We start from the raw sequence: 49,175 nt of genomic DNA, 5'->3' as shown, positions 1-49,175 counted from the left end.
TCGACCGTGACCGCGAAGTCGGTGCCGTGGTCGAGGTTGAAGCCGCGCAGGAAGTGCTGGTTGGCCTTGCCGTCGCCCGAGTGCTGCGTGGCGACCACGCCCGGCACGGCCTCGACGATGTCGCCGGGGCGCAGCTTGGGGCGGGCCTGGAACGAGGCCTTCTCCACCGCGCCCTCGCTCGCGCTGTCGGCCGTGCCGATGGCCGCGTCGCGCGGGCCGCTGACCTCGATCGGCGGCAGGTGGACGGGCTGGGCCCAGGCCGGAGCGCCGGCGAGCACCGCGGTGGCGAACAGGCACGGGGAGCGCCGTGGGAGGATGCGCATGGAGTCCGTCTTTTTGTATGAACAACTTCTAATTATTCATACGACGCGGCGCGGCAACCATACGCCAATCGGCGCACGCGGCGCTCAGTTCAGCGGCTTCAGATGGCGGTGCGGCCTGGCGTTGCCATGAGCGTGGGACTCGCCCGCGTCGAGCGGCACGAGGTGCACGTTGCCGTGGCGCACCCCGCGCAGCGCCACCAGCTGCTCGGCGCAGGCCCGCACCGCGGCGGTGGGGCCGCGCAGCACCACGGTCTCGAGGCAATGGTCGTGGTCGAGGTGGGTGTGCAGGCTGGTGATCACCAGGTCGTGGTGGTCGTGCTGCAGATCGAGCACCCGCGTGGTCACGGTCTGCTCGTGGTGGTCGTAGACATAGCTGACGTTGGCGACGCACCAGTTCGAGCGCTTCGCCGCCGGCTTGTCGAGCGAGGCGCTGCCCAGGCGCGAGCGGATCAGGTCGCGCACGGCCTCGGAGCGATTGACGTAGCCCTTGGCGGCAATGAAGGCGTCGAACTGGGCCGCGAGGTCGTCGTCGAGGGAAATGGTGAAGCGTTGCATGGCGAAATTATGGAGGGGCCCCGGCGCCGGGTCTCGCGTGCTTTCACCGGCCGCGAAAGCTCCGCGCCTCGAAGCTAAACCACGCGGAGGCTCGTGTTCCTAAAGTGGCGCCACGGGCCACGACGATGGCCCCGAACAGGAAAAGAGATGCCTTCCCGAGACAACGAAACCATCGACCCCATCACCCTCGAAATCTGGTGGAGTCGCCTCGTCGCCATTGCCGACGAGGCGGCGACCGCGCTGCTTCGGACCGCCTTCTCGACCATCGTGCGCGAGTCGAACGACTTCGCCACGGTGCTGATGAACCGGCACGGCCAGTCGATCGCCGAGAGCACCGGCGGGATTCCCGCCTTCGCCGGCATCGTGCCGCGCACCACCAAAGCCATGCTCGAAGCCTACCCGGCGTCCGGCTGGCGCGAGGGCGATTGCCTGATCACCAACAACCCGTGGCTGGCGACCGGCCATCTGCCCGACATCGCGATCGTCACGCCGATCTTCTTCGCGGGCGAACTCGCCGGCTTCGCGGGATCGGTCGCGCATTCGCCCGACATCGGCGGCAATCCGGGTGCCGGCGCGCAGGAGCTCTACGAGGAAGGCGTGTGCATCCCGCCGATGCACCTCTACCGCGCGGGCCGGCGCAACGACGACATGCTCAAGCTGTTCCTCAACAATGTGCGCCTGCCCGAGCAGGTGCTCGGCGACATCGAAGCGCAGGTCACGGCCAACGAGGTGTGCCGCCGCCGCACCGTGGACTTCATGACCGATGCCGGCCTGCGCTCGCTCGACGCCCTCTCGGAGGCGGTGCACGCGCGCTCGGAGATGGCGGTGCGCAAGGCGATCGCCGCGATTCCCGACGGCCGCTACGAATCCGCCATCGATGCCGACGGCTTCGCGCACCGGCCCACGCACATCCGGTGCGCGATCACCATCAGCGGCGACTCCATGACGGTGGACTACGAAGGCAGTTCGCCCCAGGTGGACCGCGGCACCAACTGCACGATGAACTACACGCAGGCCTACTCGGTCTATCCGATCAAGTGCGTGCTCGATCCCGCGACGCGCAGGAACGAGGGCTCGTACCGGCCGATCCTGGTCAAGGCGCCCGAAGGCAGCATCCTCAATGCGCGACATCCGGCCGCCGTGGCGGCGCGTCACCTGACCGGCCACATGCTGTGCTGCGCGATCTACCAGGCGCTGGCGCGCGTGATCCCGGACCAGGTGCTGGCCGATAGCGGCGGCACGCCGGCGATGCGGGTGCGCTTCAGCGGTGCCACCGGCTCGGGCTCGCGCTTCGCGCAGATCCTGTTCGCCAGCGGCGGCATGGGGGCGTCGGCGCAGGGTGACGGGCTGTCGACCACGGCCTTCCCCACCAACTCGGGCGCCGGCAGCATCGAGGCGCTGGAAGCGGTGGCGCCGGTGCTGGTGCGCCGCAAGGAATACCGCACCGACTCCGGCGGCGCGGGCCGGCACCGTGGCGGGCTGGGGCAGCGCTGCGAGGTCGAGAACATCACCGGGCGGCCCATGCAACTGGCGCTGCTCGCCGACCGCGAGCGCCATCCCGCGCTCGGCATCCTCGGCGGCCAGCCCGGCGCGCCCACGGCCGCCTCGCTGTCGAATGGAGCGGCGCTGCCGCTGAAATCCAAGGTCGAATTCCCGCCGGGCGAATGCGTGACGCTGCTGTTCGCGGGCGGCGGCGGCTACGGTCCGCCGCGAGAGCGCGACCCGGAGCGCTTGCGCCGCGACGTCTCGGACGGCTTCGTGTCGCCCGCGGCCGCCCTGGCCAGCTATGGACAGGCCGAGGGAGCGGCGCGATGACAAAGACCACCCGCATCGGCGTCGACATCGGCGGCACCTTCACCGACTTCGTGCTGCACGACGAGGCACGCGGCATCACGCGCACCGGCAAGCGGCTGACCACGCCGGCGCAGCCGAGCCAGGCCATCGTCGAAGGCATCGAGCGGCTGCTGGACGAGACCGGCACGCGGGCCGGCCAGATCGCCAGCATCGTCCATGGCACGACGTTGATCACGAACACCGTGCTCGAGCGCACCGGCGCCAAGGTCGGGCTGCTGGCCACCGAGGGCTTCCGCGATGTGCTCGAGATGGGGCGGGAGAGCCGCTACGACGTCGACGACCTGTTCCTGCAGCCGGCGCCGCTGATCGTGCCGCGCTCGCTGCGCCTGGCGGTGGGTGGCCGGCTGCTCGCCGACGGCAGCGAACGCACGCCGCTCGACGAGGAGGGCGTGGCGCGCGCGGTGCGCGCGCTGGTGGAGGAGCACCGCATCGAGGCCCTGGCGATCGCCTTCTTCCATGCCTACCGCAATCCCGCGCACGAGCGGCGCGCGCGGCAGATCGTGCACGGCTTGTATCCCGGCCTGCTCGTGAGCCTGTCGGCCGAGGTCGCGCCGGAGATCCGCGAGTTCGAGCGCACCACCACCGCCTGCGTCAATGCCTACGTGCAGCCGCGCGTGCACGGCTATCTCGACCGGCTCGGCGCCGACCTGGCGGCATTGGGTTTCGAGGGCGACCTGAGGATCATGCTGTCCGGCGGCGGCATCACCACGGTCGACGAGGCCAAGCGCTATCCGGTGCGCCTGATCGAATCGGGCCCGGCGGCCGGCGCGATGGCGGCCGCCTTCGTGGCACGCAGCGCCGGCGAGCCGCGCATGGTGTCGTTCGACGTCGGCGGGACCACCGCCAAGATGTGCCTCATCGAGCAGGGGCAGCCGCACCTGAAGCACGACTTCGAGGCCGGGCGTCTGCGCAAGTTCAAGCAGGGCTCGGGCCTGCCGCTCAAGGTCACGGTCATCGACATGATCGAGATCGGCTCGGGCGGCGGCTCGATCGCCGCGGTGGATGGGGTGGGCCTGATGAAGGTCGGCCCGCGCAGCGCGAGTTCCGTGCCGGGGCCGGTCTGCTACAACCGCGGCGGCACCGAGCCGACGGTGACCGACGCCGACCTGCTGCTGGGTTGCCTCGACCCCGCATTCTTCCTCGGTGGCGAGATGACGCTGTCGATCGACAAGGTCCGCTCGGCCGTCGGCGAGAAGCTGGCCGGCCCGCTGGGCATCGGCCGTGAGGAGGCGGCGCGCGGGATCCGCAGCATCGTCGACGAAAGCATGGCCGCGGCCACGCGCATGCACCTGGCCGAGAAGGGCAAGGACCCGCGTGCCTACACGCTGTTCGCTTTCGGTGGCGCCGGTCCGGTCCACGCCTATGCGCTCGCCAAGCTGCTGAAGATGCGCAGGATCATCGTGCCGATGGGGGCTGGCGTGATCTCGGCGCTCGGGTTCCTGGTGGCGGCGCCCGCGGTCGACGAGGTGCGCGGCTACGTGAGCAGCCTGGACCGGGTCGACTGGGACTACGTCAATGGCATCTATGCCGAGATGGAGGCATCGGCCCGCGCGCTGCTGCTCGGGGCCGGCGGCGACGCACGCGAGATCTCGCTGCGCTGGTCGGCGGACATGCGCTACCTGGGCCAGGGCTTCGAGATCACCGTGGACATTCCGCGCGGCCCCCTGGGCGCGGCCGACCGCGGCGCGATCCGCGATGCCTTCGTCGCCACCTACGCGGCGCGCTTCGACCGCACGGTGCGCGACGTCGGCATCGAGGCGATCAACTGGCGCCTGTCGGCGAGCCTGCCCGCGCAGGACATCAGCCTCGCGCATGCACCGCTGCAAAGCGACCCGCTGCGCGGCGTGCGGGTGGTGAATTTCGCGGAGTTCGGCGACCTGCCGGCGCGGGTCTACGACCGCTATGCGCTCAAGCCCGGCGACCGCTTCCAGGGGCCGGCCGTGGTCGAGGAGCGCGAATCGAGCTGCAGCTTCGGTCCCGATTGCGTGTTCTCCATCGACCGGCACTTCAACCTGGTCATCGAGATCGGCGCCGCGCCGGAAGCGGCGGCGAGCCGAGGCCCGGCGGTCGAGGAGGCCCTCGCGCCATGAACGCGCCTGTGCAGTCGCGGCGCGTGGTCGTCACGCAGCGCTTCTTCGATGCGCAGGCCCGCGCCTTTCTCGAACAGCACGGCTGCACGGTGAGCGAAGTCGAGCTTCCGGCCGGCGTGGCCGATGGGGATCTCGGCGTCGACGTCCTGCGGCGCCATCTCGAGGGCGCGCAGGGCTGGATCGTCGGTCATGCGCGCGTCGACGACGAGTTGCTGCGCACGCTGCCCGCGCTGCGGGTCATCGCGCGCCGCGGCGTCGGCCACGAACGGGTGGACCGTGACGCGGTGCGCCGCCATGGCAAGGTCGCGACCATCGCCGCGGGCGGCAACGACGCCGCGGTGGCCGATCACGCGATCGCGCTGATGCTGGCGCTGGGACGCCGCCTGCACGAGGCGCGGGCAGGACTTGCCGCGGACGACTGGTCGATCCCGCTGGGCAGCGAGCTCTACCGCAAGACCGTCGGCGTGGTGGGACTCGGGCGCATCGGCCGCGGCGTGGCGAGACGCCTGCGCGGCTTCGAGGCCCGGGTGTTGATCGCCACGCCCGAGCGCGACGAGGCCTTCGCCGCCGAGCAGGGCGCGCGCTTCGCGAGCCTCGACGAACTGCTGGCCTGCGCCGACATCGTCAGCCTGCACGCGCCGCTGACGCCGGCGACGCACAGGTTGATCGATGCCGCGGCGCTGGCACGCATGAAGCGCGACGCCATCCTGGTCAATACCGCGCGCGGCGGACTGGTCGACGATGCCGCGCTGCTGGCCGCGCTCGAGGAAGGACGGCTCGGCGGCGCGGGGCTCGACGTGTTCGAGAGCGAGGCCGATTCCGGCTTGCGGGCGGTCACGCGCGCACTGGTGCGGCTGCCGCAGGTGGTCGCCACGCCGCATGCGGGGGCCTCGACCGCCGAGAGCCTCGCGCGCACGAACCTGATCGCGGCGCGCTGCGTGGTGCAGGTCCTCGATGGCGGGGCGCCGCCCGCCGAATGCCTCCTGGCCGATGGCCGCTCTCCCCACCTCTCCTGATGAAAGAAGAACGATGCAGACAAGCGTGAAAGTCCTGGTTCCCTCGGGCTCGATCGGCGCGGGCGCGCGATCGCAGCAGCCCTTCGAGCGCGGCATGCGCGAACGCCCCGACGTGATCGCCGTGGACGGCGGCTCCACCGATTCCGGTCCGCACTACCTGGGATCGGGCCAGGCCAAATGCTCGGTGGGCGCGCTGCGCTACGAGCTGCGGCAACTGATGGTCGCACGCGCCGAGCTGGGCATTCCGCTCATCGTCGGCAGTTGCGGCACCTGCGGCTCCGATGCCGGCGTGGACCTCATGCGCGATCTGTGCCGCGAGATCGCGATCGAGCTCGGACAGACGGTGCGCGTGGCCTGCATCTACAGCGAGCAGTCGGCCGAGGCGGTGAAGACGGCGCTGGCGCAAGGCCGCATTGCCAGCCTGCAGCCCCCGTTGTCGATCGACGACGCGCTGATCGAGCGCTGCTCGCACATCGTCGCGGCCATGGGCGTGGAGCCGATCATCCATGCGCTCGGACAGGGCGTGGACATCGTGCTCGCCGGGCGTGCGACGGACACGGCTTTGATGGCGGCCGTGCCGCTGATGCGCGGTGTCCATGCCGGGGCCGCCTGGCACGCGGGCAAGATCCTGGAGTGCGGCGCGCACTGCACCACCAAGCCGATGGCGGGCGCCGTGATGGCGACCATCGACCAGACCGGCTTCACCGTGCAGGCCCTGGCCGAGGGCGCGCGCGCCACGCCGCGGACCGTGCTGGCGCACATGCTCTACGAGAACTCGAACCCGCACGTGCTGGTCGAGCCGGGCGGCACGCTCGAGGTCGAGCAGGCCCGTTACGAATCGATCGACGACCGGCGCGTGCGCGTCGAGGGCTCGACCTGGACGCCGGCCGATGCCTATACCGTCAAGCTCGAGGGCGCGGCGCCGGCCGGCCATCAGGCGCTGATCATGTGCCTGCTGCGCGCGTCGCGCTACAAGGACCGTTTCGACGAATGGCTCGGAAATCTCGAGCGGCGCTCGCGCGAACTGATCGCGCTGCAGCTCAAGCTGGAGCGCGGCGACTACCATCTGCAGTTCCGCGCCATCGGCCGCGACGCGACGCTCGGTGCGCTGGAATCGCTTCCGGGCAGCCCGGCCGAGATCGGGGTGATGGCGATCGTCACCTCGCCCACGCAGGAACGCACCCGGGAATTGCTGGCGATCCTCAACTCGCCGATGCTGCATTTCCCGCTGCCGGACGACGAGGAGCTGCCCACGCACTGCTTCCCGCTGTCGCCCGCCTCGATGAACCGGGGCGTAGTCTACGAGTTCGTGCTCAACCACGTGATGACGGTGTCCGATCCGCTGTCGCCGTTCCGTTTCGACTACGCCACCTTCGGAGAACCGCAGTGACCCGCCCCGATCCTTCCAGCTACGACGTACGCTCCAAGAATGCCGGACCGTTCTGGCTCACCATCGACATCTTCTGCCACGATGCCCGGGCCTTCCGGGCGCTGTGCGACGAGCCTCGGCTGCAGGCCGACGAGATCGCCCGGCTGCTGCGCGGCGATGCCGCCAGCGTGAAGGTGTTTCGCATCGAGGCCCTCAACGTCATCAAGATCAGCCTGCCGAGGCCGGTGGTGCAGGGTTCGCTCGAGGACCGCGACCTGCACGGCGCGCAGTGGGCCCATCTCGTGCAGGAATCGCTGGCGCGCGATTGATGCGCGCGCCGACCTGCCTTTCGAACAACGACAAGAGGCCGCGTCCGATGCGGACTGCCGGAGACACGACATGCCAACGACGACCATCCCTTTCAACCCGCGGCGCCGTCGCGCGCTGACCATCGGTGCCGCCGCATTCCTGCCCGTCCCCTTCGCCTGGGCGCAGGGCTATCCGACGAAGCCGATCCGGCTGATCCTGCCCAATGCGCCGGGCTCCTCGGTCGACAACATGGCGCGCCAGCTCGCGGTCGGACTCGGCACCGCGCTCGGCCAGTCGATCGTGGTCGAGAACGTGCCCGGCTCGGGCGGGCTGATCGGCATCAGCCAGATGCTGCGCGCGCCGCGCGACGGCTACACCATCGGCATGGTGGCGAACAACTATGCGATCGGTCCCAGCCTCTATCGGCTGCCCTACGACCCCACCAGGGACATCGTCCCGGTGTCGCTGCTGGTGACGGGGCCGATGGTGCTGGTCACGCATCCCGCTCTGCCGGCCCGCACGCTGGCGGATTTCATCGCGCTCGCGAAGTCGCGGCCGGTCGAGAAGTCGCTGAGCTTCGGCAGCGCTGGCGTGGGCACCGTCGGCCACCTCGCGGGCGAGCTGATGGCGACGTCGGCCGACGTGAAGCTGCTGCATGTGCCCTACAAGGGCAACAACAATTTCACCACCGACCTCGTCGGCGGACAGCTCGATGCCGGCTTCATCGCGGCGGGCGTCGCGATGCCGCTGGTCAGGCAGGGCAGTCTGCGCGCGCTGGCGCTCACCACGCCGAGGCGGCTGGCGCTGTTGCCCGAGGTTGCGCCGATGGCCGAGGCCGGGTTGCCCGGGTTCGATCTCGGCGGCTGGCAGGCGATGATCGCGCCGGCCGGCATTCCGGCGCCAGCGCTCGAGCGGCTCAACGCCGAGATCGTCCGCGTGCTGAAGTCGAAGGAGGTCTCCCGCTTCGTCGAGGAGCAGGGCAGCCAGGTGGTGGCGAGTTCGCCGGCGGAGGCCGGGAAGCTGATCGCACGCGACATCGCGCGCTATGCGGACTTGTCGCGTCGCATCGGCCTGAAGCCCGAGAATTGAGGCGCCGCCCGCGCCGAAGGGCCGGCAGCCGCCGGTTGCGATGCGCCACCGGCGAACCCTTCACCCAGCCGACGAGGCGGCCGCCATGAAGCAACTCGAGTTCACCACCCTCCGGCTCTTCGCCGCCGTCGCGGAGGCGGGCAGCCTTTCGGCGGCCGCGGAGAAAAGCAATATCGCGGTGGCGGCGGTCAGCAAGCGCATCAGCGATCTCGAGAGCTCGACGGGCAGCCAGTTCTTCCATCGCCATGCGCGCGGCATGACGCTCACGCCCGCAGGGCGCGCCTTGCTGCAGCACGCCAGGCAGATCCTGTTCGGTGTCGATCGCATGCACATGGACCTGAGCCAGTACGCGCTCGGCGCGAAGGGGATGGTGCGCGTGGCGGCGACGGGTTCGGCGGTCACGCAATTCCTGCCGGGCGAGCTCAAGCGCTTCGGCGACCTGCATCCGAACATCGCCATCGACCTGTCGGAATGGACGAGCGAGCAGATCGTCGACGCCGTGCTCGACGGACGCGTGGACATGGGCATCTTCATCGGGCCCAGCGGCAACGATGCGATCGCCACCTATCCGTACCACACCGATCGGCTGTGCCTGGTGGTGCCCAAGGGCCACCCGCTGGCCGCGCGCCCCAGCGTGCGCTTCGCCGACACGCTGGACGAGGACTTCATCGGCCTGTCGCCGAGCAGCTCGATCGCGCAGCACCTGATGGCGGCGAGCGGCGGCAAGCTCAAGGTGCGCATCAACGTGCGCGGCTGCGATGCACTGTGCCGAATGGTGGCCGAGGGCCTGGGCATCGGCGTGAGTCCCTACCTGATCGTGCGGCACTACGTGTCGGCCACGCCGGTCGAGCTGGTGGCGCTCGAGGACGATTGGGCGCGGCGCCAGCTGCTGATCGGCATCCGTTCGGGCGACGACGGCTTGTCGGGAGCCGCGCAGTCCTTTCTCGCGCACTGCATCGAGGCGGCCGCGCGCCCGCCCGGCTGAGGCTTTCTCCAGCGGCGAAGGGCGTCCGCTCTCGAAGCTAAACCGCGCCGCCGCCCTTCTTTCTAAATTCCAGTGGCCCTCGCACCGGCGGTGCGAGCAGGCAGACAAGAACCACTGGAGACAACCCATGAAACCAAGCCTTGCCGCGACCGCGGCAGTCGCTGCGGCCTGCGCCGCTTCCGCCGCTTCGGGGCAGTCGTCGATCTTCATGTTCGGCGTGGTCGACACGGCCATCGGCACGTTCTCGAGCCGCGCCGAGCCTTCCTTGCGCACGCTCGCCAGCGATCCCGCGGCGGCGGCACGCGGCGCCATCGGCCTGCGCCGCAACGCGATGATCAACTCGGGCCACAACTCGAGCCGCTTCGGCTTTCGGGGCACGGAAGACCTCGGCGGCGGCCTGGTCGCGAGCTTCTGGCTCGAGGCACCGATCTCGAACGACGACGGCCAGACCGGCATCGCCTCGTTCTCGCGCCGCTCCACCGTCAGCCTGTCGGGCGGCTTCGGCGAGATCCGGCTGGGCCGCGACTACACGCCCACCTTCTGGAACGACTCGGTGATGGACCCCTTCGGCCAGGTCGGGCCGGGAACGAACCTGCTGCTCGCGGCCAGCACGAGCGAGCCGGGCTTCGGTGCCAACGGCAACTACGCGCGCGTCGGCAATTCGGTGGGCTATTTCCTGCCGAAGGATCTCGGCGGCTTCTATGGGCAGCTGATGTATGGCTTTCACGAGAACACGCGCTACACGCCGGGCGACAGCACGCCGCCGGGCATCGGGCCTTCCGGCCGGCTCAACGCCGGCGCGGTGCCGGCGGTGCGTGCCGGCCGCTATCTCGGCGGGCGCTTCGGCTATGCGAGCGGCCCGCTCGACATCGCCCTGGCCTACAGCACCAACACCGTGGCCGACAGCTTCTATGCGGGAACCACGGACAGCGTGCGCACGGCCAATCTCGGCGTGGCCTACGACTTCGAGGTGGCCAAGCTCACGGCGGAGCTCTCGCGCGTGGAGCGCGTGCGCAGGTACGCGCAGCCGCCTGCCGTGGGCGTGGTGCCGGACACGGAGCTTTCGGGCTATCTGCTCGGCGTGCAGGTGCCGATCGGGCCGGGCCTGATCCGCGCGTCCTATGCGCGGGTGCGCTACGACCTGAACGCGGCGTTCCCCGCGGCCGATCCCTCGGCGTCGAAGCTCGCGATCGGCTACGTGCACAACCTCTCGAAGCGTACGGCGCTGTATGTCACGGCGGCGCGGGTGCGCAATCGCAACGGGGCTGCGTTGATCGTCGGCGGGGCGCCCGCGTTCACAGCGACCGCGGGCTATGTGCCCGCGACCTCGACCGGCTACGTGATGGGCGTGCGGCACGCCTTCTGAGCCGGGCGCGAGGGGAGGGCGCGCCGGCCCAGGGCGTTGAGCAGGGCTGCGAATCCGGGGTTTGTACTACATCAAACATGATATATCATGTGTCAAACTTCGAAAAAGCAGCCAAGGATCCCGCATGCCGTCCGTGTCGTCCGTCGCCTCGTCCCCCTTGTCGAACCGTCACGATCTCCAGCTCCGGCAACGCGCCGCCAAGGTCGTGCCCGGCGGCATGACGGGGCACCTAAATGCGGCCTCGCTGCCCGCGGGCTATCCGCAGTTCTTCGAGCGCGGCCAGGGCTGCCGCGTCTGGGATGTCGACGGCAACGAATACATCGACTTCATGTGCAGCTGGGGCCCGAACCTGCTGGGCCATCACCATCCGGTGGTCGATGAAGCGGCCCGCAAGCAGCAGGCGCTGGGCGACTGCCTCGATGGCCCCACGGCGCGCTTCGTCGAGCTGGCCGAGCGCTTCGTCGCGCGCAGCGCCCATGCCGACTGGGTGCTGTTCCAGAAGAACGGCACCGACGCCACCACCGTCTGCCTCATGGTGGCGCGCGCGGCCACCGGCAAGCGCAAGGTGCTGGTCGCGACCAAGGCCTATCACGGCGCCGATCCCTGGTGCACGCCGATCCCCCAGGGCATCACGCCCGAGGACCGCGCGCACCTGATCCACTACACCTACAACGACATCGCGAGCCTCGAGGCCGCGGTCGCACAGGCAGGCTCCGATCTGGCGGCCATCGTCTGCGCGGCCTTCAAGCACGACCTGGGCGTGGACCAGGAGTTGCCCACGCCCGAGTTCGCACGCCGCGCCCGCGAGCTGTGCGACCAGGCCGGTGCCGCGCTGATCCTCGACGAGGTGCGCGCGGGCTTTCGCGTGCATGCGGGCGGCAGCTGGGAGACCGTGGGCGTGCGCCCCGACCTCAGCGCCTGGAGCAAGTCGATCGCCAATGGCTACGCACTCGCGGCCGTGACCGGTGTCGATGCGTTGCGCGAAGCGGCCACGCGCATCTACACCACGGGCTCGTTCTGGTCGGGCGGCGTGGCGATGGCCGCGGGCCTGGCGACGATCGAGGTGGCCGATGCGCAGGAAGTGGTGGGCCATGTGCAGGCCATGGGCCAGCGTTTCCGCGACGGCATCGCCGCGCAGGCCGCGAGCCATGGCGTGCCGGTGCGCCAGACGGGTCCGGCGGCGCTGCCGCTGATCCTGTTCGACGAGGACCCGGGTTTCGACAAGGGCGCGGTGTTCACGGTCGAGGCGCTGCGCCGCGGTGTCTACCTGCATCCGAAGCACAACATGTTCCTGTCGCTGGCACACACCGTGCAAGACATCGACCAGGCCCTGCAGGCCACCGACGCGGCCTTCGCCGCCGTCGCCCAACGCTTCCGCTGAGCCGCTCCCGTGCGAGTCCCCGAAACGCCGACGCCACAATAGCCGCGCGATTCACGCACCCGCACTCAAGGAGAGAGAAGCCATGGCAACCCCCGTCATCAACGTGGTCGAACGCACCAACCTCGCGAGCCAGATCTACGAGCACCTGCGCGAGCAGCTGATGTCGGCCACTTTCCAGCCGGGCCAGCGCCTGAAGATCCGCGAGCTGGCCAAGACCATGGGCACCAGCGAGACGCCGGTGCGCGAAGCCCTGATCCAGCTGGTGCGCGACCGCGCGCTCGAGATGAAGGAGGGCTACTTCATCCGCGTACGCCAGCTCACGCTGGCCGAGTACCTCGAGCTGCGCGACATCCGCTTCGCGCTCGAGCCGCTGGCGGCCGAGCGTGCCGTGCCCCTGCTCGACAACGCCACGATCAAGCAGCTCACCGAGAGCCATCGCCTGCTGGTGCGCGCTGAGAAGACCAAGGACTACCGCGCGGCCCTGCAGCACAACTTCGATTTCCATTTCGGCATCTACCGCCACTCGGGCATGCCGCAGCTCACCGAGCTGCTGGACCGCATCTGGGTGCAGGTCGGTCCGATGCTGAACTTCCTCTACCCGCACGGCCATCCGACCTACGAGGCCGAGCACCAGCATGTGAACGTGCTGCGCGGCCTGCAGCTGCGCGACACGGCGATGGTGCGCAAGGCCATCGAGGACGACCTGATCGAAGGCGGCCGCGACTTCGTGCGCGTGCTGAAGGAAATCGATGCGAATCCCGCGCGCGCCGAGGAACTGCTCGCGCTGCGCAACCAGCCACCCCCCTCCAGCAGAAAGAAAAGCCCGACATGACGGACCCCGGCAGCGCCCTGCACCCCACGGCATTCCCTCCCGATTGGCAACGCCGCGACCGCCTCGCGCTGCCCGTGCCGCAACTCCGGCGCGTGGCGCACACCTTGCGCCGCCAGGTCATCGAGCTCGTGCGCCGCCATGGCCAGGGCTATGTGCAGCAGGGCCTGGGCGCCGCCGAGATCTTCGCGAGCCTCTATTTCCACGAGGCACGCATCGACCCCGCCGACGCACGCTGGGAGGAGCGCGACCGCTGCATCCTCTCGACCGCGCACAACTCGGCGCTGTTCCATGCGGCGCTCGCGCTGCGCGGCATGATCCCCTCGGTCTCGCTCGACGACTACGTGAAGGACGGCTCGGCGCTCGAGATCAATGTCTCGGAGCGGCTCGGCCCCGTGGTCGAAGGCACCTTCGGCTCGCTGGGCCAGGGCATGTCGGTGGCCGCCGGCATGGCGCTGGCCTCGCGCATCCGCGGCATCGACTACCGCGTGAACGTGGTGCTCGGCGACGGCGAGCTCGAGGAGGGCCAGGTCTGGGAGGCCGCGATGCTCGCGGGCTCCGAGGGCCTGCACAACCTCTGCGTGGTGCTCGACCTCAACTGGATGCAGGTCGAGGGCCACACCGACAGCGTGCTGCGCCTCTCGCCCATCGCCGACAAGTTCCGTGCCTTCAACTGGCAGGTGATCGAGCTCGACGGCCACGACCTCGAGGCGCTGCTCGCGGCCTTCGCGGCCGCGCGCGGGCAGACCGCGCGGCCGACCATGATCGTCGCCACCACGGTGCCCGGCAAGGGCGTGAGCCTGCTCGAGGGCGTGATCAGCCACAACGCGAAGCTGCCGGCCGAGGTGGCCGACGCGGCGCTGCGCGAACTGGGAGAGATGGCATGAACGCGAACATCAAGGCGCCGGCGCGCACACTCGAGGTCGAGGACTTCACGCAGGGCGGTGCCCACACCGCGATGTCGGCCGCGCAATCGGCGGGTGCATCTTCGGTGCCGCGCTACTACGGCGAGGCGCTGCTGGCATTGGCGCGCGAACGCCGGAACATCGTCGCGCTGTCGGCCGACCTCACCTCGTCGACCGAGACCGACATCTTCCGCGACACCTTTCCCGAGCGCTTCCTGAACCCCGGCATCGCCGAGGCCAACATGGTGGGCGTGGCCGGCGGCCTCGCGCGCAGCGGGCTGCAGGCCTGGGTCCATACCTTCTGCGTGTTCGCCACGCGCCGGCCCTTCGACCAGATCGCGATGCAGGTCGCCTACCCGCGCACTGACGTCAAGATCGTCGGTTTCCTGCCGGGCCTGTCGACCATCCTCGGCGTGAGCCACCAGGCGATCGACGACATCGCGCTGATGCGCGCGCTGCCGAACATGACGGTGATCGAGCCCTCGGGCCCGGCGCAGGTGCCGGCCGCGGTGCGCGCGGCCGCCGACCACAAGGGCCCGGTCTATCTGCGGCTGCTGCGCGCGTCCGCGGCCCTGCCCGAAGGCACGCCCTGGGAGCCGCTCGAGCTCGGCCGCATCCAGCCGCTGGACGACGGCGATGGCGAGGCGTTGATCGTCGCGAGCGGCCTGATGGTCGAGCCCGCGAAGGCGGCGGCGCGCGCGCTGCGTGCGCAGGGCATCGCGGTCGCCGTGGCCAATGCGCACACGCTCAAGCCTTTCGACGAGGCCTTCATCCAGCGGCAGCTCGCGCGCCGGCGCCTGATCGTGACGGTGGAGAACCACTCGATCGTCGGCGGCCTGGGCTCGGCCGTGGCCGAGGTGCTGGCCGAGGCCGGCGCCGGCACGCGGCTGGTGCGCCTGGGCGTGCGCGACCGCTTCGCGCAGGGCGCGTCGATGCCCTGGCTGTTCGAGCGCCACGGCCTCACGGCGCAGGGCATCGCCGACGCGGTGCGCGCGGCACTGGCTTCGGGCGAGAAGACGCGATGACCGATACCGTGCTGGTGCCCGAGCTCTGCCGGCTGCCCGCGCGCGAGCTGGCGGCGCTGATCCGGCGCCGCGCGCTGTCGTCGCGCGAGGTGGTGAGCGCCTTCCTGCAGCAGGTCGATGCGCTGAACCCGCGCTTCAACGCGATCGTCTCGCGCGTCGAGCGCGAGCAGGTGCTGGCCGAGGCCGACGCGGCCGATGCCGCGGTGGCGCGCGGCGACTCACTGGGCGCGCTGCACGGCCTGCCGCAGGCGATCAAGGACACGGCGCCGGTGCGCGGCCTGCGCTCCACCTTCGGTTCGCCGCTGTTCGCCGACCACCTGCCGGCGGCCGACGCGATCATGGTCGAGCGCATGCGCGCGGCCGGCGCGATCTTCATCGGCAAGACCAACGTGCCCGAGTTCGGCCTGGGCTCGCACACCTACAACCCGGTGTTCGGCGCCACCGGCAATGCCTGGGACCCGCGCTTCAGCGCCGGCGGCTCCAGCGGTGGCACCGCAGTGGCGCTCGCGCTGCGCATGCTGCCGGTGGCCGACGGCGCCGACATGGGTGGCTCGCTGCGCAACCCGGCGGCCTTCAACAACGTGCTGGGGCTGCGGCCCTCGCAGGGGCGGGTGCCGTTCTGGCCGCGCGGCGATGCCTTCCTCGGGCAACTGACCACCGAAGGCCCGATGGGCCGCAGCGCCGACGACCTCGCGCTGCTGCTGTCGGTGCAGTCGGGCTACGACGCGCGCGCGCCGCTGTCGCTCGACGGCGCGGTGCCCGACTGGCACGACCGCCTCGAGCGCGATTTCGCCGGTGCGCGCATCGGCTGGCTCGGCGACCTCGGCGGCCACCTGCCGTTCGAACCCGGCATCCTCGCGCTGTGCGAATCGGCGCTCGCGCGCTTCGGGGATGCGGGCCTGCGGGTCGAGCCGGTGCGTACCGACTTCGATTGGGAACGCGTCTGGCACGCCTTCACCGTGCTGCGCCAGTTCATCATCGGCGGCAAGCATGGCGCGCATTACGACGTACCGGCCTCGCGCGCGCTGCAGAAGCCCGAGCTGCAATGGGAGATCGAGCAGTACCGCAAGCTCTCGGCCGACGACCTCTACCGCGCCGCGCTCGACCGCACCGCCTGGTACGACCGCCTGCTGGGCCTGTTCGAGCGGCACGACTTCCTCGCGCTGCCGACCGCGCAGGTCTTCCCCTTCGCGATCGAGGAGCATTGGCCGCGCGAGATCGCGGGCCGTGCCATGAGCAGCTACCACCGCTGGATGGAAGTGGTCACGCCCGGCACGCTGTCGGGCTGCCCGGTCATCAGCCTGCCCGTGGGCTTCGATGCGCGCGGCCTGCCGATGGGCATGCAGATCATCGGCCGTCCGCGCGACGACCTCTCGGTGCTGCAACTCACCCACCTCTACGAAAGCCTCAGTCCCTTCCTGCGGATGGCGCCACCCGCGCTGCGCATGGATTGAGGGGCGGGCTCCCGCACACACGCAGAACGAACGAGACAAGGAGCACCCCCCGATGAACCCGACCCGCCCGCTCAAGGGACTGCACGCTCCGGTGGACCTGTGGCGCGATGCCTGGGGCATTCCGCATCTGCGCGCCGCCAATGCCGACGACGCCTTTTTCGCGCTCGGCCATGTGCATGCGAGCGACCGCCTGTGGCAGATGGACGCGCTGCGCCGCCGCGCGATCGGCCGCTATGCCGAATGGATCGGCCCGGCCGCCGTGCCGATGGACATGCTGGTGCGCCGGCTCGGCCTGGCCGAGTGCAGCCGCCGCGACTTGGCCGCGCTCGGCGCCCCCGCGCGCGCGATGCTCGCGGCCTACACCGCGGGCGTGAATGCCTTCATTGCGAAGGGCGAGCTGTCGCCCGAGTACGCGCTGCTCGGCGAGACGCCCGAGCCCTGGGAGGAATGGCACAGCATCGCGGTGCTGCGCCAGACCGGGCTGCTGCTGAACTCGGTCTATCCGAAGCTGTGGCGTGCCATCGCGCTGCCGGTGATCGGCGCCGAGGCGATCGACCGCCTGCGCATGGACGACGGCGGCAAGGAGCTGGTCTGCCTGCCGCCGGGTTCGCTGGCCGGGCGCCTGTCGCCCGACATGGCCGAGCTGGCCGATGCCATCTCGGCCTTCATCGGCGAGGCCGACACCGAGGCGGCCGGCGGCGGCAGCAACAACTGGGCGGTTCACGGCAGCCGCACCCGCAGCGGCCGGCCGCTGGTGGCCGGCGATCCGCACCGCGTGCTCGACATGCCCAACATGTACCTGCAGTGCCACCTGGCCTGCGATGCCTTCGACGTGATCGGCCTGACCTCGCCGGGCGTGCCGGGCTTTCCGCACTTCGCGCACAACCCCGACGTGGCGTGGTGCGTGACGGTGGCCTTCGTCGACACGGCCGACGTCTACCTCGAGCGCTTCGCCGACGAGGGCCGGCGCTACCTGCGCAGCGATGCGCCCGGCGGCGGCGATGCGCAATGGGCCGAGGTCGAGCGCCGCGTGGAACGCATCCGCGTGCGCGGCCAGGCCGACGTGGACTGCGAGATCCTCGTGACCGCGCGCGGCCCGGTGGTGGCCGGCGATGCGAGGAGCGGCAGCGCGCTGGTGCTGCGCCATTCGGCCGACGTGGAGGCCGACCGCTCGCTCGACTGCATGCGCCCGATGATGGAGGCGCGCAGCGTCGATGCGCTGTTCGAGTCGGTGCGCGGCTGGGGCCTGGTCGACCACAACCTGGTGGCCGGCGACACCCAGGGCCACATCGGCCACCACGTGCGCGCCAAGGTGCCGCGGCGCGCGGCCGCCAACGGCTGGCTGCCGGTGCCGGGCTGGCTCGACCGCCATGCCTGGAAGGGCTGGATCGACTGGGAGCGCATGCCGCGCCAGATCGATCCCGAAGCGGGCCTCATCGTCACCGCCAACAACCGCGTGGTCGATCGCCATGACGACTATCTCTGCACCGACTGCCATCCGCCGCATCGCGCGCAGCGCATCTGGCAACTGCTGACCGCGATGGAATCGGCCGATGTCGCGGGCATGGAGGCCGTGCACCGCGACACGCTGAGCCTGCCGGCGCGCGAAATCTGTGCGCGGCTCGCACCGTTGACGCTGGCCGATGCCCCATCGCGTGCATTGCGCGACCGCCTCGTGGCCTGGGACGCGCGCCTCGAGGCCGACTCGCAGGAAGCCGATGCCTATGTTTCGCTGCGCATGGCGCTGGCGCGCGCGGTGGCGCGGCGCAGCGGGCTCGCCGCGCTCGACGTGAGCCGGCAGCGCACCGTGCCGCCCGGCTTGGCGATCGACTACCAGCTCGGCTGGTGCGTGCCGCAGTTGCTGCGTGCCGACGATCGCGCGCTGCTCGGCGGCGCGAGCTGGGACGAGGTGCTGACCGAGGCCCTGGCCGAGGTCGCGCGCCTGCCGCTGGCGGCATGGGGCGAGCGGCACCGGCTCGAGCTGCGCCATCCGCTGGCGCCGGTGTTCCCCGCCGAGCCCTTGGTGGCGACGCGCGACATGGGCGCGATCGGCGGCGACAACGAAACCGTCTTCACCACCGGCTACCTGCCGCACCTGGGCCTGCACGCGCACTACGCCTCGCTGGCGCGCTACGTGTTCGACGTGGGGCAGTGGGAGGCCTGCCGCTGGATCGTGTTCCACGGCGCGGCCGGCGATCCGCGCGATGCGCACTACGCCGACCAGAGCGACACCTGGCGGCGCGCGGAAACGGTGCCGATGCACTACGACTGGCGCATCGTGGCGGCCGAAGCCGCTTCGCACGCGCGGCTCGTGCCGGCCTGAGGCCGCGGCGCGCGAGCGCCGCCGGCATCGCGAGCACAGCGCCTGCCGCAAGGTCGGCGCAAAAAAGAGAAAGCGCGCACAGCTCTTGCATGGGAGATGCCCGGATTGTCTTCGTTTGACACATGATATATCGTGTATCAAATTTCATATCGAGAGATTTCCAGCGTTTTTCCACGAACCCTCGAAACCCTGAAAGGAACCCGGCTCATGAAGAATTCCCCTCCCCTGTACGCACAGCTCGCCGGCTGGGCGGTGGCATGCGCGATGGGCGCGGCCGCGACCGCCGTGTGCGCGCAGAACGCACCCGCGCCGGCCGCCAAGACCCTGCGCATGGCGATCAACAACGACCTCAAGGTGGTCGACCCGCTGTTCAGCAACACCTACGTGACGCGCGACTACGGCTACATGGCCTTCGACACGCTGTTCTCGCGCGACAGCAAAGGCGAGCCCAAGCCGCAGATGCTCGAGCGCTTCACGCAGTCGCCCGACAACAAGGCCTGGACCTTCACGCTGCGTCCGAGCCTGAAGTTCTCCGATGGCAGCGCCGTGACATCGGCCGACGTGGTGGCCACGCTGCAGCGCTGGGCCAAGCGCGCGACCATGGGCCTGCTGCTGGCCGACTCGGGCGCGGAGTGGAAGGTGGTCGACGACAAGACCTTCTCGCTGCAGCTCAAGGAGGGCATGGGTCAGGTGCCGCTGATCCTCGCGGCCAAGACGCTGTTCATCGTGCCCGAGAAGCAGGCCAAGGCCTTCCCCGACGCGCCGATCCCCGAACCCATCGGCTCGGGCCCGTTCATCTTCAAGCGCGACGAATGGATCCCGGGCAACCGCATGGTGTTCGTGCGCAATCCAAACTACGTGCCGCGCAGCGAGCCGGCCGACGGCCTGGCCGGCGGCAAGCGCGTGAAGCTCGACCGCGTCGAGTGGCGCTACATGCCCGATGCCAACACCTCCACCTCGGCGCTGAAGAACGGCGAGGTCGACATCGTCAACGTGGTGCCGCCCGACTACCAGGCCGCGCTGCGCACCGACGCCAACGTGCGTCTCGCGCAGACCGGCATCTGGCAGCCGTTCATGGTGGCCAACACGCTGGCACCGCCGTTCAACAACCCGAAGGCGCGCGCGGCGCTGCTGCACCTGGTGAACCAGGAGGAGATCCTCGCGGGCATGGGCTTCACGCCCGAGCCCGGCAAGTCCTTCTACTGCCCGGCCGTGTTCATGTGCGGCGCGCCCAACGAGACCGCCGCGGGCGCGGAAGCCTTCAGAAAGCAGGACTTCGAGAAGGCCAAGGCGCTGCTCAAGGAGGCCGGCTACAAGGGCGAGAAGATCGTGTTCCTGCAGCCTACCGACGGCACGCAGTCGATGGCCGCGCTGATCTGGATCCAGTACCTGAAGAAGGCCGGCCTGAATCTCGACGTGCAGGTGATGGACCAGTCCTCGGTGCTGGCGCGCGTCTACAAGAAGGAAGGCCCGGCGCAGGGCGGCTGGAGCCTCTACCTCACGGCCTCGAAGAATGCGGACGTCGACACGCCGCTGACCAACGGCTGGGTGCTCTCGTCGTGCAAGGGCAGCGTGGTGCCGGGCTGGCCCTGCGACGCGAAGATCGACGAACTGCGCGACGCCTGGATCCGCGAGGGCGATGCCGCCAAGCGCAAGCAGCTGGTGGACAACCTGCAGCGCCGCTTCTATGAAGCGCCGCCCTACATCCCCTACGGCCAGTACCCGGCCACCTTCGCGGCGCGCAAGGACGTGAAGGGCACCGAGCTGTTCGGCATGGGCATCCCGATCATGTGGAACGTCGAGAAGTAAGGGGACCGCGGCATGGAATATGTGATCCGGCGCGTGCTCGCCACGGTGCCGGTGATGCTGGTGGTGTCGGTGATCGTGTTCCTGCTGATCCACCTCGCCCCCGGCGATCCGGTGCTGCTGATCGTCGGCGACTTCGCCACGCCCGAGCAGATCGCGCAGACGCGCGCCGCCCTGGGGCTGGACCAGCCGCTGTGGCACCAGTTCGTGGTCTGGGTCGGCAACGTGGTGCGCGGCGACTTCGGCGTCTCGCTGTTCAACCAGATGCCGGTGTCGCAACTGCTGGGCCAGCGCATCGGCGCCACGCTGTCGATCGCCTTCTTCACCATCCTGGTGGCGGTGATGCTGTCGATCCCGCTGGGCGTGCTCGCGGCCTACCGCGCCGGCAGCTGGATCGACCGGCTGGTGATGGTGTTCGCGGTGTGCGCGTTCTCGATGCCGGTGTTCCTCACCGGCTACCTGCTGGTCTACACCTTCGCGCTCAAGCTGCAGTGGCTGCCGGTGCAGGGCTACCGCGGCATCGCCGAGGGCGTGCTGCCCTGGCTCAAGCACCTGGTGCTGCCGTGCCTGAACCTCGGGCTGCTCTACACCGCGCTGCTCACGCGCATGACGCGCGCCTCGATGCTCGAGGTGCTGCACGAGGACTACATCCGCACCGCGCGCGCCAAGGGCCTGGGCGTGCTGCCGGTGCTGGGCCATGCGTTGCGCAACGCGGCGATCCCGATCGTCACCACCATCGGCGTGGGCATCGCGCTGCTGCTGGGCGGCGTGGTGGTCACCGAGACCGTGTTCTCGATTCCGGGACTCGGCAGTCTGGTGGTCGACGCGGTGCAGCACCACGACTACCCGGTGATCCAGAGCCTGCTGCTGCTGTCGGCGGCGGCCTATGTGCTGATCAACCTGCTGGTCGACCTGAGCTACAGCCTGTTCGACCCGCGCATCCGCTATTGAGGCCCCGCGAATGACCGAAGCCATCCTGAACCCCGGCGCCGCGCGGCGTCCTCCCTCGCCGGCGCTGCGGCTGCTGCGGAAGCACTACACGCTGATCCTCGGCGTGCTGATCTTGCTGGTGGTGGTCACGGCCGCGCTGGGCGCGCCGTGGATCGCGACCCACGATCCGCAGGCCATCAACCCGATCGCGCGCATGAAGGCGCCCTCGGCCGAGCATTACTTCGGCACCGATGCGCTCGGGCGCGACACCTTCAGCCGCGCCGTCTGGGGCGCCCGCGTCTCGCTCGTGACCGGCGCCTCGGTGGCGCTGCTGGCCACGCTGCTGGGCGTGCTGCTCGGCCTGCTGGCGGGCTTCGTGCGCTGGACCGACGGGCCGATCATGCGCGTGATGGACGGCCTGATGGCGATCCCCGGCATCCTGCTGGCGATCGCGCTGATGGCGCTCACCAAGGCCAGCCTGACGACGGTGATCGTCGCCATCACCGTGCCCGAGGTGCCGCGCATGGTGCGGCTGGTGCGCGCGCTCTCGCTGTCGCTGCGCGAGCGGCTCTACGTGGAGGCCGCGCATGCGCTGGGCACGCGGCTGCGCACCATCCTGTGGCGGCACGTGCTGCCCAACATCCTGGCGCCGCTGCTGGTGCAGGCCACTTTCATCGCCGCGTCGGCCGTGCTGGCCGAGGCCGCGCTGTCCTTCCTCGGCGTCGGCGTGCCGCCGCAGGTGCCGAGCTGGGGCAACATGATCTCGGAAGGCCGCAACCTGATCGCGATCGTGTTCTATCCCATCGTGTTCCCGGGCCTGCTGCTCGGGCTCACGGTGCTGGCGATCAACCTGCTGGGCGACGGCCTGCGCGATGCGCTCGACCCGCACGTGGCGCGCCAGCTCTGAGGACATGTCCATGAACGACACCCCCCTGGCCGCCAAGGGCGCGGCGCACCGCGCGGGCGATGCGCCGCTGCTCGAGATCGACGGCCTGCACACCTACTTCGACACCCTGGCCGGCGAGGTGCGCTCGGTCCACGGCGTCTCCTACCGCGTCGAGGCCGGCCAGACGGTCGGCGTGGTCGGCGAGTCGGGCTGCGGCAAGAGCGTGACGGCGCTGTCCGTGATGCGGCTGATCCAGACCCCGCCCGGGCGCTTCGCCGGCGGCGCCATCCGCTACCGCGGCACCGACCTGCTGAAACTCAGCGAGGCCGAGATGCGCCGCATCCGCGGCAACCGCATCTCGATGATCTTCCAGGAACCGATGACCTCGCTGAACCCGGTGCTGACCGTGGGCCGGCAGATCGCCGAGACCGTGATGCTGCACCAGCAGGTGGGGCGCCGCGAGGCGCTGGCGCGCGCCACCGAGATGCTGCGGCTGGTGCAGATCCCCGAGCCGCAGCGGCGCGTGAACGAGTATCCGCACCAGCTCTCGGGCGGCATGCGCCAGCGCGTGATGATCGCGCTGGCCCTGGCCTGCCATCCCGAGCTGCTGATCGCCGACGAACCGACCACCGCGCTCGACGTGACGATCCAGGCCCAGATCCTCGAGCTGCTGCGCGGCCTGCAGCGCGAGCTCGGCATGGGCATCGTGATGATCACGCACGACCTCGGCGTGGTGGCCGAATGCTGCGACCGCGTGGTCGTGATGTATGCCGGGCGCAAGGTGGAGGAGGCCGACGTGCTCGACCTGTTCGAGCGTCCGCTGCACCCCTACACGCGCGCGCTGATGGCCTCGATGCCTTCGATGAACACCCACAGTGCGCGGCTGACCGAGATCCCCGGCATCGTGCCCTCGCCGCACGAGGCGGTGCGCGGCTGCGCCTTCGCGCCGCGCTGCGGTTTCGCCAGCGAGCGCTGCCGCAACGAGGTGCCGCCGCTCGAGGAACACGGCGCGGGCGCGTCGCACCTGTCGGCCTGCTTCCATGTCGATGAGCTGGTGCGCACGACCGAGGTACCGACGGCCCAGGCCGCGTTGATGCAGGAGGCCGGCGCATGAGACACCCTGTGTCAACCCCCGACCGTTCTGAGCATGTTTTGCATGGCGCCGTGATGAGCGGGATCGTAGGGCTTGCGCTCGACCCACGCGCGCCAGATGACGCGTACCCAGGCGCGGCACAGGATGCGCACGGCATGCGGATGGTCACATCCACGGGCGCGCGCCTTGGCATAGACCTCGGCGGCCCAGGCGTTGGCATGGCGCGAGTTATCGGCCAGGCAGGTCAGGGCCGCGCGCAAGCGGTGGTTGCAGGCCCACCGGAACGCCACGGCCTTGGATTTGCCCGAGGCGTAGGTGACGGGGGCGACGCCGGCCTCGGCGGCCAACTGCGCATCGGTGTCAAAGCGTTCACGCACGCTGCCCAACTCGGCCAGGATCTGTGCGGCACAAATGCGCCCGGCGCGTGGGAAGCTCATCAGGATGCGGCCGTCGTCGCTGGCAGCCACGTGGTGTTCGATGCGAGCGGACAGCAGGCGGATCTGCTCGACCAGGCGCATCAGTGTGCGCACCAGGCAGCGCACCAATTCACCCTTTGCATCCATCTCCAATTCTCCGCAGACAGGCGCTGGCGCCTCGTGCAACCGCTGCAGCAATTCCTCGGGCGAACGCCGACCGCAGTAGGCGTGCTGGGCGCAGAAGGCCGCCATGCGCTTGGGCCCCAGGCGGGCGGCGCTCTCCGCGGTAGGGTAGCGCTCGATGAAGGCCAGCGCGATGGGCGAATCAACGTCGGCGAAGACGACGCCAGCGCCTGGCCAGAAAGACTCCAGCAGGCTGCGCAGCTGGTTGGCCAATTGCACCCGCGTGGCCACCAGGTCGTCACGCCCGCGTACCAGCGTACGCAAGGCGCGGATCTCAACGCCCTGCGGGCTCAGTGGCTTGAACCGATGGCTATCGGTGCGCAGCAGGTCGGCCAGCAAATACGCATCGCTGGCATCGCTCTTGGCGCCGTGGCTGCGGTAGCGTGGGCGCGTGGCCTTGACAGCGTTGGGGTGGATCGGCACCACCACGATGCCGGCCTCCACCAAGGTGTCAACGACCAGGCCCGACGGACGCTCGATGGCCACCGGCGGACAGTGCCAATGCTTCAAGCGACGCAGCAACTCGGCCAGGCCGGCAGCGTTGTGCGCCACCTCCAGGCGTTCGCGCACGCTGCCCTGTGCATCGATGATGCACACCGCGTGCGACTGGCTGGCCCAATCCAGCCCGGCGAAGAAAGTACCCATAGACAGTCTCCTTGCTTTTGCGGTATGACTTGCCGTGTCGGAAGCCCACGCGGGTCGCTCACTGATCGGCGCTCCTGGCGGTACACCTTGGCGCTACACCCTGTAGCCCGTCTGGGTCTTCCGGCACCCCGAGGGCCGCGGGTCTCATACGGGCCATCGCATGGCCAGCGCTACAGGCAGTCACCCCGGGGGCACGGAAGTCGGGCAGAACGTTCTGCCTATGCAACTCCTTCGGTCAAGCCAAGACCCTGTTCACGTCGCATCAGTGCCGCTCAGCAAGGGTTGACCACCCTGCGTCGTGGCCCATCCAACGCATCCAGGGAACGGAGGGTAGGCCAGTGAGCACGAACGCGACAACCGAGGCGGGCACGCCCTTGCTCGAGGTGCGCGACCTGCGCAAGCACTACCAGTCGCCGGGCTCGTGGATCTCGCGGCGCAAGGCCTCGAAGGTCTACGCGGTCGACGGCGTGTCGTTCTCGGTGGCCGCGGGCGAGACGCTGGCGCTGGTCGGCGAGTCGGGCTGCGGCAAGACCACCACCGGCAAGTCGATCCTGCGGCTGATCGAGCCGACCTCGGGCACGGTGCAACTCAATGGGCGCGACCTGCTCTCGCTCGACGCCGGCGCGATGCGCGAGCAGCGGCGCGAGATGCAGATCATCTTCCAGGACCCCTACGCCTCGCTCAATCCGCGCATGACGGCCGGCGAGCTGGTGGCGGAGCCGCTGCGCAACTTCGGCGAGTCGAACGACGCGCAGCGCAACGAGCGCGTGGCGTGGCTGTTCTCGAAGGTCGGCCTGCGGCCCGAGGCCATGAAGAAGCTGCCGCACGAGTTCTCGGGCGGCCAGCGCCAGCGCCTGGGCATCGCGCGCGCCCTGGCGCTGAACCCGAAGCTGATCGTCTGCGACGAGCCGGTGTCGGCGCTCGACGTGTCGGTGCAGGCGCAGGTGATCAACCTGCTGACCGACCTGCAGGCCGAGTTCGGCATCGCCTACCTGTTCGTCGCGCACGACCTCGCGGTGGTGCGCCACATCAGCCACCGCGTGGCCGTGATGTACCTCGGCAAGATCGTCGAGATCGCCGGGCGCGACACGCTGTTTCGCGCGCCGCTGCATCCCTACACCGAGATCCTGCTGTCGGCGGTGCCCGTGCCCGACCCGCGCGTGCGCACGCAGCGCCGGCTGCTCAAGGGCGATCCGCCCAACCCGGCCGCGCCGCCCTCGGGCTGCCGCTTCCACACGCGCTGCCCGATGGCGCAGGCGCGCTGCGCCGAGGAGGAGCCGGTGCTCGAACAAAAGACGGCGGGCCAATGGGTGGCCTGCCATTTCCGCTGACTGCATATCCACTCACACAAGGAAAGCGATACCGATGATTGCCGAATACGACAAGCTCGATGCCGTGGCTATGGCCGACCTGGTCCGCCGCCGCGAGCTCAAGGCCGAGGAACTGCTCGACGAAGCCATTGCCCGCACCGAGGCGCGCGACACCGTGCTCAACGCCGTCACCACGCGCTTCTTCGACCTCGCGCGCGACCGCATCGCGCAAGGCCTGCCCGACGGCCCGCTGCGCGGCGTGCCCTTCCTGCTCAAGGACCTGGGCGTGTTCTATGCCGGCACCAAGACCACCAGCGCCTCGCGCCTGTTCGCCGACTTCAGCTCGCCGATCGACAGCACCCTGGCCGAGCGCTACGTGCGCGCCGGCCTCGTGATCTTCGGCAAGTCGAGCCTGTCGGAATTCGGCATCAGCGCCACCAACGAACCCGAGATGTTCGGCCCCTGCCGCAACCCGTGGAGCCTGGAGCACACCACGGGCGGTTCGAGCGGCGGCGCCGCCGCGGCCGTGGCCGGCGGCATCATCCCGAGCGCGCACGCGGCCGACGGCGGCGGCTCGATCCGCATCCCCGCTTCGCACTGCGGCCTGTTCGGCCTCAAGCCCACGCGCGCGCGCGTGCCGCTCGGCCCGCACATCAGCGAGAGCTGGGCCGGCATGACCATCCACCACGTGGTGACGCGCTCGGTGCGCGACAGCGCCGTGCTGCTCGACGTCTCGCAGGGCGCCGCGCCCGGCGATCCGTACTGGGCACCGCCGCCCGCAGCCTCGTACCTCGAGCTGACGAAGCGCGATCCGCAGCGCCTGCGCATCGCCGTCTCGCTCAAGTCCTTCGAGGCCGTGACGCTCGATCCGCAGGTGCGCGCCGGCGTCGAGAACGCGGCGAAGCTGTGCGAATCGCTGGGCCACCAGGTCGAGTGGGTCGATCCCGCGCTGGACGACGTGATCTCCGACGACGAGTACATCCAGTGCCGCGCCGACATCATCCACGCCAGCATGTACACCTCGCTGCTGCGCCGCAACCGGCAACTGGGCCGCGACTTCAGCGGCCGCGACCTGCAGCGCGTGACCGCGCTGTTCGCCGAGGCCGGCCGCGAGGTGAGCGCGCAGACCTACCTCAACGCCATCCAGACCCTGCAGCGCGCGAGCCGCGCGCTGGGCCAGCAGTTCGAGAAGTGGGACATGCTGCTCGGACCCGTCTGCGCCACGCCGCCGCACAAGCTCGGCGAGGTCGACATGGAGAGCACCGACCTCGCGACCTACAAGGCCATCGCGCGCAGCCACACGGGCTACACCTCGATCTGGAACGTGGCCGGCAACCCCGCGATGTCGGTGCCGCTGCACTGGTCGACCGAAGGCCTGCCGATCGGCGTGCAGTTCACGGGGCGTTTCGGCGCGGAGGACACGCTGTACCAGCTCGCGGGGCAGATCGAGCGCGCGGCGCCCTGGGCGGACCGCCGGCCGGAAGCGTTTCCGGCCACGTCCTGAAGTTGCCCCGCGCCCCTAGCGCCGCGCGGTGAGCCACTGCGACGGCGTCAACGCCGCCGCGACCACGCGCACCTCGCCGATGTTGCCGAAGAAGCCGTCGGCGCGGTCGCCGTCCCACGAGCCGCCTCCCACCACCCAGGGCGAGCTCGCCGACAGCGTGGCGAGGCCGGGGATCGCGGCGGCGTTGCGCAGCACCGGTGCGCCCTCGACGTACATGGTGGTGTCGTGCGAGACCGGGTCGTTCACGATGGCGATGTGCACCCAGCGGTCGGCGATCACCTCGCCCGACCAGTTGGCCTTGGGCTCGCGCCGGCCCGTGGGGCTCGGCACCACCTCCCACTGCACCTCGCGCAGGCTCGAGATCGCGAACAGCATCGGCGGCGATTCGCCGTCGCCGCCCGCGTAGCCCGCGAGGTCGCCGCGGCGGCCGTCGCGCGTCATGATGTTCATCCACGCCTGGTTGCCGCTGGTCCAGCTCTTGTCGATCTTGACGAAGGCCTCGACCGTGTAGCCGTTCTCCAGCGTCTGCGCATTGATCGGCGCGCTGGCGTCGGTGAGGAAGTAGCTCAGGCGCGGCGTGTTCTTGTTGGTGTTGAGGAAACGCACCGAGCCCGGCGCCGCCGACAGGTGATGGCGGTCGTCGGTCCAGACCACGTCGCCATTGGCCGCGCCCTTCACGCCGCTCTGGTCGAGCGCATCGCGGTGCAGCGGGTTGTTGCCCGTGACGTCGGCCACCACCGTGCCTGGCAGCACCGGCTGGTGGAGCGCGCCGCCGAAGAAGCGCCAGTGCGCCAGCGTGTTCGCGACCTTCGGATAGTCCTCCGCGTCGGCGGCGGGGCGCTGCGCGACGGTCTCGGGATCCTTGTAGTTGGCGAGGATCATCGCGCGCGCCTTGTCGACCAGCGAACCCTCGATGACGGCGCTGCCGCTGCCGAAGGCCTTGTTGAAGCCGGCGAAGCGCTGCGCGAAATCCATCTCGATCTCGAAGGCCTCGTTGGGCGTGGTCAGCACCGCCTGGTCGAAGGCGTTGAGCGTGGCGGCCGGCTTCTGCGGCACCCACGGCGAGAACGACAGCACCTTGATCTTCTTGTTCGTCAGGTCGAACTCGTAGAGGCGCATCAGGCCGTTGCCGCCCTGGTAGGCCATCTGGTAGTCCACCACCATCTCCTCGACCTTGTGGCCGAAGTCGTTGGTCTTCGTGAGGTGCGCGGCGCCGTGGTGGTGGCCGTTGAGCGTCATGAAGATCTGGTCGTTGTCGCGGATCAGCTTCTCCCACAGCATCTTGCCGTAGTCGGTCTCGAGCGGACTGGTGCCGTCGGCATCGATGTTGAGCAGCTGGTGGTTCGACAGGATCACCGGCAGGGTCGGGTTCTTCGCGATCACCTGGCGCGCCCAGGCGATGCCCGCGGCGGAGATGCGCCACGACAGCGACAGCACCATGAACTTCTGGCCCTGCGCCTCGAACACGTGGTACTCGTGGAAACCGCTCGGGTCGCGCCCGCCGAAGGTGGCCTGCTTCTTCGCGCGCTCGGTGCCGAACCACTGGATGTAGGGCTCCTTGCCCGGGTCGCGGTCGGCGTCGGTGCCGCCGACCGGGTCGACGCCGTAGTCGACGTCGCGCAGCACGTCGTGGTTGCCGGCCAGCACGCTGTAGGGCAGCTTCGCGTCCTCGAGCAGCTTCATCGCCGCATCGGCCACCTTCCACTGGTCGGGCTTGCCGACCTGGTCGACCACGTCGCCGAGGTGGATGGTGAAGGGGATGTTGAGCGCCCTGGCGTTGTCGGCGATCCACTTCGTCTGCGCGGCGAAGGGCGCGCTGCCGAAGCGCTTGTCGTACTGGTCGCTCTCGGCCGCGGTGGCGTAGCGCGCGTAGAACTGGGTGTCGGGCATCACGGCCAGCGCGAAGCTCGAGATCTTCGCGGCGACCGCTGGCGCCGGTGCCGGCGCGGGGGCGGCCGGGGCGGGCGCGGGCAGGGCGCCCAGCACCGGCGAGCCGCCGCCACCACCGCCACAGGCGGCGAGCAGCGCGCCGCTGCCGCCGAGGGTCAGCAGCGAGGCGCCGAGCTTGAGCAGGTCGCGCCGCGGCGGTGTGGTGGATTCGGGTGCGGAAGGCGAGGCGTCGCGCGGCTCGGTCGTGCCACGCGGATCGTCGGGGAAATTCATTGCAAGCTGAACGAAAGGATGAAGGCGCGCAGCGTAGGAAGACGGGGTGACGTGGGCGTGTCAGCGGCGTGACGCTTGCGGCTGTCATGAAGATCGCGCGCCGGACGTTTCAAGTGACGCCCGGCGCGAATCGAAGCACCGATCAGTGCGCGCTGGCTGTGGGCCGAATGACGATCTCGCTCGTATCCACGTCCTCCGGCTGCGAGATCGCGAAGTCGATGGCGCGCGCGATCGCCGATGCGCTGATCGCCACCTTCCTGAACTCCTTCATTTCTTCGCGGCCCTTCTCGTCCGAGATGGTGTCGGCGAGTTCCGATTCGGTCACTCCCGGGCTGATCGTCGTGACGCGGATGTCCTGGTGCTCCTGGCGCAGGCCTTCGGAGATGGCCCAGACCGCGTACTTGGTCGCGCAATAGACGGCCGCCGTGGGCGAGACGGCGTGCGCCCCGATCGACGCGACGTTCACCACATGGCCCGCGCCCTGCTTCTGCATCGTGGGCAGCACGGCGGCGATGCCGTGCAGCACGCCGCGGATGTTGACGTCGATCATCCGGTCCCACTCGTCGAGCTTGAGCGAGGCGAGCGGCGACAGGGGCATGACGCCGGCGTTGTTGACGATGACGTCGATGCGGCCGAAGCGCGCGAGGGCGTGGGCCGCGAAGGCCTGCACGTCCTCGCGCCGCGTCACGTCGAGTGCGCGGGCCTCGGCGATGCCGCCGGCGGCGACGATGTCCGCGACGATCAGGTCCAGCCGCTCGGTGCGCCGGGCGCCGAGCAGCACGGTGGCGCCGCTCTTCGCGAGCAGGCGGGCGGTGGCTTCGCCGATGCCACTGCTGGCGCCGGTGATGAGGACGACCTTGGAAGTCTTTGCGTTCATGGTGGGTTCTTTCTGGGGTTGGAGAAGAGGGTTCGGGTCATCGGGTGGCGGCTGGCGCGACGCGCCTGAGTACCATCCCGCCGTGATGCAGCACGCCGTCGATGAAGTCGCCATCGGCCGTGAAGCCCGTGTCGTCGACGTACTCGATGTGGTTGCCTTCGATGACGTAGCGGCCGCGGTAGGTGCTCTCGCGGTTGCCGCGCGCCTCGTCGTAGCGGCCGTTGGGCAGCAACTGATGGCGCACGTGCCCGTCGCCGGTCACCCACATGCCGAGATAGGGATGCGTTGTCATGTCCGATTCCTTGGAAGATCGAGCCTGGGCTCGGTGAGGGGAGGCGAGGGCCGCGCAAAGGGCCATCGGCGCGAGGGCCAGCAGGCCGCGTCGCGTGGGTGCTGGCCGGCGGGGCCGGGTCGCCGGAGAAGGGGTGGTTGCTGAAGTCATGGGCCGACTTTAGGAAGGCCTGGCGATCAGGAGAACTCCCCGATCGCTGACTGCGGCGGTTAGCATGGCTAACCAATGGATGCCGATTTCAACCTCTTGCGCTTCTTCCTCGCGGTGGCGAAGGAGCAGAACTTCCGCGCTGCCGCGGACCATCTGGGCGTGACGCGTTCGGCCGTCAGCCAGGGCATCCGGCGGCTCGAGGACAGCCTGGGCATCGCGCTGGTCCAGCGCTCGACGCGCCACGTGCGCCTGACCGAGGCGGGCGAAGCGCTGCATCGGCAGATCGCCGAGCCGCTGTCGACGGTGGGCGCGGCGCTGGAGGAGGCCGCGGTCGAAGGCCCCTCGCGCGGCGTGCTGCGGGTGGCGGTGACCTCGATCGCCGAGCGTTTTCTCTCGGGTCCGCTGATCGGCGGCTTCGCGGCGGCCCATCCCGGCGTCACGCTCGACGTGACCGTGACCGACGACGAATCGGACATCGTCGCCGCGGGCTTCGATGCCGGCGTGCGGCTGGGCGAGGTCATCGAGCAGGACATGGTGGCGGTCCCGCTCACCGGGCCGCAGCGCCAGATGGTCGTGGCGAGCCCGGCCTACCTGGCCGCGCACGGCGTGCCAACGCATCCGCGCGAGCTGCTCGCGCATTGCTGCATCGGATGGCGGCGTTCGCTCAAGGAAGCGCCGTACCGCTGGGAGTTCCGCGAGGACGGGCGCGACTTCGCGCTGACGGTGGCGCCGAGGATCACCACCAACGACATGCTGCTGATGATCCGCACCGCGCTCGCGGACACCGGCATCACGATCGGCATGGAGGAGACCTTCCGGCCCTACATCGATCGCGGCGAACTGGTCTCGGTGCTCGACGATTTCCTGCCGAGCTTCGCGGGCTTCTTCCTGTACTTTCCGAGCCGCCGGAACCAGCCGCGCAAGTTGCGCGCGCTGGTCGATCACGTCAGGGCCTTCGCGCAACGCTGAGCCCGTGCCGTGGGTGCCCGGCACGGCATCGCCGGTGTCGCGCAACCCCACGTTCGGGGGAGGCCGCGAGGCCCGGCGCGGCCGGGGCTTTGGCGACAATGGACCGATGCTTCTTTCTCCTCCGAGCGGTATGGATCGTGTGCAGGGTCTGGCGGCGCGGCTGGGTTGCAGCGTGGCCGTCCATTGCGAGCGCTATGGCCGCCCCAAGGCCGCCGTGATGGGCGGTGTCTCGAGCCTCGCGATGACGCTCAAGGCGTTCGGCGGGCGCTGGGACAGGACGGCGCGGGTCTACGTCTTCGCCAGCTGGTCGATGCTCGAGGCCGCCCTGGCGCATTGCGTCGCGCACGGGAGCGACTCCGCCCGTGTCGGCTCCGGCGCCCCGGCCACATGTCATGCGCGACCCGCCACGCACCTTCGGCTATCGGTCTCCGAAGGGTCTATGAAGAAATGAATATGGAAGTTTTACAAAAAATGTAGCCAAATAGCGCTTCCCCGTGCGGATCGCGGTTCGGCGCAGCGCGCTCCCGACACCCTCGGGGAAGTTCAGGGCCGGCCCTGGACCATTCGACGGGCCGGGCAGGCGACGTGGCGTCGCGCGCTTGGGGAGGAAGGGCCTCGAGGCCCAGGGGACGATCCGTAGAGAAAGCGTGAATGAGCCATGGATCATCGTGCCGCTTCAATGGCGGTTGACTCGTTCGGGTCGAACTCGTTTTCGGTCGACATCGAGCTGCCTGTGCTCCTCAATGGGCGACGCCAGACCAGTCCGGCGCGAGTCGTCTTCAAGAAAATCCCCCGCGAAGCGCTCACCCGCTGGATGCTCGATCAGGACGGCTGCTACCGCTTGGACAAGGACCTCCTGACCGAGGTGCTGCTGGACGTAGTGAACCCCTACAGGCCCGCGCAGCGCTCGGCCACGTCGATGCTCAACGATGCGATCGGCGACGAGCGGACCGCGGCGTTCCTCGTCGCGGTTTTCCTCCAGCATTGCCAGGCGCCCGGACCCGGGCAGACGCTGCTCCAGGACCCGGGCTGAAACGATCCTCGCGCCGTGTCAGCGCGGCACCGGGCCCGTGCTCGCGCGCTCCATCAGCCGCACCGGCAAGGCGACGGGCGCTGCGGCCGAACCAGCGCCCAGCCGTGCCAGCAGCTGCCGTCCCGCCTGCTCGCCGATCTCGCGGATCGGCAGGTGCACGGTGGTCAGCGGCGGATGCAGGTAGGGCGCGAAGTCGTTGTCGTTGAAGCTCGCGACCGACAGCCGGCGCGGCACCTCGATGCCGGCCTGGTCGAGCGCGGCCAGCGCGCCGGCCGCGAGGTAGTCGCTGCCGCAGACGATGGCGCTGACCGGGGGCTCGCGGCGCGCGATGGCCTGCATGGCTTCGAAGCCTTCGCGAAAGCCGTGCTCGGTCTCGACCACGGCATCGCCGTGCAGCGCGAGCGAGCGCTCGGCCATCGCGAGCTTGAGGTCGCGCAGCCGGCGCCGGGCGCGCTCGCTGTCCGCGGTGCGCCCGCCGATGTAGCCGAGGCTGCGATGGCCGAGCGCGCACAGGTGCTCGACGACCAGCACGGCGGCGGCCTGCTCGTCGAAGCCGATGCTGCTGCCGGTGGCATCGGGCGGCGCCCACATGCACACGAAGGGCGTGTGGCTCGCGCCGAGCATGGCGAGCACCTGCGGCGGCTGCTCGGCACCGAGCAGCGCCACCGCGTCGACGCCGCGCTCGAGCAGCGTGCGCAGGATGGCCGTGTCGCCGGTGGCCCGCGGCTCGGGCGCGGACAGCAGCAGCGTGTAGCCGCCGGCGGCCAGCGTCGTTTCGAGCGCCTGGATCAGCGCCGGGAACGACGAGCTGCCGAAGCGCGGCACGATTGCGCCGACCGTCATCGTGCGGCGCATCGCGAGCGCGCGCGCGGTGCCGTTGGCCACATAGCCGAGCTGCTCGACCGCCGCCATCACGCGCAGCCGGGTCGGCTCGCTGATCATGTCCGGCCGGCTCAGCACGCGAGACACGGTGCCGGTCGACACGTCCGCGAGCGCCGCGACATCGGCCAGCGAGGCGGCGCGGGCGGCGGGCGCCCGTGGGGTGGATGGGGTGCGGGCGGCGGTCATGAGCGGGCGATGGACAGCGCATGTTAGCCGCCCCGTGCAAGCGCATGCATGCCTAGGTGCTAACCCCGGGGTCGCCCGGATTCGATTGCTCCTATGCTTCGTGCAAGCGCTTGCACCAACCGCCTGGAACGCGCTGGCGGGCCCACGAATGGAGACAGTCCGATGCATCCGATCCCGACGCTTCGCCGCGCGCTGCTCGCTGCCGCCGCGCTCGCCGCCGCTTGCACGGCGGCACCGGTCGCGCTGGCGCAGCCCGCCGCCTGGCCCGTTCCCGGCAAGCCGATCCGCATCGTCGTGCCCTTCCCCGCGGGCTCGGGTTCCGACGTCACGGCCCGGGTGATCGCCAAGCTGATGACCGACGAGCTCGGCGGCGCGCCCGTGATCGTCGACAACAAGCCCGGCGCCGGCACCTTCATCGGCGCGCAGGAGGTGGCGCGCGCGCCGGCCGACGGCCACACGCTGCTCTACACCATCGTCATCACGCACACGCAGAACCCGCACCTGTATTCGAAGCTGCCCTACGACCCGGTCAGGGACTTCACGCCGCTGGCGCAGATGGTGAAGTCGGCCACGGTGCTGATCGCGCCGCCCGATGCGCCGTTCAGGAACATCGGCGAACTCGTGGCCTATGCCAGGGCGAACCCGGGCAAGCTCAACTACGCCTCGTTCTCGCAGGGCTCGACCTCGCACCTGAATGGCGAGCTGCTGCAGATGCGCACCGGCACGAAGATGACGCACGTGCCCTACAAGGGCACGGCCGATGCCTCGCGCGCGCTGGTCGCGGGCGAGGTGCAGCTTTACTTCGACGGCACCGCCACGGCGGTGCAACTGATCAAGGCCGGCAAGGCCATCGGCCTCGGCACGGCCACGCCGGCGCGCGTGCCGGTGCTGCCCGACATGCCGACCATCGCCGAGCAGGGCGTGAAGGGCCTGGACATCGTGGGCTGGCAGGGCATCTTCGGGCCCGGCCACATGGACCCCGCCGTCGCGAAGAGGATCGGCGACCTGCTCGCGAAGATCGCGCGCTCGCCCGAGATGCTCAAGCTGATCGAGACGCAGGGCAACGAACCATCGGGCGCCTCCGGCCCCGCCTTCGCCGCCATCGTGAAGAACGACAGCGAGCGCTGGGGCGAGGTCATCAAGGCCGCCAACATCAAGCTCGACTGAGCGCAGGAGACATCGGAATGTTCGACACCATCATCCGCGGCGGCACGCTGGTCGACGGCAGCGGAGACCCGCGCTTCACGGGCGACATCGGCATCGTCGGCGGGCGCATCGCCGAGGTCGGCGGCAGGCTCGGTGCCGCGCATCGCGAGATCGATGCGCACGGCGCCATCGTCACGCCCGGCTGGGTCGACGTGCACACGCACTACGACGGCCAGGTGACCTGGGACCCCTATCTCAGTCCCTCCACCGACCACGGCGTGACCAGCGTCGTGATGGGCAACTGCGGCGTCGGCTTCGCGCCGGTGCACCGCGACAGGCGCGAGTGGCTCATCAGCGTGATGGAGGGCGTGGAGGACATTCCGGGCACCGTGCTGGCCGAGGGCATCGACTGGCAATGGGAGAGCTTCCCCGAGTACCTCGACGCGCTCGAGCGCATGCCGCGCGCGCTCGACGTCGGCGCGCAGATCCCGCACTCGGCGCTGCGCACCTACGTGATGGGCGAGCGCGGCATCACGCACGACGAGGCCACGCCCGCCGACATCCAGGCCATGGTGCAACTGGTGCGCGAGGGCATGCGGGCCGGCGCGCTGGGCTTCTCGACCAGCCGCACCATCATCCACAAGTACCAGGGTCGCAAGTACCCGCCGGGCACCTTCGCCTCGCCCGACGAGATCCTCGGCATCGCGCGCGTGCTCGGCGAGGTCGGCCACGGCGTCTTCCAGATGACGTCGAACCACTACCAGATGGAGACCGAGCTGCCGTGGATGACGCAGCTCGCGCGCGAGAACAACCTGCCGGTGGCCTTCGCGCTGGTGCAGACCGACCAGACGCCCGACACCTGGAAGCGCCTGCTGGCCGCGCTCGACGAGACCCACCGGCAGAACGTGCCGCTCTATGGCGCCGTGGCAGGCCGGCCCGCGGGCATCCTGATGGCCTGGCTCGGTTCCACCCATCCGTTCATGGCGCATCCGCTGTGGCAGCAGATCGCGCCGCTGCCCTGGGACGAGAAGCTCGCGCGGCTGCGCGACCCGGCAGTGCGCGCGCAACTGACCGACATGGACGTGCTGGCCGGCGCGGCCCGGCACGACAGCCGCATGGCCTACCTGACGCAGAGCTTCCACAAGATGTATGCGCTGGGCGCCGAGCCCGACTACGAGCCGCCGCAGGAACGCAGCGTGGCCGCGATCGCGCAGCGCGAGGGACGCACACCGCTGGAGGTGGTCTACGACATGCTGATGGACCTCGACGGCAAGGGCATCGTCTACTTCCCGAGCTTCAACTACGCCTACAACGACCTGAGCCAGCTGCATGCCGAGCTGCAGCATCCGCGCACGATGATGAGCCTGGCCGATGGCGGCGCGCACTGCGGCTATATCTGCGACGTCAGCATGCCGACCTACATGCTCACCCACTGGGCGCGCGACCGCAGCCGCGGACCCACGCTGCCGCTCGAGCTGATGGTGCAGCGGCAGACGCGCGACACCGCGCGCATCTACGGCCTGGAGGACCGCGGCCTGCTGCGGCCGGGCTACCTGGCCGACATCAACATCATCGATTTCGACCGGCTGCGCATTCCGCCGCCCCATGTCGCCTTCGACCTGCCGGCCGGCGGACGGCGGCTGGTGCAGACCGCCGAAGGCTATCGCGCGACGCTGAAGGCGGGCGAGACCATCATGGAGAACGGCGAGCGCACCGGGGCCTTGCCCGGGAAGCTGATGCGGGGACCGCAGCGCCGCGCGTGAAGGTCCCCGTGAGAAGTCAGCGCACGCAAGTGAAGCTGCTCGCGAGATCGACGTTGCCCGCCCCGTTGTAGCGCGGCCAGGCCGGGTATTCGCACAGCGGGCGGGTGCGCCCGTTGTTGCCGGGATTGGCATCCGCCACCGTGAGGCCGGAGGGCGCCACGCCCTGTTCGACCCAGCGTTCGAGCGCGTCGACCGAATCGAGACGTACGTCGAAGGCGCCGCTGCCATGCCCGTACCCGGGCACCTCGTAGTACTTGAGGAAGGCGTCGACCCGCGCGCTGCCCATCGCCGCGACGGCGCGCCGATGGAACTCCTCGGACGAGCCCGCGGGAATGAGCGGATCGGCCATGCCGTGCACGATCAGCACCTTGCCGCCCTTGTTCGCGAACGCGCTCAGATCGGGGTTGACGTCCAGCCGCGACGAGATGTAGCGCAGCCGCTGCTGGACATAGCCGTTCGCGTCGACGGCGAAGAGGAAGGGGTCGTAGCTGGCATCGCGGTAGACCATGTACTTCACGAAGGACTCGCCGATGTAGGTCGCGAACGCCATGTCGAAGCGCGAGGGCGTGGCCGGTGCGCTGCTGCCCATCGCGGGAATGACGCCGCCATCGAAGATATTGAGCGCGGCATAGCCGTCGGTGCCGTTGGCCAGCAGGTAGGGCAGCTTCAGCGGCGTGGCATAGGCACGGAAGCCCCCGATCTGGGCCGTCGACAGGCAGCCGTCGCCGCTGTCGGCGCCGCCCGGGCAGGCGAGGGTCGCGGGATCGAAGGCGCAGGCCGAGACCTTGGCGATCACGCCGTCCGTCGCGCCATCGAGCGCATCGCAGGCCGCGACCACCGAGCGGGTCAGCAGCTGCTGCTTGGCCGGGTTCGACCAGGCGCCGGGCGCGGCGAGCGCCTTCGAGGTGATCGCGTAGTTGGTCAGCATGCCCGTCAGCGACCAGGCGGGAAAGTAGGCGATGACACCGTCGTAGAGCGCGGGCCAGCGGTCCGCGACGTAGAGCGCCTCGCGGCCGCCGCCGGAGCCGCCGGCCGCATAGGTGCGCACGGGCGCCGCGCCGTAGCGCCGCGCGATCAGTTTCACCGCGACGTCGCGCGTCTTGCGCAGCTGGTCGCCGAAGTAGTTCTCGAGCGCCTCGTCGTTGAGCGCGAAGCTGGCCTCGGCGGCACTGCCGCTGTGTCCCGAATCGCTGCCGAAGGCGGCATAGCCGCGCGCCAGCGGCGTGGCGAGGCCCGAGGCACCGGGTGCGTTGCCGTTGCCCGCGATCACGCTGCCGTCGTAGCCGCCGCCCGTGAGCTGCATGGCCTTGCGGTTCCAGGCGGTCGGCAGGGCCAGGTCGAACTGGATCGGAGGAGCGCTGGCGTCGACCGGTGCAATCGATCCGGTGACGCGGCAGTACTCGCCGACCGCGGTCGATCCACTGCCCGCGGGCGCCACGAGCGTGGTGCTGGAGACCACGGCGCCCGAGGTCGGCAACGCGATGTCGGTGGCGGGGATGCCGAGCCCGTTCAAGGCGGCGCAGGCCTCGGCCGCGCTCAGAGCGGGTGCGGGAGGCGGCGCGGGCGTATTGGAGGCCGGCGCGGGCGCGGGAGAGAGGCCCGAAGCCACCGGGGCGAATCCGCCGCCTCCGCCGCCGCCACCGCATCCGGCCTGCACCGCGAGCGCGATGACCGAGACCGCGAGCGAGATCCTTCGCTTCGAAATCTGGGTCGCGGGGGTGTAGCTCTTTTTCATCTCGTCGTCTCCTGCGTCCGTGTTGGAAATTCCTGTCGCCTCATCGCCCGCGATAGACCGGCGGGCGCTTCTCCATGAAGGCACGCGGCCCTTCGCGCGCGTCCTCGCTGGCGAACACCGTGGCCTTGGCCTGGTTCTCGAGCGCGAAGCCTTCGGCGAGCGACAGCCCGCTGGCGGCGCGCGCGGTGCGCTTGATCGCCCGCAGCGCGAGCGGCCCGTTGCGCGCGATGCGTTCGGCCAGCGCGCGTGCCTCGGCCATCAGCGCCGGGCCGGGCACCACGCGGTTGACCAAGCCGATCTCGCGCGCCCGCGCGGCGTCGATGGGCTCGCCGGCGAGCATCAGTTCCATCGCCAGCGGCCACGGCAGCTGCCGCGGCAGCCGCACCATCGAGCCCGCGAAGGGAATCAGCGCGCGCGTGGCCTCGGGCAGGGCGAAGCGGGCGTGCTCCGCCGCGATGCGCAGGTCCGTGCCGAGCATCAGCTCGAAGCCCGCGGCCATGCACACGCCGTTGATGGCGGCGATCACGGGCTTGTCGAGTTCGAAGTCGCGCAGGCCCGAGGCCGCGAGCACTCGCGGGTCGGACAGCAGGCGCCGGTCCCACTCGTCCTCTGGCGCGCGGGCTCCGCTCATCAGCGGCAGGGTGCGCGACAGGTCGCCGCCGGCGCAGAAGGCGCGCTCGCCGGTCGCCGTGACGATGGCCACGCGCAAGGCGTCGTCGGCCGCGAAGCGCATCACGGCATCCGCGAGCAGGCACAGCATGCGCGGCGTCAGCGCATGGTGCGTGGCGGGCGCGTCGAGCGTGATGGTGGCGATCGCGCCGTCGATGTCGAGGCGCACCGGCGGGCTCATGCGCCGCCTCCGGCGCGCTCGTCGATCTCGTAAGGGATCGCGAAGGCGCGCATGAGCGCGTGCAGACGCTCGGCGTCGGGTGCGGCATCCGCCGCGGCGCGTCGGCGAAAGCGCGCATTCAACCCGCGCGCGCTGTCTTCCACCGCGACCGCCACGCCATCGAGCAGGCCGGCGTCGCGCAGGCGCTGCGTCAAGGCATGCTCGCAGGCCAGGGCCCGCAGCCGCGGCTTGTAGACCTTGCCGACGGCGGTCAGCGGGATCGCCGCGAGGATCTCGATGCGCTTGGGGAACGCGGGCCGTTCCGGAATGCGCGCATTGGCGAAGGCCGAGAGCGCCTCGGCGTCGACCCGCGATCCCGGCCGCAGCGACACGTAGGCCACCGGCAGTTCGCCCGCGTACTCGTCGGGCTCGCCCACGGCCGCGGCCAGCTCGACCTCGGGATGCTGGAGCAGCGCCGCCTCGATCACCTGCGGGTCGATGTTGTGGCTGCTGCGGATGATCAGGTCCTTGGCGCGCCCGGTCACGAACACGCGGCGCTGCGCATCGACATGGCCGATGTCGCCGGTGATCAGCCAGCCATCCTCGAAGGTGCCGGCGTTGCGGTGCGCTTCCGTGTAGCCGGGGCCCACGTTGGGGCCGCGCAGGCGCAGCACGCCGCTCTCGCCCGGCGCGCAGTCGCGGCCGTCGTGCGCGACGGCCTTGACCTCGGTGAAGGGCAGCGGAATGCCGCAGGAGCCGTGCACGCGCGGCGCGAGAAAGGGTTCGATGCTGACCACGCCCGCGCACTCGGTCATGCCGAGGATGTTGCGCACCGGGATGCCGAACTTCTGCTCGAAGGCATTGGCCAGTTCGTTGGGCAGCGGCGAGCCGCCGGTGAGCAGGGTGCGCACGCGGGCATGGTCCGCGGGTTCGGCCTCGAGCCCGAGCAGCGTCGCGATCACTGTCGGCACCGCGGCCAGCAGGCTCACGTCGTGCTGCCGCACGACGCTCCAGTAGCGCCGCACCAGTGCCGTGTTGCGCAGCCCGAGCAGGGTCGGCAGCACGATGCGCGCACCGCTCAGCAGCGCCGAGAGCCCGTAGACGAAGGAGCCGGCGACATGGAACAGCGGGAAGCCGTTGAGGATCGTGTCGTCCTCGCGCATCGCATACAGCTGGGCCGCGCTCCAGGCGGCATGCAGCTGGTTGCGCTGCGTGTGCTGCGCGAGCTTGGGCGCGCCGGTCGTGCCGCCGGTGTGGAAGAGGGCGGCCAGTCCGTCGGTAGATCGTGTTGGAAGCGCCGCATCCGGCGCCATCCGCGACAGGGCCGTGTCGAAGTCGATCGCGCCCGGCGCCCCGCCGACGGCGAGCACCTGGCGCAGCGCGGGGCAGGCGTCGGCCAGCGTCGCGGCACGCGACCAGATGTCGAGCTCGGGATGCGGGCCCAGCGCCACCAGGATGTTCGCGCCCGAGGCCCGCACGAGTTCGGCCAGGTGCGCGGCGTCGAGCAGGTAGTTGATCGGGCAGACGATGCCCGCGGTCTCGGCGCCCAGCAGCGTCAGCCAGGCCTGTGGAATGGCCGGCAGCAGCATCGCGACGCGCGTCGTCTCGCCGGGCACGAGGCTGGCGAAGAGATTCGCGGCGCGGCGGATGTCGGCGAGCAGGTCGGCGTAGCGCCAGTGCCGCGGCGGCGTTTCGGGATCGGCATCGGGCAGGTAGCTCAGCGCGATGCGCGTGGGGTGCCGGGCGGCGACTTCGCACAGCGCGTCGTAGACGTGGCCGTGGGCCATGAAGGAGGCGTAGGGCCGCGCTTCGATGCGCGCGAGGTCCTCCGCGTCGCGGATACGGTGGTGTTGCATGGGTCGATGGGGCGCGGTCGGCGCCCGCCTCCTGGTTGTCAGTCGCCGCGGAATCCGGAGGCCTTCACGACCGCGGCCCAGCGTGCCGCTTCCTCGCGCAGCATGCGGTCGGTGTCGGCGCGGCCCGCGCCGACGATGCTGAAGCCGGCTTCCACCAGCTTGGCGCGCGCGTCCTCGGGCTGGACGGCCTTCACGGACTCGGCACCGAGCAGGTCGAGGATGGCCGGCGGCGTGCCCTGGGGCGCCATGAGCGCGAACCAGGAGGAGATGTCGATCTTCGGATAGCCCGACTCCGCCATGGTCGGCACCTCGGGCAGCAGCGGCGAGCGCCGCGGCGCGGTGGTGGCGAGCGCGCGCATCTTGCCGCCCTTGATCTGCGCGTTGCCGAGCGCCGTGGAGACGAAGGCGGCCGCGACGTCGCCCGAAAGGATGGCCGTGACCGCGTCGCCGGTGGTCCGGTAGTGGACCGGCTCGACCTGGAAGCCGGCCGCCTCGCCGAACAGCTCGGCGCCGAAGTGGCCCGAGGTGCCGGCGCCGAAGGTGCCGAAGTTGAGCCGGCCGGTCTGCGCGCGCGCCGCCTTGACGAAGTCCGCCACCGTCCTGTGCGGCGAGTTCGCGGGCACGGCCAGCAGGAAGTCGACGCGCGCGACCTCGCTGATGCCCGTGAGCTCGCGGCTCGGCGCGTAGCCGAGCTTGCCGAAGGCGGCCGGTGCGATCGAGATCGAGCCGACCTCGCCGAGCAGCAGCGTGTAGCCGTCGGGCACGGCCTTGGCGACCGTCAGTGCCGCGATCTGCCCGCCGGCGCCGGGCTTGTTGTCGACCACCACCTGCTGCTTGAGCAGCTCCGACAGCCGGATCGCGAACAGCCGCGCCAGCACGTCGGGCGCCGTGCCGGGCGCATAGCCCACGGCCAGGTGGATCGGGCGGTCGGGATAGGCCTGCGCGCGGGCGGCGAGGGGCCACTGCGCGAGGGTGGGCATCAGGGAGGCGGCGAGCAGGGCGCGGCGTGAGAGCGTCATGGGGATTCCTTTGGCCGCCAGTGTCGCGATGGGGGACTTTTCGTCTGTCCCCCGCGATGTAGACAGGGCGCGCCCTGAGGGGGAAAACCCGGTGCGGCCCGAAGGCGCCGCGCCGATAGGCTCCGGGCATCCCATCGGTTGTGTCCATGCAGCTCATCCCTCTTTCGTCCGCCACGCCCGCGCTCGCCACCAGCGCGGACGGACGCGCCGTCGATGCTATGGCGGGACTCATCGCCTGCATCGGCGGCCACGGCTTCGCCAACGACGCGCTGGCGCAGCTCAACCGCTGGCTGCCGGTCTCATGGCTGTCGGTGTTCCGGCTGTCAGACCATGCGCCGCCGCGCATGCCCGCGTCGGGCAGCTACCGCGCGCCCGACGGCACCGCGGAATCGTGGGCCGTGTACCGCTCTTCGCTGTATCGGCAGGACCAGACCTTTCTCGCGGCGCGCGAGCAGATCGGCCAGGCCCGCTGCACGCTCGTGCACTGGCATGCGAAGGAGATTCCGGCCGCGCATCGCGAGCGCATCTACACGCGGCACGGCCTGCGCGAGCGGCTCTCGGTGGTCTGCAAGGACCAGGACGATGGCCTGCTGGCGATCAACCTCTACCGGCACGAGAGCCTGCCGCTCTTCACGGACGAGGAGATCGAGTGGGTCGGCATGGGCGCGCCGATCCTGACCTCCTGCGTGCAGCGCCACCTCGATCTCGCCGGTGCGCGCGAGCAATCCTTCGATGCCCGGCTGTCGGGGCTCACGCGCCGGGAGCGCGAGGTCTGCGAGCGCTTGCTCAAGGGCTGGACCTACGAAGGCATCGCCAGCGACCTCGGCATTTCCGCCGGCACGGTCAAGACCTTCAGGGACCGGGCCTTCGATCGCCTGGGCATTCACCACCGCAACGAGCTGTTCGCATTGGTGCTGGTGAACACGCCCTAGACGTGCAGCGCCGCGAGCGCGCCGATCGAGATGCCGGCGAGCGCCACGCCATACATGGCGCGCTCCAGCCACTTCCTGCGCGTCAGCAGCGCGATGGCCGCGAGAGCGATCGACACCTGCAGCACCGTGGTGGCCTGCGCCCAGCGGTGGTGCTGGTGCATCTGTTCCTCGGAGGAGGCATCCCAGCGGACGGCCTCGTCCTCGAGCTTCTTCGCCGCGGCCTGGATCTCGCCCTTCTCCTGCTCGTAGCGCGTCACCTTCACCTGCCAGCCCTGGCGTCGGGCGTCATCGGTGGCGGTGTCGCGCGCGAACTCGGCCAGCGCCTGCTTGGTGCTCTTCGATTGGAAGTAATTCCACTGGTTCGAGGCCTCGGTCTTCTTGATGGCCGCGTTGTTCTTGTAGAGCCCTGCATTGGCCTGCGTGGCGCCGCCCATGTACGCGAAGATCGCGCCGATGGTGGCGATGGCCGCGGTGCAGACGGCGATCTTTCCCGTGACGCTCATGCCGGCGCCCTCGGCCGCATCGCCGTGGCCATGGCCGCCGGACGCGGCGTGTTCGAGTTCGTGGTCGTGCGGGCCGTGCACGTGGAATCCGTGTCCTGACATGGGGTCCTTTGTTTTCAGAAAGATATGGAGCGGCGCGGGAGTATGCACGGGCTCCGCGCCCTTTCTTCTCTGGGGAAAGCACTGTCCACCGACGCGGGTCGCGTCGTCGCGCAGGTTCAAGCCGACGTTTGGGCGGCGAATGCGAGCGCGCTGCGCAGCGACGGTTCAAGCGAGAGCGCGCGCCGCGCCGCCTGCGCCCGCGCCGCGTCGAGTTCGACCAGCAGGCGGATCTCTCCCGCCACGCTGGTGGCGATCGGCACGCCATCGCAATACAGCACGCGCGAGCCCGCGACCCGCGGCACCTTGGGACCGTTCACGACGGTGCCCAGCAGGTTGGCCGGGTCGCTGGCCGCGAGCGCGATCAGCGCGCCGTCGCCCGGCTCGCGGCGCACGCGCCGCATCGATGCCACCGCCTCGGGCAAGGCGAACTGCTCGCCCGACACGCCGGCGATGAAGCGGCCGCCACGGATCTCGCCGCGCGCCTCGAGCCGGCGGCACACGCGCACCAGCTCGCGCCAGGGCGGCAGCCACGCGGCTTCGCGCTCGAGCAGCCGCCAGCAGACCACGCCGTAGCGGCGCAGCAGCACGTGCACCACCTGCTCGAGCGCCTCGGCGGAGCTGGCGGTCAGCGCTTCGGCGGCGGCGGGCGGGCGCACCAGGGTCCAGCGCCCGGCGTCCTCGATGCTGAAGAGCGGCGCGCGCCGCCGACGCCGTAGGTCGGCCGAGGCGCGCTTGGCGGCCGGCACCAGCAGGGCGCGCAGGCCCGCGTAGCTGTCGCAGCGCGCGCGGCCCTTGGCGACCAGTTCGGTCAGCGCCGCCTCGATCTCGACCGGCAGCAGCCGGGTGCCGTGCGCGATCTCGTCGAAGAAGCAGGCGCCATGCTGGGCGAGATGCGCGGCCACACGGGACGCCCGCGAGCCCAGGTTGTCGTCGTCCGCGGGTGCCGGTGCGAGCGTTGTCCACAGCGCCGAACTGCGGCGCGGCAGCAGCACCACCGGCGTGGCGCGCAGCGACAGGCTGCCCGCGCCCTTGCGCCCCTCGGTGGCCGTCGGCCGCAGCCGCGTCCACAGCACGCGCCCGGCGGTGCACAGGTCGTCGAGCCAGGCGCCCGCGTAGTCGCTCACGCGCGCGGTCAGCAGTTCGGCCTCCCACAGCGGCGCGGGCGCTTCATAGCCTTCGAGTTGCGAGAGGATGCCCGACAGCGCTTCCGGGCCGCTCACGCGCGAGCCCGCGCCGATGTGCTGCCATTCGAAGAGAAAGCGCACGAAGTCGCGCGGCTCGACCGGTTCGATCTCGCGGCGCAGGCGCCCGAGCGTGTAGCGGTGGATGCGTGCCAGCAGATGGCGCTCGCACCATTCGAGCTCGGTGCCACCGGGCGTGAAGCGGCCCTGCAGCACGCTGCCTTCGGCCTGCAGCGCGAGCAGGGCGCCTTCGACGTCGGCGGTCGACAGGAAGAGTGGCGTGGCGAGCTGCGCGACGGTCACCGGGCCGAGCCCGCCCAGGCGCGAGCGCAGCAGTTCGCGCAGCGCGGTGTCGCGATCGGCGGGTTGCTCGGCGTCGTCCGGCGCGGCGATGGCGGGCTGCATCGGCGCATCGGGCGCCACGGTACGCAGCAGGCCCAGCCGCTCGGCCGTCACCCACAGGCCGCGCGCGGTGCGGCCCTTGCCTTCGAGCAGCAGGCGCGTCGCGCGGCCGGCCTTGGCGAGGGCCGTCAGCCATTTCTTCCAGTCCGCCTGCCGGGCCACCTCGTCGTCGTTCAGGGCGCCGAGCATGCCGAGCGCCTCGTGCATCTCGTCGAGGCTGCGCGGCTGCGGCCAGGCTTCCTCGCGCACGCTGGCGATGGCCTGCGCGTCGAGCTGGCCGACGTCGTCGGCGCTCTGCGGATCGGTGTAGCGCCGGTTCTGCACGGCCTGCGTGCGGCGTTCCTCCAGGGGCGCATCGTCGAGGAAGGCATAGGGCCGCGCGTTCAGGGCCTCGAGCGCGAGCGGCGAGGGCGCGCTCAGATCGCGCGCCAGCACGCGCACCGCGCCGGCCTCCATGCGCCGCAGCAGCGCGAGCCAGCCGTCGGCATCCATCGCGTCGTGCAGGCAGTCGTCGAGCGTCTGCGCGACCAGCGGATGCTCGGGGATCTCGCGCTCGCCGACGATGTTTTCAGCGCATGCGACCTGGTCGGGAAAGACGGCCGCGAGCAGGTCCTCGGAACGCATGCGCTGCAGCTGCGGCGCCACCTTGCGCCCGCCCGTGAAGCGCGGTAGCGCGAGCGCGGTGGTGGCGTTCCAGCGCCAGCGCACGCCGAACAGGGGCGCGTCGAGCAGCGCCTGCACCAGCACGTGCAGCGCCGAGGCCGAATGCAGGTAGCGCGCCACCTCGTCGAGCGGGAAGCTGTGGCTGGTCGAGAGCGACAGCACGATCGCGTCCTCGGTCGCCGCGGCCTGCAGCTCGAAGTTGAAGGTGCGGCAGAAGCGCTTGCGCAGCGCCAGGCCCCAGGCGCGGTTGAGCCGGCTGCCGAAGGGCGAATGGATCACCAGCTGCATGCCGCCCGAGGCATCGAAGAAGCGTTCCATCACGAGCGTGTGCTGGGTCGGCAGGTCGCCGAGCACGGCACGCGCCTTGGCGAGGTGCGCGGCGATCTGGCGCGCGGCTTCCTCGTCGAGGCCGATGGTTTGCGTCAGCAGCGCCATCGCCGCGTCGAGGCCACCCGTTGCGAGCGCTTGCGCGACCTCTTCGCGCAGCCGCGACACGCCGAACGACAGCTCGTCGCTGCGACCCGGCGCCTCGCCGAGCCAGAACGGAATGTTGGGCGCCGCGTCCTGGGCATCTTCCACCCGCACGCGGCCCGGCTCGATCTTGAGGATGCGGTAGCTGGCATTGCCCAGCTGGAACACGTCGCCCGCGAGGCTCTCGATGGCGAAGTCCTCGTTGACGGTGCCGATCTTGTCGGCCTGCGGCTCCAGCACGACCGTGTAGTCGCCCGTCTCGGGGATGGTGCCGCCGGAGGTCAGCGCGGTCATGCGCGCGCCCTTGCGTTCGCGCAGCAGGTGGTGCACGGCGTCGCGGTGCACATAGCCCGCGCGCTGGCCCTGCCGCGTGGCGAAGCCCTCGGACACCATGCGCACCACCTCCATGAAGCGCGCATGCGGCAGCTGGGCATAGGGCCAGGCGCGGCGCACCAGGGCGAACAGCTGGTCCTCGTTCCATTCGCGGCAGGCGGTCTCGGCCACGATCTGCTGCGCCAGCACGTCCAGTGGCGCCGGCAGCACGCGCAGCGCGTCGAGCTCGCCGCGGCGGATGCAGTCGAGCAGGGCGGCGCATTCGACCAGCTCGTCGCGCGACTGCGCGAACAGCCGCGCCTTCGGCACGCCGCCCACCGCATGGCCCGAGCGCCCGGCGCGCTGCAGGAAGGTGGCGATGGCGCGCGGCGAGCCGAGCTGGCACACGAGGTCGACATCGCCGATGTCCAGGCCCAGCTCGAGCGAGGCCGTGGCGACGAGCACCTTGAGCTCGCCGCGCTTCAAGCGCTGCTCGGCGGTCAGCCGCGTCTCCTTCGACAGGCTGCCGTGGTGCGCGGCCACCGCCTCCTTGCCGAGGATGTCGCCCAGGTGCCGCGCCGCGCGCTCGGCCATGCGGCGCGTGTTGACGAACACCAGCGTGGTCTTGTGCAGCCAGACAAGCTCGGCCACGCGCGCATACACCTGCGTCCACTGGTCGCCCGACATCACCGCTTCGAGCGGCGTGGGCGGCAGCTCGAGCGCGAGGTCGCGCTGCCTGGCATAGCCGATGTCGACGATCTCGCAATCGGCCGTGCCGTCGGCGCGCAGCGCGCCCGCGCCGACCAGGAAGCGCGCCACCTCGTCGATGGGCTTCTGCGTGGCCGACAGGCCGATGCGCACCGGCCGCGTCGCGCACAGCGCCTGCAGGCGCTCGAGCGACAGCGCCAGGTGGCTGCCGCGCTTGCTCGCGGCGATGGCATGGATCTCGTCGACGATCACGCTGCGCACCGTCGACAGCATCCGGCGGCCCGAGGCGGAGCTCAGCAGCACGTAGAGCGATTCGGGCGTGGTCACCAGCACGTGCGGCGGCCGGCGCAGGCTCTGCTGGCGCTCGCGCTGCGGCGTGTCGCCGGTGCGCACGGCGGTGCGGATCTCGACATCGGGCAGCCACAGCGCCGCCAGCTCGGCACGGATGCCCGCGAGCGGCGCATCGAGGTTCAGGCGGATGTCGTTGGACAAAGCCTTGAGCGGCGAGACATAGACGACGGCGGTCTCGTCGGGCAGCCCGGCGGGATCGAGGCCGCGGCGGACCAGGTCGTCGAGCGCGGCCAGGAAGGCCGTGAGCGTCTTGCCCGAGCCCGTGGGCGCGGCGACCAGCGTGTCGCGCCCGGCACCGATCGCCGGCCAAGCCTGGGCCTGGGCCGGGGTGGGGCCGGGGAAGGTTCGCTGGAACCAGCGGGCGACGGAAGGGTGAAAGGAATGCAGGTCCACGGAAAGCGCAGGCTACGGCAGCGATCGCGGCGGTGCAACGCGCGAGCCGTTGACCCCACAGCTGGGGGCGCCGGGCGCTTTGTCTATATCCAGGGGCCTACAAGGCGCTGCGCGATGAAACATCCGCCAGGTGGATCGCGAAGCCCTGGCGGCGAATCTCCTCGAGGATGTGGGATGCATGCATGGCGACCCGTGGCAGGGGCTCCAGCGGGTCCCAGTTCATCTTGAATTCACGCAATGGCAAGACATGGGATGGACTGGTCGGAAGTGTCAGCGTGTCGGGATGCACGCCCGAACAGGTGCTCAGAAACAGCCCTGGCCGCTGAACACTCTCATAAGTATCGATTCGCACTCGGCCCCCTTCTTCAGGAGCGAGAGTAGCCGACTTTGCGCGGTGCGGGCGGCTCCCATTCCGAGGGGCCTCCGGCGGACGATCGGCTGGGTCAGAAAAATTCTTTCTCACTTCGTTGACCGAAGCCCCAAAAGCTGTGCATAATCGAGGGCTTCGCTGACTGGCTTCGGCGGTGATGACGAAAGTTGTTGCTGCGGGGTTGGATGGTGAAGAGGATGAAAAAAGTTTTGACGGTTCTTTAAAAACCGTGTTAGACTAC

General features: G+C 70.3%; 39 protein-coding genes and 1 pseudogene. 26 read left to right on the top strand and 14 right to left on the bottom strand.

Annotation, left to right across the window (positions count from 1 at the left end; all coding sequences use genetic code 11):
* A pseudogene (locus ACODT0_RS39005) lies at positions 1-323 on the bottom strand (TonB-dependent receptor); the annotation flags it as partial.
* A gap of 84 nt (positions 324-407) precedes the next feature.
* Positions 408-878 (bottom strand): nickel-responsive transcriptional regulator NikR, encoded by a 471-nt coding sequence (gene nikR / locus ACODT0_RS39000; protein WP_057597242.1) that lies wholly within the window; start codon positions 876-878, stop codon positions 408-410.
* Positions 879-1,025: 147 nt separating this feature from the next.
* Between nikR and ACODT0_RS38995 the strand changes: the two genes are divergently transcribed.
* The 18 genes from ACODT0_RS38995 to ACODT0_RS38910 all read left to right on the top strand — a co-directional run bounded on the left by ACODT0_RS38995 (position 1,026) and on the right by ACODT0_RS38910 (position 23,609).
* Entirely contained in the window at positions 1,026-2,693 is a 1,668-nt protein-coding gene (locus ACODT0_RS38995) for a hydantoinase B/oxoprolinase family protein (RefSeq protein WP_057597243.1), read from the top strand.
* Complete coding sequence (locus tag ACODT0_RS38990; RefSeq protein WP_057597244.1) at positions 2,690-4,822, top strand: hydantoinase/oxoprolinase family protein; 2,133 nt, start codon at positions 2,690-2,692, stop codon at positions 4,820-4,822. The genes ACODT0_RS38995 and ACODT0_RS38990 overlap by 4 nt, the downstream gene beginning before the upstream one ends.
* Positions 4,819-5,838 carry a phosphoglycerate dehydrogenase gene (locus ACODT0_RS38985; RefSeq protein WP_057597245.1) on the top strand — a complete coding sequence of 340 codons (1,020 nt, stop codon included), beginning with the start codon at positions 4,819-4,821 and terminating at the stop codon, positions 5,836-5,838. Before ACODT0_RS38990 ends, ACODT0_RS38985 begins: the two co-directional genes overlap by 4 nt.
* Positions 5,839-5,863: 25 nt before the next feature.
* Positions 5,864-7,228: an acyclic terpene utilization AtuA family protein gene (locus tag ACODT0_RS38980; protein ID WP_412179598.1), complete on the top strand. Its 1,365-nt coding sequence runs from the start codon at positions 5,864-5,866 to the stop codon at positions 7,226-7,228.
* A complete protein-coding gene (locus ACODT0_RS38975; protein WP_057597247.1) occupies positions 7,225-7,536 on the top strand; it encodes a DUF4387 family protein in 312 nt (103 codons plus the stop codon). The genes ACODT0_RS38980 and ACODT0_RS38975 overlap by 4 nt, the downstream gene beginning before the upstream one ends.
* Before the next feature lie 70 nt (positions 7,537-7,606).
* The gene (locus ACODT0_RS38970) at positions 7,607-8,605 is read left to right on the top strand and encodes a Bug family tripartite tricarboxylate transporter substrate binding protein (protein ID WP_057597248.1); all 999 of its coding nucleotides are present in this window, start codon (positions 7,607-7,609) and stop codon (positions 8,603-8,605) included.
* Between the two features lie 85 nt (positions 8,606-8,690).
* Complete coding sequence (locus tag ACODT0_RS38965) at positions 8,691-9,590, top strand: LysR family transcriptional regulator (RefSeq protein WP_057597249.1); 900 nt, start codon at positions 8,691-8,693, stop codon at positions 9,588-9,590.
* Between the two features lie 127 nt (positions 9,591-9,717).
* Positions 9,718-10,956, top strand: a complete 1,239-nt coding sequence (locus ACODT0_RS38960) for a porin (RefSeq protein ID WP_489043782.1) — start codon at positions 9,718-9,720, stop codon at positions 10,954-10,956.
* A gap of 217 nt (positions 10,957-11,173) precedes the next feature.
* The gene (locus ACODT0_RS38955) at positions 11,174-12,337 is read left to right on the top strand and encodes an aminotransferase class III-fold pyridoxal phosphate-dependent enzyme (protein WP_489043781.1); all 1,164 of its coding nucleotides are present in this window, start codon (positions 11,174-11,176) and stop codon (positions 12,335-12,337) included.
* 82 nt (positions 12,338-12,419) lie between these two features.
* Positions 12,420-13,169 (top strand): GntR family transcriptional regulator, encoded by a 750-nt coding sequence (locus ACODT0_RS38950; RefSeq protein ID WP_057597252.1) that lies wholly within the window; start codon positions 12,420-12,422, stop codon positions 13,167-13,169.
* Entirely contained in the window at positions 13,166-14,053 is an 888-nt protein-coding gene (locus tag ACODT0_RS38945; protein WP_057597253.1) for a transketolase, read from the top strand. Before ACODT0_RS38950 ends, ACODT0_RS38945 begins: the two co-directional genes overlap by 4 nt.
* Positions 14,050-15,096, top strand: a complete 1,047-nt coding sequence (locus ACODT0_RS38940) for a transketolase family protein (RefSeq protein ID WP_082322229.1) — start codon at positions 14,050-14,052, stop codon at positions 15,094-15,096. The genes ACODT0_RS38945 and ACODT0_RS38940 overlap by 4 nt, the downstream gene beginning before the upstream one ends.
* Positions 15,093-16,550 (top strand): amidase, encoded by a 1,458-nt coding sequence (locus tag ACODT0_RS38935; RefSeq protein WP_489043780.1) that lies wholly within the window; start codon positions 15,093-15,095, stop codon positions 16,548-16,550. Before ACODT0_RS38940 ends, ACODT0_RS38935 begins: the two co-directional genes overlap by 4 nt.
* A 52-nt stretch (positions 16,551-16,602) precedes the next feature.
* Positions 16,603-18,873: a penicillin acylase family protein gene (locus ACODT0_RS38930; protein WP_489043779.1), complete on the top strand. Its 2,271-nt coding sequence runs from the start codon at positions 16,603-16,605 to the stop codon at positions 18,871-18,873.
* A gap of 207 nt (positions 18,874-19,080) precedes the next feature.
* Positions 19,081-20,682, top strand: coding sequence for an ABC transporter substrate-binding protein (locus ACODT0_RS38925; protein WP_489043778.1), 1,602 nt, complete (start codon positions 19,081-19,083; stop codon positions 20,680-20,682).
* Between the two features lie 12 nt (positions 20,683-20,694).
* Complete coding sequence (locus ACODT0_RS38920) at positions 20,695-21,630, top strand: ABC transporter permease (protein ID WP_057597732.1); 936 nt, start codon at positions 20,695-20,697, stop codon at positions 21,628-21,630.
* 10 nt (positions 21,631-21,640) lie between these two features.
* Positions 21,641-22,516: an ABC transporter permease gene (locus tag ACODT0_RS38915; protein WP_057597733.1), complete on the top strand. Its 876-nt coding sequence runs from the start codon at positions 21,641-21,643 to the stop codon at positions 22,514-22,516.
* A gap of 10 nt (positions 22,517-22,526) precedes the next feature.
* Positions 22,527-23,609, top strand: a complete 1,083-nt coding sequence (locus ACODT0_RS38910; protein WP_057597734.1) for an ABC transporter ATP-binding protein — start codon at positions 22,527-22,529, stop codon at positions 23,607-23,609.
* A gap of 11 nt (positions 23,610-23,620) precedes the next feature.
* Here ACODT0_RS38910 and ACODT0_RS38905 read toward each other — a convergent pair whose 3' ends face one another.
* On the bottom strand, positions 23,621-24,832 hold the full coding sequence (locus tag ACODT0_RS38905; RefSeq protein ID WP_489043777.1) for an IS110 family RNA-guided transposase: 1,212 nt from the start codon (positions 24,830-24,832) through the stop codon (positions 23,621-23,623).
* A gap of 338 nt (positions 24,833-25,170) precedes the next feature.
* On the opposite strand from ACODT0_RS38905, the gene ACODT0_RS38900 reads away from it, so the two are divergent.
* The gene (locus ACODT0_RS38900; RefSeq protein ID WP_489043776.1) at positions 25,171-26,163 is read left to right on the top strand and encodes an ABC transporter ATP-binding protein; all 993 of its coding nucleotides are present in this window, start codon (positions 25,171-25,173) and stop codon (positions 26,161-26,163) included.
* Between the two features lie 34 nt (positions 26,164-26,197).
* Positions 26,198-27,646: an amidase gene (locus ACODT0_RS38895; RefSeq protein WP_489043775.1), complete on the top strand. Its 1,449-nt coding sequence runs from the start codon at positions 26,198-26,200 to the stop codon at positions 27,644-27,646.
* A 15-nt stretch (positions 27,647-27,661) separates the two neighbouring features.
* Here the strand turns inward: ACODT0_RS38895 and ACODT0_RS38890 are convergent, their stop codons facing one another.
* The 3 genes from ACODT0_RS38890 to ACODT0_RS38880 form a co-directional block, all read right to left on the bottom strand.
* Positions 27,662-29,809 (bottom strand): LamG-like jellyroll fold domain-containing protein, encoded by a 2,148-nt coding sequence (locus ACODT0_RS38890; RefSeq protein ID WP_057598590.1) that lies wholly within the window; start codon positions 29,807-29,809, stop codon positions 27,662-27,664.
* Between the two features lie 142 nt (positions 29,810-29,951).
* On the bottom strand, positions 29,952-30,686 hold the full coding sequence (locus ACODT0_RS38885; protein ID WP_057596981.1) for an SDR family oxidoreductase: 735 nt from the start codon (positions 30,684-30,686) through the stop codon (positions 29,952-29,954).
* Positions 30,687-30,723: 37 nt separating this feature from the next.
* Positions 30,724-30,978 carry an Atu4866 domain-containing protein gene (locus ACODT0_RS38880; protein ID WP_489043774.1) on the bottom strand — a complete coding sequence of 85 codons (255 nt, stop codon included), beginning with the start codon at positions 30,976-30,978 and terminating at the stop codon, positions 30,724-30,726.
* 225 nt (positions 30,979-31,203) lie between these two features.
* Between ACODT0_RS38880 and ACODT0_RS38875 the strand changes: the two genes are divergently transcribed.
* The 3 genes from ACODT0_RS38875 to ACODT0_RS38865 all read left to right on the top strand — a co-directional run bounded on the left by ACODT0_RS38875 (position 31,204) and on the right by ACODT0_RS38865 (position 33,130).
* The gene (locus ACODT0_RS38875; protein ID WP_489043773.1) at positions 31,204-32,097 is read left to right on the top strand and encodes a LysR family transcriptional regulator; all 894 of its coding nucleotides are present in this window, start codon (positions 31,204-31,206) and stop codon (positions 32,095-32,097) included.
* Between the two features lie 130 nt (positions 32,098-32,227).
* Complete coding sequence (locus tag ACODT0_RS38870) at positions 32,228-32,548, top strand: hypothetical protein (protein WP_489043772.1); 321 nt, start codon at positions 32,228-32,230, stop codon at positions 32,546-32,548.
* Positions 32,549-32,755: 207 nt separating this feature from the next.
* Entirely contained in the window at positions 32,756-33,130 is a 375-nt protein-coding gene (locus ACODT0_RS38865; protein WP_489043771.1) for a hypothetical protein, read from the top strand.
* An 18-nt stretch (positions 33,131-33,148) separates the two neighbouring features.
* Here ACODT0_RS38865 and ACODT0_RS38860 read toward each other — a convergent pair whose 3' ends face one another.
* Positions 33,149-34,198 (bottom strand): LacI family DNA-binding transcriptional regulator, encoded by a 1,050-nt coding sequence (locus ACODT0_RS38860; protein WP_057596976.1) that lies wholly within the window; start codon positions 34,196-34,198, stop codon positions 33,149-33,151.
* Positions 34,199-34,360: 162 nt separating this feature from the next.
* Between ACODT0_RS38860 and ACODT0_RS38855 the strand changes: the two genes are divergently transcribed.
* Both ACODT0_RS38855 and ACODT0_RS38850 read left to right on the top strand, forming a co-directional pair.
* Positions 34,361-35,365, top strand: a complete 1,005-nt coding sequence (locus ACODT0_RS38855) for a Bug family tripartite tricarboxylate transporter substrate binding protein (RefSeq protein WP_057596975.1) — start codon at positions 34,361-34,363, stop codon at positions 35,363-35,365.
* A gap of 17 nt (positions 35,366-35,382) precedes the next feature.
* Entirely contained in the window at positions 35,383-37,107 is a 1,725-nt protein-coding gene (locus tag ACODT0_RS38850; RefSeq protein WP_057596974.1) for an N-acyl-D-amino-acid deacylase family protein, read from the top strand.
* 16 nt (positions 37,108-37,123) lie between these two features.
* Here ACODT0_RS38850 and ACODT0_RS38845 read toward each other — a convergent pair whose 3' ends face one another.
* Genes ACODT0_RS38845 through ACODT0_RS38830 form a run of 4 tightly spaced genes read right to left on the bottom strand, consistent with a single transcriptional unit; the run spans position 37,124 to position 42,546 of the window.
* Positions 37,124-38,842: a tannase/feruloyl esterase family alpha/beta hydrolase gene (locus ACODT0_RS38845; protein ID WP_489043770.1), complete on the bottom strand. Its 1,719-nt coding sequence runs from the start codon at positions 38,840-38,842 to the stop codon at positions 37,124-37,126.
* 40 nt (positions 38,843-38,882) lie between these two features.
* On the bottom strand, positions 38,883-39,692 hold the full coding sequence (locus tag ACODT0_RS38840; RefSeq protein ID WP_489043769.1) for an enoyl-CoA hydratase/isomerase family protein: 810 nt from the start codon (positions 39,690-39,692) through the stop codon (positions 38,883-38,885).
* Positions 39,689-41,527, bottom strand: coding sequence for an AMP-binding protein (locus tag ACODT0_RS38835; protein WP_489043768.1), 1,839 nt, complete (start codon positions 41,525-41,527; stop codon positions 39,689-39,691). The genes ACODT0_RS38840 and ACODT0_RS38835 overlap by 4 nt, the downstream gene beginning before the upstream one ends.
* A gap of 38 nt (positions 41,528-41,565) precedes the next feature.
* Positions 41,566-42,546 (bottom strand): Bug family tripartite tricarboxylate transporter substrate binding protein, encoded by a 981-nt coding sequence (locus tag ACODT0_RS38830; protein WP_489043767.1) that lies wholly within the window; start codon positions 42,544-42,546, stop codon positions 41,566-41,568.
* Between the two features lie 146 nt (positions 42,547-42,692).
* On the opposite strand from ACODT0_RS38830, the gene ACODT0_RS38825 reads away from it, so the two are divergent.
* Positions 42,693-43,478: a helix-turn-helix transcriptional regulator gene (locus ACODT0_RS38825; RefSeq protein ID WP_057596969.1), complete on the top strand. Its 786-nt coding sequence runs from the start codon at positions 42,693-42,695 to the stop codon at positions 43,476-43,478.
* Here ACODT0_RS38825 and ACODT0_RS38820 read toward each other — a convergent pair.
* The 3 genes from ACODT0_RS38820 to ACODT0_RS38810 form a co-directional block, all read right to left on the bottom strand.
* Positions 43,475-44,083: a DUF4337 domain-containing protein gene (locus tag ACODT0_RS38820; RefSeq protein ID WP_057596968.1), complete on the bottom strand. Its 609-nt coding sequence runs from the start codon at positions 44,081-44,083 to the stop codon at positions 43,475-43,477. The genes ACODT0_RS38825 and ACODT0_RS38820 overlap by 4 nt on opposite strands.
* Before the next feature lie 116 nt (positions 44,084-44,199).
* Positions 44,200-48,564, bottom strand: coding sequence for a DEAD/DEAH box helicase (locus tag ACODT0_RS38815; protein ID WP_489043766.1), 4,365 nt, complete (start codon positions 48,562-48,564; stop codon positions 44,200-44,202).
* A 97-nt stretch (positions 48,565-48,661) separates the two neighbouring features.
* Complete coding sequence (locus ACODT0_RS38810; protein ID WP_172705736.1) at positions 48,662-48,916, bottom strand: hypothetical protein; 255 nt, start codon at positions 48,914-48,916, stop codon at positions 48,662-48,664.
* Between the last annotated feature and the right edge of the window lie 259 nt (positions 48,917-49,175).

Source organism: Variovorax sp. FG153, from assembly GCF_057809595.1.
The sequence above is the reverse complement of the archived record's forward strand: the minus strand, read 5'-3'. Positions and strand labels throughout refer to the sequence as shown.

What these genes read in the sequence shown, in the direction of transcription:
- nikR (WP_057597242.1), bottom strand. Translation starts at nt 878, where the DNA reads ATGCAACGCTTCACCATTTCCCTCGACGACGACCTCGCGGCCCAGTTC.
- ACODT0_RS38995 (WP_057597243.1), top strand. Translation starts at nt 1,026, where the DNA reads ATGCCTTCCCGAGACAACGAAACCATCGACCCCATCACCCTCGAAATC.
- ACODT0_RS38990 (WP_057597244.1), top strand. Translation starts at nt 2,690, where the DNA reads ATGACAAAGACCACCCGCATCGGCGTCGACATCGGCGGCACCTTCACC.
- ACODT0_RS38985 (WP_057597245.1), top strand. Translation starts at nt 4,819, where the DNA reads ATGAACGCGCCTGTGCAGTCGCGGCGCGTGGTCGTCACGCAGCGCTTC.
- ACODT0_RS38970 (WP_057597248.1), top strand. Translation starts at nt 7,607, where the DNA reads ATGCCAACGACGACCATCCCTTTCAACCCGCGGCGCCGTCGCGCGCTG.
- ACODT0_RS38965 (WP_057597249.1), top strand. Translation starts at nt 8,691, where the DNA reads ATGAAGCAACTCGAGTTCACCACCCTCCGGCTCTTCGCCGCCGTCGCG.
- ACODT0_RS38960 (WP_489043782.1), top strand. Translation starts at nt 9,718, where the DNA reads ATGAAACCAAGCCTTGCCGCGACCGCGGCAGTCGCTGCGGCCTGCGCC.
- ACODT0_RS38955 (WP_489043781.1), top strand. Translation starts at nt 11,174, where the DNA reads ATGACGGGGCACCTAAATGCGGCCTCGCTGCCCGCGGGCTATCCGCAG.
- ACODT0_RS38950 (WP_057597252.1), top strand. Translation starts at nt 12,420, where the DNA reads ATGGCAACCCCCGTCATCAACGTGGTCGAACGCACCAACCTCGCGAGC.
- ACODT0_RS38945 (WP_057597253.1), top strand. Translation starts at nt 13,166, where the DNA reads ATGACGGACCCCGGCAGCGCCCTGCACCCCACGGCATTCCCTCCCGAT.
- ACODT0_RS38940 (WP_082322229.1), top strand. Translation starts at nt 14,050, where the DNA reads ATGAACGCGAACATCAAGGCGCCGGCGCGCACACTCGAGGTCGAGGAC.
- ACODT0_RS38935 (WP_489043780.1), top strand. Translation starts at nt 15,093, where the DNA reads ATGACCGATACCGTGCTGGTGCCCGAGCTCTGCCGGCTGCCCGCGCGC.
- ACODT0_RS38930 (WP_489043779.1), top strand. Translation starts at nt 16,603, where the DNA reads ATGAACCCGACCCGCCCGCTCAAGGGACTGCACGCTCCGGTGGACCTG.
- ACODT0_RS38925 (WP_489043778.1), top strand. Translation starts at nt 19,081, where the DNA reads ATGAAGAATTCCCCTCCCCTGTACGCACAGCTCGCCGGCTGGGCGGTG.
- ACODT0_RS38920 (WP_057597732.1), top strand. Translation starts at nt 20,695, where the DNA reads ATGGAATATGTGATCCGGCGCGTGCTCGCCACGGTGCCGGTGATGCTG.
- ACODT0_RS38915 (WP_057597733.1), top strand. Translation starts at nt 21,641, where the DNA reads ATGACCGAAGCCATCCTGAACCCCGGCGCCGCGCGGCGTCCTCCCTCG.
- ACODT0_RS38910 (WP_057597734.1), top strand. Translation starts at nt 22,527, where the DNA reads ATGAACGACACCCCCCTGGCCGCCAAGGGCGCGGCGCACCGCGCGGGC.
- ACODT0_RS38905 (WP_489043777.1), bottom strand. Translation starts at nt 24,832, where the DNA reads ATGGGTACTTTCTTCGCCGGGCTGGATTGGGCCAGCCAGTCGCACGCG.
- ACODT0_RS38895 (WP_489043775.1), top strand. Translation starts at nt 26,198, where the DNA reads ATGATTGCCGAATACGACAAGCTCGATGCCGTGGCTATGGCCGACCTG.
- ACODT0_RS38890 (WP_057598590.1), bottom strand. Translation starts at nt 29,809, where the DNA reads ATGAATTTCCCCGACGATCCGCGTGGCACGACCGAGCCGCGCGACGCC.
- ACODT0_RS38885 (WP_057596981.1), bottom strand. Translation starts at nt 30,686, where the DNA reads ATGAACGCAAAGACTTCCAAGGTCGTCCTCATCACCGGCGCCAGCAGT.
- ACODT0_RS38880 (WP_489043774.1), bottom strand. Translation starts at nt 30,978, where the DNA reads ATGACAACGCATCCCTATCTCGGCATGTGGGTGACCGGCGACGGGCAC.
- ACODT0_RS38875 (WP_489043773.1), top strand. Translation starts at nt 31,204, where the DNA reads ATGGATGCCGATTTCAACCTCTTGCGCTTCTTCCTCGCGGTGGCGAAG.
- ACODT0_RS38870 (WP_489043772.1), top strand. Translation starts at nt 32,228, where the DNA reads ATGGATCGTGTGCAGGGTCTGGCGGCGCGGCTGGGTTGCAGCGTGGCC.
- ACODT0_RS38865 (WP_489043771.1), top strand. Translation starts at nt 32,756, where the DNA reads ATGGATCATCGTGCCGCTTCAATGGCGGTTGACTCGTTCGGGTCGAAC.
- ACODT0_RS38860 (WP_057596976.1), bottom strand. Translation starts at nt 34,198, where the DNA reads ATGACCGCCGCCCGCACCCCATCCACCCCACGGGCGCCCGCCGCCCGC.
- ACODT0_RS38855 (WP_057596975.1), top strand. Translation starts at nt 34,361, where the DNA reads ATGCATCCGATCCCGACGCTTCGCCGCGCGCTGCTCGCTGCCGCCGCG.
- ACODT0_RS38850 (WP_057596974.1), top strand. Translation starts at nt 35,383, where the DNA reads ATGTTCGACACCATCATCCGCGGCGGCACGCTGGTCGACGGCAGCGGA.
- ACODT0_RS38845 (WP_489043770.1), bottom strand. Translation starts at nt 38,842, where the DNA reads ATGAAAAAGAGCTACACCCCCGCGACCCAGATTTCGAAGCGAAGGATC.
- ACODT0_RS38840 (WP_489043769.1), bottom strand. Translation starts at nt 39,692, where the DNA reads ATGAGCCCGCCGGTGCGCCTCGACATCGACGGCGCGATCGCCACCATC.
- ACODT0_RS38835 (WP_489043768.1), bottom strand. Translation starts at nt 41,527, where the DNA reads ATGCAACACCACCGTATCCGCGACGCGGAGGACCTCGCGCGCATCGAA.
- ACODT0_RS38830 (WP_489043767.1), bottom strand. Translation starts at nt 42,546, where the DNA reads ATGACGCTCTCACGCCGCGCCCTGCTCGCCGCCTCCCTGATGCCCACC.
- ACODT0_RS38825 (WP_057596969.1), top strand. Translation starts at nt 42,693, where the DNA reads ATGCAGCTCATCCCTCTTTCGTCCGCCACGCCCGCGCTCGCCACCAGC.
- ACODT0_RS38820 (WP_057596968.1), bottom strand. Translation starts at nt 44,083, where the DNA reads ATGTCAGGACACGGATTCCACGTGCACGGCCCGCACGACCACGAACTC.